The organism is Gemmatimonadales bacterium (assembly GCA_036279355.1).
Classification (GTDB): Bacteria; Gemmatimonadota; Gemmatimonadetes; order Gemmatimonadales; family GWC2-71-9; genus DASQPE01.
This window is the reverse complement of record DASUJH010000056.1, coordinates 1-55,309: the sequence shown is the minus strand read 5'-3', so window position 1 is coordinate 55,309 and position 55,309 is coordinate 1. Positions and strand designations below refer to the sequence as shown.

The 55,309-nt window shown below is 70.5% G+C and carries 53 protein-coding genes and 1 tRNA gene (1 of these 54 cut by a window edge); 18 read left to right on the top strand and 36 right to left on the bottom strand.

Annotated features, from left to right (window positions below):
- The 4 genes in view from rnpA to mnmE are tightly spaced (at most 50 nt apart) and all read left to right on the top strand, a layout consistent with a single transcriptional unit that may run on beyond the window.
- Window positions 1–360, top strand: partial view of a ribonuclease P protein component gene (gene rnpA / locus VFW66_13910; GenBank protein ID HEX5387794.1) — the 3' portion only. 42 nt of this gene lie to the left of the window's left edge; only the last 360 of its 402 coding nucleotides appear in the window; its start codon lies off the left edge, out of view; it ends in the stop codon at window positions 358–360.
- A gap of 50 nt (window positions 361–410) precedes the next feature.
- Window positions 411–632 carry a membrane protein insertion efficiency factor YidD gene (yidD, locus tag VFW66_13905; GenBank protein ID HEX5387793.1) on the top strand — a complete coding sequence of 74 codons (222 nt, stop codon included), beginning with the start codon at window positions 411–413 and terminating at the stop codon, window positions 630–632.
- Window positions 633–648: 16 nt separating this feature from the next.
- On the top strand, window positions 649–2,454 hold the full coding sequence (gene yidC / locus VFW66_13900; protein ID HEX5387792.1) for a membrane protein insertase YidC: 1,806 nt from the start codon (window positions 649–651) through the stop codon (window positions 2,452–2,454).
- Between the two features lie 32 nt (window positions 2,455–2,486).
- Window positions 2,487–3,815, top strand: a complete 1,329-nt coding sequence (mnmE, locus tag VFW66_13895) for a tRNA uridine-5-carboxymethylaminomethyl(34) synthesis GTPase MnmE (protein HEX5387791.1) — start codon at window positions 2,487–2,489, stop codon at window positions 3,813–3,815.
- 27 nt (window positions 3,816–3,842) lie between these two features.
- Here the strand turns inward: mnmE and VFW66_13890 are convergent, their stop codons facing one another.
- The 18 genes from VFW66_13890 to VFW66_13805 all read right to left on the bottom strand — a co-directional run bounded on the left by VFW66_13890 (window position 3,843) and on the right by VFW66_13805 (window position 21,654).
- Window positions 3,843–4,082, bottom strand: coding sequence for a CDGSH iron-sulfur domain-containing protein (locus VFW66_13890; protein HEX5387790.1), 240 nt, complete (start codon window positions 4,080–4,082; stop codon window positions 3,843–3,845).
- Window positions 4,079–5,023, bottom strand: coding sequence for a DUF2268 domain-containing putative Zn-dependent protease (locus VFW66_13885; protein ID HEX5387789.1), 945 nt, complete (start codon window positions 5,021–5,023; stop codon window positions 4,079–4,081). The genes VFW66_13890 and VFW66_13885 overlap by 4 nt, the downstream gene beginning before the upstream one ends.
- A gap of 72 nt (window positions 5,024–5,095) precedes the next feature.
- Complete coding sequence (locus VFW66_13880) at window positions 5,096–5,932, bottom strand: rhomboid family intramembrane serine protease (GenBank protein ID HEX5387788.1); 837 nt, start codon at window positions 5,930–5,932, stop codon at window positions 5,096–5,098.
- A gap of 37 nt (window positions 5,933–5,969) precedes the next feature.
- Entirely contained in the window at window positions 5,970–7,001 is a 1,032-nt protein-coding gene (locus VFW66_13875) for a D-alanine--D-alanine ligase (protein ID HEX5387787.1), read from the bottom strand.
- Between the two features lie 19 nt (window positions 7,002–7,020).
- On the bottom strand, window positions 7,021–8,412 hold the full coding sequence (locus VFW66_13870) for a pyridoxal-phosphate dependent enzyme (protein HEX5387786.1): 1,392 nt from the start codon (window positions 8,410–8,412) through the stop codon (window positions 7,021–7,023).
- 6 nt (window positions 8,413–8,418) lie between these two features.
- Window positions 8,419–8,841 carry an energy transducer TonB gene (locus tag VFW66_13865; GenBank protein ID HEX5387785.1) on the bottom strand — a complete coding sequence of 141 codons (423 nt, stop codon included), beginning with the start codon at window positions 8,839–8,841 and terminating at the stop codon, window positions 8,419–8,421.
- A 68-nt stretch (window positions 8,842–8,909) separates the two neighbouring features.
- Complete coding sequence (mutS, locus tag VFW66_13860; protein HEX5387784.1) at window positions 8,910–11,630, bottom strand: DNA mismatch repair protein MutS; 2,721 nt, start codon at window positions 11,628–11,630, stop codon at window positions 8,910–8,912.
- Window positions 11,627–12,553 carry an SPOR domain-containing protein gene (locus VFW66_13855; protein ID HEX5387783.1) on the bottom strand — a complete coding sequence of 309 codons (927 nt, stop codon included), beginning with the start codon at window positions 12,551–12,553 and terminating at the stop codon, window positions 11,627–11,629. The genes mutS and VFW66_13855 overlap by 4 nt, the downstream gene beginning before the upstream one ends.
- Window positions 12,550–13,605: a DNA polymerase III subunit delta gene (gene holA / locus VFW66_13850; GenBank protein HEX5387782.1), complete on the bottom strand. Its 1,056-nt coding sequence runs from the start codon at window positions 13,603–13,605 to the stop codon at window positions 12,550–12,552. The genes VFW66_13855 and holA overlap by 4 nt, the downstream gene beginning before the upstream one ends.
- 9 nt (window positions 13,606–13,614) lie before the next feature.
- The gene (locus tag VFW66_13845) at window positions 13,615–14,151 is read right to left on the bottom strand and encodes an NUDIX hydrolase (protein HEX5387781.1); all 537 of its coding nucleotides are present in this window, start codon (window positions 14,149–14,151) and stop codon (window positions 13,615–13,617) included.
- The gene (locus tag VFW66_13840) at window positions 14,148–15,668 is read right to left on the bottom strand and encodes a pitrilysin family protein (protein HEX5387780.1); all 1,521 of its coding nucleotides are present in this window, start codon (window positions 15,666–15,668) and stop codon (window positions 14,148–14,150) included. Before VFW66_13840 ends, VFW66_13845 begins: the two co-directional genes overlap by 4 nt.
- Window positions 15,665–17,062, bottom strand: coding sequence for a pitrilysin family protein (locus tag VFW66_13835; GenBank protein HEX5387779.1), 1,398 nt, complete (start codon window positions 17,060–17,062; stop codon window positions 15,665–15,667). The genes VFW66_13840 and VFW66_13835 overlap by 4 nt, the downstream gene beginning before the upstream one ends.
- Window positions 17,059–17,688, bottom strand: a complete 630-nt coding sequence (locus VFW66_13830) for a YdcF family protein (GenBank protein HEX5387778.1) — start codon at window positions 17,686–17,688, stop codon at window positions 17,059–17,061. Before VFW66_13830 ends, VFW66_13835 begins: the two co-directional genes overlap by 4 nt.
- 1 nt (window position 17,689) lies before the next feature.
- Window positions 17,690–19,081, bottom strand: coding sequence for an MBL fold metallo-hydrolase (locus VFW66_13825; protein ID HEX5387777.1), 1,392 nt, complete (start codon window positions 19,079–19,081; stop codon window positions 17,690–17,692).
- Window positions 19,081–19,731, bottom strand: a complete 651-nt coding sequence (upp, locus tag VFW66_13820) for a uracil phosphoribosyltransferase (protein ID HEX5387776.1) — start codon at window positions 19,729–19,731, stop codon at window positions 19,081–19,083. The genes VFW66_13825 and upp overlap by 1 nt, the downstream gene beginning before the upstream one ends.
- 45 nt (window positions 19,732–19,776) lie before the next feature.
- Window positions 19,777–20,169: a hypothetical protein gene (locus tag VFW66_13815; GenBank protein HEX5387775.1), complete on the bottom strand. Its 393-nt coding sequence runs from the start codon at window positions 20,167–20,169 to the stop codon at window positions 19,777–19,779.
- Window positions 20,166–20,756, bottom strand: coding sequence for a redoxin domain-containing protein (locus VFW66_13810; GenBank protein HEX5387774.1), 591 nt, complete (start codon window positions 20,754–20,756; stop codon window positions 20,166–20,168). The genes VFW66_13815 and VFW66_13810 overlap by 4 nt, the downstream gene beginning before the upstream one ends.
- Window positions 20,757–20,817: 61 nt before the next feature.
- Window positions 20,818–21,654 carry a hypothetical protein gene (locus VFW66_13805; GenBank protein ID HEX5387773.1) on the bottom strand — a complete coding sequence of 279 codons (837 nt, stop codon included), beginning with the start codon at window positions 21,652–21,654 and terminating at the stop codon, window positions 20,818–20,820.
- Window positions 21,655–21,847: 193 nt separating this feature from the next.
- Between VFW66_13805 and VFW66_13800 the strand changes: the two genes are divergently transcribed.
- Window positions 21,848–22,090 carry a hypothetical protein gene (locus VFW66_13800; GenBank protein ID HEX5387772.1) on the top strand — a complete coding sequence of 81 codons (243 nt, stop codon included), beginning with the start codon at window positions 21,848–21,850 and terminating at the stop codon, window positions 22,088–22,090.
- Between the two features lie 57 nt (window positions 22,091–22,147).
- Here VFW66_13800 and rpsU read toward each other — a convergent pair whose 3' ends face one another.
- Both rpsU and VFW66_13790 read right to left on the bottom strand, forming a co-directional pair.
- Window positions 22,148–22,339, bottom strand: a complete 192-nt coding sequence (rpsU, locus tag VFW66_13795; protein HEX5387771.1) for a 30S ribosomal protein S21 — start codon at window positions 22,337–22,339, stop codon at window positions 22,148–22,150.
- Window positions 22,340–22,361: 22 nt separating this feature from the next.
- Window positions 22,362–22,574 carry a cold-shock protein gene (locus VFW66_13790; protein ID HEX5387770.1) on the bottom strand — a complete coding sequence of 71 codons (213 nt, stop codon included), beginning with the start codon at window positions 22,572–22,574 and terminating at the stop codon, window positions 22,362–22,364.
- A gap of 259 nt (window positions 22,575–22,833) precedes the next feature.
- Here VFW66_13790 and VFW66_13785 point away from each other — a divergent pair, with 259 nt between their 5' ends.
- Window positions 22,834–23,214, top strand: a complete 381-nt coding sequence (locus VFW66_13785; GenBank protein HEX5387769.1) for a hypothetical protein — start codon at window positions 22,834–22,836, stop codon at window positions 23,212–23,214.
- A 55-nt stretch (window positions 23,215–23,269) separates the two neighbouring features.
- Here the strand turns inward: VFW66_13785 and VFW66_13780 are convergent, their stop codons facing one another.
- On the bottom strand, window positions 23,270–24,556 hold the full coding sequence (locus VFW66_13780) for a phosphoribosylglycinamide synthetase C domain-containing protein (protein ID HEX5387768.1): 1,287 nt from the start codon (window positions 24,554–24,556) through the stop codon (window positions 23,270–23,272).
- A gap of 95 nt (window positions 24,557–24,651) precedes the next feature.
- Between VFW66_13780 and VFW66_13775 the strand changes: the two genes are divergently transcribed.
- The 3 genes from VFW66_13775 to VFW66_13765 all read left to right on the top strand — a co-directional run bounded on the left by VFW66_13775 (window position 24,652) and on the right by VFW66_13765 (window position 26,605).
- Window positions 24,652–24,909 carry a hypothetical protein gene (locus VFW66_13775; GenBank protein ID HEX5387767.1) on the top strand — a complete coding sequence of 86 codons (258 nt, stop codon included), beginning with the start codon at window positions 24,652–24,654 and terminating at the stop codon, window positions 24,907–24,909.
- Between the two features lie 29 nt (window positions 24,910–24,938).
- Window positions 24,939–26,435, top strand: a complete 1,497-nt coding sequence (locus tag VFW66_13770; protein ID HEX5387766.1) for a beta-galactosidase — start codon at window positions 24,939–24,941, stop codon at window positions 26,433–26,435.
- A 97-nt stretch (window positions 26,436–26,532) separates the two neighbouring features.
- Window positions 26,533–26,605, top strand: a tRNA-Phe gene (locus tag VFW66_13765).
- A gap of 50 nt (window positions 26,606–26,655) precedes the next feature.
- Here the strand turns inward: VFW66_13765 and VFW66_13760 are convergent.
- Entirely contained in the window at window positions 26,656–27,867 is a 1,212-nt protein-coding gene (locus VFW66_13760) for a hypothetical protein (GenBank protein ID HEX5387765.1), read from the bottom strand.
- 412 nt (window positions 27,868–28,279) lie between these two features.
- Here VFW66_13760 and VFW66_13755 point away from each other — a divergent pair, with 412 nt between their 5' ends.
- Window positions 28,280–28,957 carry a helix-turn-helix domain-containing protein gene (locus tag VFW66_13755; protein HEX5387764.1) on the top strand — a complete coding sequence of 226 codons (678 nt, stop codon included), beginning with the start codon at window positions 28,280–28,282 and terminating at the stop codon, window positions 28,955–28,957.
- Here the strand turns inward: VFW66_13755 and VFW66_13750 are convergent.
- Window positions 28,926–30,176 (bottom strand): acyl-CoA dehydrogenase family protein, encoded by a 1,251-nt coding sequence (locus VFW66_13750; protein ID HEX5387763.1) that lies wholly within the window; start codon window positions 30,174–30,176, stop codon window positions 28,926–28,928. The two genes, VFW66_13755 and VFW66_13750, sit on opposite strands and share 32 nt — an antisense overlap.
- Before the next feature lie 182 nt (window positions 30,177–30,358).
- Between VFW66_13750 and VFW66_13745 the strand changes: the two genes are divergently transcribed.
- The 3 genes from VFW66_13745 to VFW66_13735 are packed head-to-tail and all read left to right on the top strand — an operon-like array spanning window position 30,359 to window position 36,047.
- Window positions 30,359–30,949, top strand: coding sequence for a sigma-70 family RNA polymerase sigma factor (locus tag VFW66_13745; GenBank protein ID HEX5387762.1), 591 nt, complete (start codon window positions 30,359–30,361; stop codon window positions 30,947–30,949).
- A complete protein-coding gene (locus tag VFW66_13740; protein HEX5387761.1) occupies window positions 30,946–35,754 on the top strand; it encodes a tetratricopeptide repeat protein in 4,809 nt (1,602 codons plus the stop codon). Before VFW66_13745 ends, VFW66_13740 begins: the two co-directional genes overlap by 4 nt.
- A gap of 26 nt (window positions 35,755–35,780) precedes the next feature.
- Entirely contained in the window at window positions 35,781–36,047 is a 267-nt protein-coding gene (locus VFW66_13735) for a DUF4242 domain-containing protein (protein HEX5387760.1), read from the top strand.
- Window positions 36,048–36,077: 30 nt separating this feature from the next.
- On the opposite strand, the gene VFW66_13730 is transcribed toward VFW66_13735, so the two are convergent.
- The gene (locus tag VFW66_13730) at window positions 36,078–38,870 is read right to left on the bottom strand and encodes an EAL domain-containing protein (GenBank protein HEX5387759.1); all 2,793 of its coding nucleotides are present in this window, start codon (window positions 38,868–38,870) and stop codon (window positions 36,078–36,080) included.
- Between the two features lie 130 nt (window positions 38,871–39,000).
- Here VFW66_13730 and VFW66_13725 point away from each other — a divergent pair, with 130 nt between their 5' ends.
- Entirely contained in the window at window positions 39,001–40,203 is a 1,203-nt protein-coding gene (locus tag VFW66_13725) for a class I SAM-dependent RNA methyltransferase (protein HEX5387758.1), read from the top strand.
- On the opposite strand, the gene VFW66_13720 is transcribed toward VFW66_13725, so the two are convergent.
- From VFW66_13720 to VFW66_13705, 4 genes are all read right to left on the bottom strand, one after another.
- A complete protein-coding gene (locus VFW66_13720; protein ID HEX5387757.1) occupies window positions 40,136–40,546 on the bottom strand; it encodes a HEAT repeat domain-containing protein in 411 nt (136 codons plus the stop codon). The genes VFW66_13725 and VFW66_13720 overlap by 68 nt on opposite strands.
- Before the next feature lie 65 nt (window positions 40,547–40,611).
- Complete coding sequence (locus VFW66_13715) at window positions 40,612–42,366, bottom strand: VWA domain-containing protein (protein ID HEX5387756.1); 1,755 nt, start codon at window positions 42,364–42,366, stop codon at window positions 40,612–40,614.
- On the bottom strand, window positions 42,363–43,355 hold the full coding sequence (locus VFW66_13710) for a VWA domain-containing protein (GenBank protein ID HEX5387755.1): 993 nt from the start codon (window positions 43,353–43,355) through the stop codon (window positions 42,363–42,365). Before VFW66_13710 ends, VFW66_13715 begins: the two co-directional genes overlap by 4 nt.
- Window positions 43,342–44,373 (bottom strand): hypothetical protein, encoded by a 1,032-nt coding sequence (locus VFW66_13705; protein HEX5387754.1) that lies wholly within the window; start codon window positions 44,371–44,373, stop codon window positions 43,342–43,344. The genes VFW66_13710 and VFW66_13705 overlap by 14 nt, the downstream gene beginning before the upstream one ends.
- A 108-nt stretch (window positions 44,374–44,481) precedes the next feature.
- Between VFW66_13705 and VFW66_13700 the strand changes: the two genes are divergently transcribed.
- Window positions 44,482–46,137 carry a hypothetical protein gene (locus VFW66_13700; protein ID HEX5387753.1) on the top strand — a complete coding sequence of 552 codons (1,656 nt, stop codon included), beginning with the start codon at window positions 44,482–44,484 and terminating at the stop codon, window positions 46,135–46,137.
- A 23-nt stretch (window positions 46,138–46,160) separates the two neighbouring features.
- Here the strand turns inward: VFW66_13700 and VFW66_13695 are convergent, their stop codons facing one another.
- The 3 genes from VFW66_13695 to VFW66_13685 are packed head-to-tail and all read right to left on the bottom strand — an operon-like array spanning window position 46,161 to window position 48,721.
- Entirely contained in the window at window positions 46,161–47,042 is an 882-nt protein-coding gene (locus VFW66_13695; protein ID HEX5387752.1) for a DUF58 domain-containing protein, read from the bottom strand.
- Window positions 47,039–48,058 carry an AAA family ATPase gene (locus VFW66_13690; GenBank protein ID HEX5387751.1) on the bottom strand — a complete coding sequence of 340 codons (1,020 nt, stop codon included), beginning with the start codon at window positions 48,056–48,058 and terminating at the stop codon, window positions 47,039–47,041. The genes VFW66_13695 and VFW66_13690 overlap by 4 nt, the downstream gene beginning before the upstream one ends.
- Window positions 48,059–48,067: 9 nt before the next feature.
- Window positions 48,068–48,721, bottom strand: a complete 654-nt coding sequence (locus VFW66_13685; GenBank protein ID HEX5387750.1) for a hypothetical protein — start codon at window positions 48,719–48,721, stop codon at window positions 48,068–48,070.
- Window positions 48,722–48,840: 119 nt separating this feature from the next.
- On the opposite strand from VFW66_13685, the gene VFW66_13680 reads away from it, so the two are divergent.
- Window positions 48,841–49,545 (top strand): DUF4230 domain-containing protein, encoded by a 705-nt coding sequence (locus VFW66_13680; GenBank protein HEX5387749.1) that lies wholly within the window; start codon window positions 48,841–48,843, stop codon window positions 49,543–49,545.
- On the opposite strand, the gene VFW66_13675 is transcribed toward VFW66_13680, so the two are convergent.
- Entirely contained in the window at window positions 49,446–50,483 is a 1,038-nt protein-coding gene (locus VFW66_13675; GenBank protein ID HEX5387748.1) for a formylglycine-generating enzyme family protein, read from the bottom strand. The genes VFW66_13680 and VFW66_13675 overlap by 100 nt on opposite strands.
- Before the next feature lie 192 nt (window positions 50,484–50,675).
- On the opposite strand from VFW66_13675, the gene VFW66_13670 reads away from it, so the two are divergent.
- Window positions 50,676–52,748 carry a M1 family metallopeptidase gene (locus VFW66_13670; GenBank protein ID HEX5387747.1) on the top strand — a complete coding sequence of 691 codons (2,073 nt, stop codon included), beginning with the start codon at window positions 50,676–50,678 and terminating at the stop codon, window positions 52,746–52,748.
- A gap of 84 nt (window positions 52,749–52,832) precedes the next feature.
- On the opposite strand, the gene VFW66_13665 is transcribed toward VFW66_13670, so the two are convergent.
- The gene (locus VFW66_13665; protein ID HEX5387746.1) at window positions 52,833–53,219 is read right to left on the bottom strand and encodes a DUF4870 domain-containing protein; all 387 of its coding nucleotides are present in this window, start codon (window positions 53,217–53,219) and stop codon (window positions 52,833–52,835) included.
- Window positions 53,220–53,306: 87 nt separating this feature from the next.
- On the opposite strand from VFW66_13665, the gene VFW66_13660 reads away from it, so the two are divergent.
- A complete protein-coding gene (locus VFW66_13660) occupies window positions 53,307–54,155 on the top strand; it encodes a serine O-acetyltransferase (protein ID HEX5387745.1) in 849 nt (282 codons plus the stop codon).
- Window positions 54,156–54,194: 39 nt separating this feature from the next.
- Here the strand turns inward: VFW66_13660 and VFW66_13655 are convergent, their stop codons facing one another.
- The 3 genes from VFW66_13655 to VFW66_13645 all read right to left on the bottom strand — a co-directional run bounded on the left by VFW66_13655 (window position 54,195) and on the right by VFW66_13645 (window position 55,307).
- Complete coding sequence (locus tag VFW66_13655) at window positions 54,195–54,320, bottom strand: hypothetical protein (protein HEX5387744.1); 126 nt, start codon at window positions 54,318–54,320, stop codon at window positions 54,195–54,197.
- A 67-nt stretch (window positions 54,321–54,387) separates the two neighbouring features.
- Window positions 54,388–55,068 carry a YtxH domain-containing protein gene (locus VFW66_13650; protein ID HEX5387743.1) on the bottom strand — a complete coding sequence of 227 codons (681 nt, stop codon included), beginning with the start codon at window positions 55,066–55,068 and terminating at the stop codon, window positions 54,388–54,390.
- Window positions 55,069–55,187: 119 nt separating this feature from the next.
- Window positions 55,188–55,307: an adenosylhomocysteinase gene (locus VFW66_13645; GenBank protein ID HEX5387742.1), complete on the bottom strand. Its 120-nt coding sequence runs from the start codon at window positions 55,305–55,307 to the stop codon at window positions 55,188–55,190.
- Window positions 55,308–55,309: the final 2 nt, after the last annotated feature.

The following is a 55,309-nucleotide window of genomic DNA, read 5'->3' as shown; positions in this document are numbered from 1 at the left end:
CGGGCGGCAGACCTTCGCCGGTGCCTTGCGGAGGGGCGGCGCCGCCGAAGCGAGCACCTCGACATGATCTGGATGGACAATGCGACGGGCCACGCGCGGATCGGACTGATCGTTGCCAAGCATCGGTCGACCGCAGTGGCCCGCAATCGTCTGCGGCGCCGGCTCCGGGAGATCTGGCGCCGCGAGCTGCAGCAGACGCTCGGGCCGTGCGATCTCGTGATCCGTGTGCGGCGCGAGGCCTATGGGGCGAGCTTCGCCGAGCTTCGCGCGGAGCTGCTGGCGTGGAGCGCCGCGGCCCGCGGCGCGCTGCGCGCCGCCGCGCGAGCCGCGGACCGGCGCGCGCCGGGCGATCGCCAATGAGCGCCAATCGTCGGGCCGCACGCGTCGACGTCGAGTGGCGGCTCGACCGGGTGGGGCAGTGGCCCCGCGCGGCGCTCCTGGGATTGATCCGTGGCTATCAGCTCACCCTTTCGCCGCTCTTGCCGCCCGCGTGCCGGTTCACGCCGAGCTGCTCGCAGTACGCGCTCGAGGCCCTCGCGCGCCATGGCGCCATCAAGGGTGCGTGGCTCGCGGCCCGGCGCGTGGCCCGGTGCCATCCGTTTCACCCGGGCGGGTATGATCCCGTTCCCTGACCCCATGCCCTGACCGATGGAACGTCGTGCAGTCTGGGCCATCGTGCTCATGATGGTCATCGCAATCGCGCCGGCCATCCTGCTCCGCCGGCCGGCTCAAAAGCCCGCGGCAAACGCAGCCGCGGGCGCCACGTCGGCCGACACGGCTCGGCGGGCGGCAGACACCGCGGCCGCGGCACCCGGAGCGTTGCCCCTCGCGCCGGAGGCCGCCGGCTCCGCGCGCGCGCAAGGCGAGAGCGCGGGACGCGCGGCCGCTGCCCCGCCGCCCGGGCGCGCACCCTCCCACACCGGCGCCGCCGCGGCTGCCGTCGCGGCGGACACCCTCGCGGCCGACACCGTGCGCGTCAGCTCGCCGCTCTACACCTACGGCATCAGCACCCGCGGCGCGCGATTCGTAACGGCCACGCTCAAGCGCTACAACTCGACCGCGCCGGGCGACCGTGGCCAGCCGGTGCAGCTCCTGCCGGGCAGGAGCGGCCTCCTCGGCATGATGCTCGTCGAGGGCAGGGACACGCTGCCGATCTACAACTGGAGCTTCAGCCCCTCCGCGCCGGAACTCACCGTGAACGGCCCCACGCCCCTCGCGCTCACCGCGAGCCGCGAAGGCATTGGCGTGGAGCTCACCTACACGTTCGTTCCCGACAGCTACCGGGTACACATCGCGGGGCACATCAGCGGGGTCGGCCCGAACGGCGCCATGCTGCTCGTCGCCATGGGCCCGGGGCTCACGAACACCGAAGCCGACAGCAACGAGAACCACCGCGCCCTGGCACTCGTCACCAAGGAGAACGAGGCGCATCGCACCAACTTCTCGAGCCTGAAGCCGGGCGAGCCCACCACATTGAGCGGCCCGTTCGAGTGGGTGGCGGTGAAATCGAAGTACTTCACCACCGCGGTGCTCGCCTTCGACAGCACCGCGGGTGCCACGGGCGTGAGTGGTGTCACCGCCCTCGCGCCGCCCGATGCCGGCAAGCACCCCACGTCGGCCGCGATCCGGTTGAGTCTGCCCGTAGGGCCGGGCGGCGCCTTCAACTTCTCGCTCTATACCGGCCCGCTGGAGTATGCCCGCCTCCGCGCGATCGGCCACGACTTCGACGACGTGAACCCCTACGGCTGGCCGGGGGTGCGCACGCTGATCCGCTTCTTCGAAATTCCGGTGCGCTGGCTGTTGGTCTGGATGCACGAGCACCTGGGGCTCGCCTACGGGCTCGTCATCATCATTTTCGGCATCCTGGTGCGCGTGCTCCTCTGGCCGCTCAACCAGAAGGCGATGCGCGCCAGCATGGCCATGCAGGCCATCCAGCCGCTGGTGAAGGAGATGCAGGAGCGGTACAAGGAAGACCCGCAGCGCTTGCAACAGGAGATGTTCCGGCTCTACAAGGAGCACGGGGTGAATCCGCTCGGCGGCTGCTGGCCGATGCTCATCCCGATGCCGATTCTCTTCGCGCTCTACTTCGTCTTCCAGAACACGATCGAGCTGCGCGGCGTCCCGTTCCTCTGGCTGCCCGACCTCGCGCGCCCCGACCCGCTGTACATCATCCCGCTATTGATGGGGCTCTCGATGTTCGCGCTGAGCAAGATGGGGCAGATGGGGATCGAGTCGAATCCCCAGATGAAGACGATGCTCTACGTGATGCCGGTGATGATGACGGTGCTGTTCGTCAACTTCGCGGCAGGGCTCAATCTGTACTACGCCGTCAGCAACATCGCCAGCATTCCCCAGCAGTATCTGATCGCCCGCGAGCGGATGCGGCGGACACCGCCGCCCGCGCCGGCGCCGGTGGTGCGCACCAAGCCGGGCGGCGCGCGCGGACGAGGCTGACGGCGCGCGGCCCCGGGACGCCGGCGACGGGCATGCTTCACGATCCGATCGTGGCACTCGCGACGCCGCCCGGCCGCTCTGCGCTCGCGGTCGTGCGGCTGAGCGGTCGGGGCGCCCTCGACGTTGCCGCGCGCGTGATCGATGGGTTTCGCGTTGCTCCGGCGCGACGGGCCACGCTCGCCGACTTTCGTGCGGCCGATGGAACCACCATTGACCGCGGGCTTTACACCGTCTTTCCCGGCCCCGCGAGCTATACCGGCGACGACCTCGTCGAGCTTTCGTGCCATGGCGGCCTTGCCGCGCCGGCGCAGCTCGTGGCGGCCCTCGTCTCCGCGGGGGCGCGCCCAGCCCACGCCGGCGAATTCACCCGGCGTGCGGTCCTGAACGGCAAGCTCGACCTCCTCCAAGCCGAAGGGGTGGCCGATCTCATCGACGCGACCGCGCCGGCACAGGCCAGCGCCGCGATCGGCCAACTCGAGGGCGGCCTCTCCCGCCGGCTTGCGGCACTCCGCGAGAGCCTCGTCGGCGTCCAGGCGCTCCTGAGCTACGACATCGACTTTCCCGGCGAGGACGACGGCACCGTGCCGGCCGAGCGAATCGCCGCGGCGCTCGACGGCGCGTCCGGGCACATCGACCGCCTGCTTGCCACCGCGCCCGCGGGCGAGCGGGTCCGCGAAGGCGCGCTGCTGGTCTTTGCGGGGCGCCCGAACGTCGGCAAATCCTCGCTCTTCAACGCGCTGCTCGGCGTCGAGCGGGCTCTTGTGACCGAAGTGCCCGGCACCACCCGTGACGCCGTCGAGGCCCACACTGACTTCCTCGGCTGGCCCGTGCGCCTGGCCGACACGGCCGGTCTCCGGGATGCGTCCGACGGGGTGGAGCGCTTGGGCGTCGAAGTGAGCCGCCGCTACCTCGCCGCCGCCGATCTGGTGCTCCTCTGCGCCGAAGCGGGCCGCCCACTCGCGCCGGACGAGGCGGCGATCGCGGCCGAGCGGCCCGTGCTCGTGGTGCGCACCAAGGCGGATCTCGCGCCTGCCGGCGCGGGCGAGCTCGCGGTGTCGGCGCCGACCGGTGTGGGCCTCGACGACGTGCGCCACCGCGCGGCGGAGCGCATCTTCGGCAATCGACTCGCCCTCGCCGACCTCGAGCCCGCGCTCACCCGCGAGCGTCACCGCGTGGCGCTCGACCGAGCCCGCACCGCGCTCGCCGAGGCGCGCCCGCACCTCGCACGGCAGGAGGGCGACCCGGTGCTCGCCGCCCATCACGTGCGCCAGGCGGTCTCGGCGCTTGACGAGTTGATCGGAACGGTGGATGTGGAGGAAGTGCTGGGGGCAGTCTTCGCGGGCTTCTGCGTGGGCAAGTGAGGCGGGGGCGCGCAACGCGCTCGTACGCTATCGCTTGTGGCTCCCATCGCAGAACGGCTTCGTCTGGGAGCGGCCGCACCCGCAGAACTTCACCTGGCCCGGTACCTTGGTCGGCGGCGGCGTCAGCACGGTGCCTTCGTTGTTGCGCACCACGATCACGCCTTCGATCACGACCGGCCCCGCCGGCTTCCAGGTGGCGGTGACGGGACGGGGTTCGGTGGGCTCGCAGGAATCGCTCGCGCGCTCGATTGCGCCATCTCCGATCATGCCGTCTGCATGCCTCGCGCGGCATCCTCGGCCGCCTGGAACTCGCCGACCGGCGCCCGGAGGGCAGCGGCAAGGCCGCGCTCCGACACCAGCGCCTCGGCCATGCGGTATCCCAGGTAATAGCCCGACCGCTCGGGCACCACGCGTCCACTCACGAGCCGGGCCGCCGGGCTCATGCCGCCGGAGAGATAACGCAGCCGGAGCCCGAGCGCGGCGCGGTCGAGGTCGGGCTCGACGGCGCGGCGGAGAAAGGCGTCCAGTTCGCGCAGGCGATGATACTGGCGCCGAGGGTAGCCGAAGTAGTCGGCGGCATCGAAGCCGGGAGCAAGGGCGCGTGAGGCGTGCACCGCGAGGCCCTCGTTGACGAGAAGCTCGCGCAGCGTTGCGCGACTGCCGGTCTGCCAGTAGTCGTACGTACCGGCCGCGTCGGACACGAGCCGCCGCATCTCGCTCCCGCTCTCCGGCGAGGTGTAGCGCACCACGTGCGCCAGCTCGTGCGCCAGCCAGAGCGGAATGAGATCGGGCGGAAGCCCCATGCCGTACGATTCGGCGTTGGCGCGGCCGGTAAAGTGCTCGAGGCAGACGAACGCAATGCCGCGGCCGTTCACGACCAGCTCACCGGCGTTGGCGCCGCCCATTCCGACCATCAGATAGCAGTCGCAGGGCCGATCGATGCGCAGCACCGCCTCCGCCTGCGCGAGGGCCTCCTCGGCGAGCGACACCAGGTTGACCGACGCGGCCAGCTCGCGCAGGTCGTCGCGCCGGGCGCGCAAGGCGTGCGCGATCACCTCGTCAGCGTGCGCGCCGTCGGGGTCGAGCACATAGTTGCGCCAGTACGCGTCGAGCACCGCTCGGTGCGCGTCGTGATAGCGTTGATAGGCGGCTTCGGGGTCCGCGGCGTCGAGTACCGCGAGGAAATCCGGCAGCAGATTGATCAGCACGCGCCACTATAAGAGATCGCGCATCGGCCACGCAAGTGAGGCCCATGCGCGACGCGATTCACTGCGGGCGGATCAGTGCTCCTGCTTCTTCCGGCGGGCGACTTCGTCGAGGAACCGGCGCTCAGCGGGGGTGAGGCTGTCGAGGCCCTGGGCGCTGATCTTGTCGAGGACGCGATCGAGTTCGGCGGCGACGGCATCGCCGGCCGAATGGCGGCGCGGGTAGCGCGGCTCGGGCGCGGCGGCCGACCGCATCGCCTCCGGCGCGCCCGACTGCACCACGACCACTCGCTCGACCGGCTGGGGCGACGGCGCCGTGCCGCGGCGCGAGAGGAACTGCAGGCGGAAGAACGCATAACCGAAGGCGAGCCCGCCCAGGTGCGCCAGGTGCGCGATGCCATCGTTGAAGTAGAGCGCGCCGGCCACGTCGAGCAATGCGAGCAGGGCCACGAAGGTCCGGGCGCGGACGGGAATGGGGATCGGGAAGAGGATGAGCTCGGCGTCGGGCCAGAACATCGCGAACGCGAGCCCCAGACCCAGGATGGCGCCCGATGCGCCGATGAACGGCGCCACCGGCATGAAGCCCGACAGGCCAAGCGCGAAGACCGCCGCTCCGACGCCGCAGTAGAGATAATAGAGGATGAACGCGCGGCTCCCCATCCGGTGCTCGACGGCCGAGCCGAAGATGAAGAGCATGAGCATGTTGCCGGCGAGGTGTAGGAGGCCGCCGTGGACGAACATGTAGGTGATGAAGGTCCACGGCCGCGCGAGCGCGTTGGCCGGCGAGAACTCGAGCTGGGCGACGATTTCCGGCGAGGTGAGCAGCGTGAGCAGCAGCAGCAGCACCACCGCATTGGCGATGATGAGCCGGCCCACCCAGGGAGTGACACGCGAATACGGCGTGGAATTCATGGCCCTGACGCTCGCTGACTGCCCGACGCTCATGTTCCTACGCCGCCGATGCCGGGCTGGTTCGGTGAGGCCCCGGCGGGTGCGCGATCCGGCAGATCCGCTCACACAGCTCGGGGAACTCGATGCCGACCGCCCGGGCCGCCTGCGGCAGCAGACTCGTCGCGGTGAGACCGGGCAGCGTGTTCACTTCTAAACAGAAGAGTTCGCCCTGTGGTGTCAAGCGAAAGTCCACCCGGGAGTAGCCTCCGAGCTTCAGGCCGTCGTGGGCCAGGAGCGCCAGCCGGCTGGTTTCGGCTGCGACCGCCGCCGAAACCTCGGCCGGGAAGATCTCTTGCGACATGCCGGGCGTGTACTTGCACTCATAGTCGAAAATTTCATGCCGTGGAATAATCTCTCCCACCGCGAGCGGGCGACCCTCCAGAATCCCCATGGTAAGCTCCCGCCCGGCCACGAAGCGCTCGAGCATGACCTCGTCGTCGTACCGGAGCGCCACGGACACGGCGGCGTCGAGGTCGGCCGGATGCTTCACCACTGTGAGCCCGACCGTGGAGCCCTGCTTCGACGGCTTCACCACCAGGGGCCACCCTAGCTGCTCGCCCGCCTCGCGCGCTGTGACGGGCGCCATGCGCCAGTCGGGCGTGGGCACGCCGGCGGCCCGGAATAGATGCTTCGAGACATCCTTGTCCATTGCGATGGCGCTGCCGAGGCGGCCGCTGCCGGTGTAGGGCACCCCCACCATCTCGAGCAGCGCCTGGATCGAGCCATCCTCACCCCGGCCTCCGTGGAGGGCGAGAAAGAGGACATCGGCGTCGCGTACCACCGGCATGTTGCCGAGTCCGGACAACAGTACCCCCCGCTCGAGTGCCCGGAGCTGCTCGACCGGCGGGGGCTCGACGCCCACGGTCCCGCGGAGCGAGGCTTCGTCCGCCTCCGGGATGTAGCCGCGGGCCGTATCCACCACGGCCACGTCGTGGCCGCGGGCGCGGAGGGCGGCCACGACCTGCACGGCCGACGCGAGGGCCACGTCCCGCTCAGCCGAGGTGCCGCCGGTGAGAACGGTTACGCGCATCCAACCGCCGCCGGCCGGCTCATCGCGTCGCGATCAGTTGCTGCAGGACGTCGTACCGGCTCACGATGCCGACGAGTTGCCCGTCTTTCCGCACCAGCGCGGCCGGGCTCTCACGGGTGAGCATCTGGCCCAGCCGATCGGTGGGGAAGTGCGACTCGATCACGGGGAGCGGCGGCTCCATCACCTCGCGCACGGGGCGATCGAGCAGGGAAGGCTGGGAGAGTGCGCGGGTCATGAGGGTGGCTTCGATCAGGGTGCCCACGGCGTCACCCTCCTCCACCACCGGAATCTGACTCACGTCCCAGGTGTTCATGAGGTTGAGTGCCTGGCGCACCATCGCATTGGGCGCCACGCTCACGAGCGCGGGCGCCCCGGGGCGCCGCTTGGCGAGAAGCTGCTCGACCACCACGCGGGGCGAATCGAGCATCTGATTCTCCTGCATCCACTCGTCGTTGAACACCTTGGAGAGATAGCGCTCGCCGCTGTCGCAGAGGATGGTGACCACCAGCGCGTCCGGGTCGCCCAGCTCGCGCGCCACATCGAGTGCCAGCGCCACGTTGAGGCCGGACGACCCGCCGGCGAGAATGCCGTCCTCGCGGGCGAGCCGGCGCGCCATGGTGAGCGCGGTGCGGTCGTTGAGCGAGCGGAACTCATCGATGTACTGAAACCAGACGTTGCCCGGCACTTCGTCGCCGCCGATCCCCTCCACCTTGTAGGGTGCGGACGGACCCGGCGCGCCCTCCCTGGCGACGGAGGCATAGACCGAGCCCACCGGGTCGCCGGAGATGACACGGATCGCGGGATTCTTTTCCTTGAGGAAGCGCGCGGCGCCGCTCACGGTGCCGCCGGTGCCGGCCGCGGCCACGAAATGCGTGATTCGTCCGCCGGTCTGCTCCCAGATCTCGGGGCCCGTAGTGCGGTAGTGCACCTCGGGGTTCACCGGATTGAAGTACTGATCGGCGAGGATGGCGCCCGGCGTCTCGCGCACGATCTGCCGGGCCTTGTTACGGTAGTGATCTGGGTGGTCAGGCGGGACCGCAGTGGGGGTCACGACTACTTCGGCGCCATACGCCTTGAGCAGCCGCACCTTTTCCTGCGACATCTTGTCGGGCATCGCGAAGATGCAGCGGTAGCCGCGGATCGCGCCGGCCATGGCGAGGCCGACGCCGGTGTTGCCGCTCGTCGCCTCGACGATCGTGCCGCCGGGCTTGAGCGCGCCGCGCGCCTCGGCCGCCTCGATGATCGCGAGCCCGATCCGGTCCTTGACCGAGCCACCCGGGTTGGCGTACTCCGCCTTGCCGTACACCGGCGTCCGAATGCCGGCGGCCACCCGTTGCAGCCGGATGAGCGGCGTCCAGCCGATGGTGTCGAGCACCGACTCGTACGGACCGCGATGCTGCGGCTCTCGCATGTGGCGCTACCTTCCCCCCTGGGCGTGACGGAAACGGACGGGCTGCAGGAACGTCGCCGCCACCGAGTCGCCGTTGCGGAGCGCGGGCGCGAACCGGAGGGCGGGTGCCGCGGCGACGGCGGCAGAGTCGAGCGCCGGATATCCGCTCGACTCGGCGACACGGGTGGACTCCGGCACGAGCGCACCCTCTGCGGTAGCGTACAGCCGGAGCACCACGGTGGCATCGACGCCCTGCTGCAGCATTGCCGGCGGATATACCACGGGCGACTCGGCGTTGAGCGCCACGGGCGGCCCATCCACGAGCTGCGCGCGTGCCGGCCGGTCGAACGGCAGGCGCATAGTGCCGTCGTCGCGGCGGGTGCAGGCGGCGGCGAAGGTGAGCGCGGCGAGCGGTAGCGCGAGCCCCGCCGCCGGAATGGCGCGGATCATCCGCGTAAACTATCCGCCCGGTGGGAGGGGCGACACTGCGACCATCTGGCGCTCGGGCGATCCGCGCCTCACGCGCCGCCCGCCCGCCGCTGCAGGTCCGCAAGACGGTTGAGCGCCTCGAGCGGGGTGAGCGCATCGAGATCCAATGCGCGGATCTCCTCGACGACCGGGTGCGGCTCGACCGCGGCGTTTGGTCCCCGCTCCGGGTCGGCGCCGAAGAGGGCGAACTGCCCCGGATCGTTCGGCACGGGCGGCGCGCCCGGCACCACGCGATGGCCGCCCTCCAGCGTCCCCAGCATTTCGTTCGCGCGCCGCACGACGGCGGCGGGCAGCCCGGCGAGTTGCGCCACGTGGATGCCGTACGAGCGGTCGGTGCCACCCGGCTCCAGCCGGTGGAGGAACACCACCGTGCCGCCGGCCTCGCGCACGGCGACGTTGACGTTTCGCGCGTGCGCCAGCCGTTCGGGAAGCTGCATCAACTCATGATAGTGGGTGGCGAACATCGTCTTGCACCCGATCCGGTCATGCAGGTGCTCGGTCACCGCCCACGCGATCGCCACGCCGTCATACGTCGAGGTGCCGCGGCCGATTTCGTCGAGCAGCACGAGACTGCGCGCGGTCGCGTTGTGGAGGATCGCGCTGGTCTCGCTCATCTCCACCATGAACGTGCTCTGCCCGCGTGCGAGGTTGTCGCTCGCGCCGACGCGAGTGAAGAGCCGGTCCACGACGCCGATGCGCGCCGAGGCGGCCGGCACGAAGCTTCCCATCTGCGCCAGCACGACGCAGAGGCCGATCTGACGCAGGATGGTCGACTTGCCCGCCATGTTGGGGCCGGTGACGAGCAGGACCCGTTCCGCCTCGCTGAAGCGGACGTCATTCGGGATGAACGTGCCGCGCGGCAGGAGCCGCTCGATCACCGCGTGCCGGCTCCCTGCGAGTGAGAGGTCGAAGCCGTCGTCCACCTCAGGGCGCACGTACTCATGCGCGGCGGCCAGCTCGCCGAGCGCGCTCCACACGTCGAGCGCGGCGACGGCGCGCGACGTGGCCTGGATGCGGCCGATCGCGTTGCCCACGCTTCCGCGAAGTGCGCCGAACAGCTCCGCCTCCCGCGCGCCGATCCGCTCCTCGGCGCCAAGCACTCGGGCCTCGTAGTCCTTGAGCTCGGGGGTGACGTAGCGCTCGGCGCCCGCGAGCGTCTGGCGGCGTTCGTAGTCGGCCGGGACGCGCGCAGCGTGCGCGTTGGTGACCTCGAGGTAGTAGCCGAACACCTTGTTGAATCCGACCTTGAGCGAGCCGATGCCGGTGCGCTCCCGCTCCCGCTGCTGCAAGGTGGCGATGTACTGCCTGCCGCCGTCGCGGAGCGCGCGCAGCTCGTCCAGCTCGGCGTCGTAGCCACGACGGATAACGTCGCCGTCGGCGAGCAGGGCAGGGGGCCGCTCCTCGAGTGCGGCGGAGAGCTCGGCGGTGAGGTCGGCAAGCGGGTCGAAGTCGCGCGCGATCGTCTCGAGCGCGGCGCTGCGTGCGCGGCGCGCGAGACCGGCAAGCGCCGAGCAGAGGCCGGGAAGCCGGCCGAACGAATCGCGGAGCGCGCCGAGCTCACGCGGGGTGGCGCGGCCCGCGGCCGCCCGGCCGGCGAGGCGTTCGAGATCGCGCACGCCGTCGAGCGCTTCGCGAAGTCGCGCGCGGCCGGTGCCCTCGCCCACGAACACTTCGACCGCATCGAGGCGCCGCGCGATGGCCTCGGTCGCGCGGAGCGGCGAGAGGAGCCAGGCGCGGAGGAGGCGGGCGCCCATGGGCGTCACGGTGCCGTCGATCGCCTCGAGCAGGGTCGAGTTCCTCGCACCGGCGCTGAGCGGCTCGGTGAGCTCGAGGTTGCGCCGGGTCATCTCGTCGAGCCAGAGGTGCGCGTCGCTGCGGCGCACCGTCGGACGCGCGAGGTGCGCGAGCCCCGCGGGCTGGAGGTCAGCGAGATAGCGAAGCAGGGCGCCGGCCGCGCCGACGGCGGGTGCATCGTCCGCGCCGAGGCCGAGCCCATCGAGCGAGGCGAGGCCGAAGCGGCGGGCTAGCTCCTCACCGGCGAGCGACAGGTCGAATTCCCACGGATCGCGGCGGGTGATGAGGAGGCGGTCAGACGGGTTGGCGGAGAAGCGGTCGGCGCCGTCGGCCACGGGCAGCACCACCTCGGCAGGATTCAAGCGTGAGAGCGCTTCGTCGAGCCCGCGCTCGTCGAGCACTTCGAGGACGAACTCACCGGTGCTCAGATCGATGGCGGCGAGGCCGATGGCCCCGCGCACGACCGCCTCGCGCGTGCTGGCGGCCTCGGGGTCGGTGCGCCTGCCCGCGTGCGGACCGTTCCGTCCATCCGTCCGCCCGCCTACTGCCACCATCCAATTGTTCCGCGCCCCGGGGATCCAGCCGTCGGCGAGCAGCGCGCCCGGCGTCACCGTCTCCACGACCTCCCGGCGCACGATACCGCGTGCGAGGCGCGGGTCCTCCACCTGCTCGCAGATGGCGACGCGGTGGCCGCTCGCCACGAGCTGGCGCAGGTAGTCGGTTGCCGCCTTTACCGGCACGCCGGCGAGCGGCACGCCGTCGCCGCGGGAAGTGAGCGCGATGTTGAGCAGGCGGGCGCCCAGGCGGGCGTCGTCGAAGAACATCTCGTAGAAGTCGCCCATGCGGAAGAAGAGGATCGCGTCGGGGTGGCGCGCCTTGATCTCCCGATATTGCTGCATGAGCGGTGTGGTCGCCTCCGAGGCGCGGGGTTCCATGCGGGCCGCGTTTCCGCTCACGGGCCGGCCACCACGAACGGCTTGCCGCCGAACTTGGCTTGCACCGCGGCAAGGTCGGCCGCCGCGGCGGCGCGACTCTGGTATGCGCCTAGGCGGACCTTGAGCAGTCCCTTCTCGCGCGCGACCACCGGGTCGTAGCCGCCTGCCTTGGCCCGGCTCGCGACCGCGTCCGCCATGGCCTGGGTGGCGACGGCGGCGATCTGGATTCGGAAGCGCGCGCTCGCGGGGACCGTCGCCGTAGAATCGGATCGTACGGGCGCGGGCCGGGTCGAGTCCGGCTTCGTCAAGTCGGGCCGGGTCGAGTCGGCGCCCGTTCCGGCGGCCCGGGACGAGTCGGCCCCTGCCAGACCGGCCGGTGCGAGGTTCGCGCAGCGCTGATGGTAGAAGTCGAGCCGGTTTCTGAGCTCGACGTCGTCGTCGCCCAGGCGCGCCAATCCATCGTCGAGCCAACTACAGGCCGAGCGCGGTTCATTCTCGTCGAAGTAGGCGCGGCCGGCCCAGAGCGCGGCCGTCGCAAAGAGCGGTGAGCCGGGATAGTCGAGCCGGATCTGCTCCAGGCTCTTGATGGCGCCCTGGCGGTTGCCGTCGGCAAAATCGAGCTGCGCCAGGCGGAGCAACGCGTCGTCGGCCCAACCGGAGTAGGCGTACTCGATCGCGATCCGCCGGAGGTCGCTGCGCATGACGTCGGGATCGCCCGCGACGGCGGCGGCGGCGTACAGGATCTGGGGGTAGAGCGTATCGCCGGGCGGCGTGGCGTCGAGCACGCCCTGGACGACGGCACGCGCGGAGTCGCCCAGGCCCTCCTGCGCGAGCCGCACGGCGCCGGCAAGGCGGGGCTCGGATTGGGCGGACAGGCATGCGGCCGGACAGGCAAGCAGGAGCCCGAACGCGCACGCGACGCGGACCGCGATGGACCGCGTCATGCCGCCACCGCTGCCCCGGGGGCGAGCTCGAAGGTGAGGTCCTGCAGGATGCCGAGCTCGCCGGAGATCGTGGTGCCCTTGAGCGCGACGTCGGCGGCGACGGTGGCGCGGAGGCCGGCGCGAAGCCGTTCCGGTGGCCACGCGGGCGCCGCCCGCGCCCAGCGCTCGGCTTCCTCCTTGTAGCCGAATATTCCCTGCGGCTTCACGCGGCGCAGCAGATCGAACACCGCGCGCTCGAGCGCCGCGTCGCGAAGGCCGCGGTCGTAGGCGTCGCGCGCGGCGCTCACGCCGACCAGCGCCGTGCCGAGGACCGTGAGCACGCGAACGCCGGAGACGCCCGCTTGGGCCAGCACGGGGCCGAGCAGCCGGCTCGCGCGCGCCGTGTCGCCGGCGAGGATGGCGTCGCGCCAATCCTGCATCGTTTCGCCGTGCCGTACGCCGACCACCTCGCCCACCCGCGCCGCAGTAATCGGCGCGCCCTTGGGGAGCCCGGCCAATTTCTCGATCTCGACCGCGAGCCCGCCCAGCTCCGTGCCCGCGACCCGCACCAGATGCTCGGCCGCCGCCGGCTCGATCGCAATGCCGCGCTGCTCGGCCCGGCGCACGACCCAGCGTGCGGCGCGTTCGGGAGTGAACGGCTCGCACGCGGCCGACACCGCGCCACGCGCGAGCTCTCGGTCCTCGGTGTCATCGCCCGCGCCCTGGACCAGAATGACCACGACGTCAGCCGCCGGCCGCTCGGCGTAGCGCAGGTATGCCTCGCGGACCTTGGGCTTCCGCTTCCAGGCTTCGACGTCGCGAATGACGAGGGCCCGGCGTTCGGACATCATCGGAGGCGTGTGGCAGAGACCGTGGAGCGTTTCGGGATCCAGCTCCGCGGCGGAGCGCTGGTCGAGGTTGAACTCCCTCAACCCGGGGTCCAGCGCCGCGTCGAGGATCGCGCGGATCGCCTCCTCCTTGAGGAGCTGCTCCGGGCCGTGGAGATAGTAGAGCGGCGCGAGCGTCCCCGCCCGAACGGCACGGGAGAGCGCCTCGATCTTCTGCGATGCCATGCGGGAAACTTATCGCCCAAAACAGTGAACGAACATGAGGGCGACCAGCGTCTTGCCGTCCGTGATTTCCCCTCGCCGGATGAGGTCAAGCACGGCCGACCACCTGACCCGGTGCACCTCCATGAACTCGTCCGCTTCGCGATGGTGCTCGGCCCCACTCAGGCCGGTGGCCCGAAAGAGATGGATGCGCTCGTCGGTGAAGCCGGGCGTCGTGTAGATCGTGGTGAGCGGCGTGAGCTCGCCGGCCACGAAGCCCGCCTCCTCCTCCAGTTCGCGGCGCGCGCACGCCTCGGGTGCTTCGCCCGGATCGAGCCGGCCGGCCGGAATTTCCCAGATGAATCCGCCGGCCGCGTGGCGGAACTGACGGATGAGCACCACCTCGGGATCGGGCTCGTGCAGGCTGCCGAACAGCGGCACGACCCCCGCGGCACCGGGATGGCGGATCATCTCGAGCTCGCCGGTCGAGCCGTCGGGAAAGCGCACGGTGTCGACGTCGAGGTTGAGCACGTGGCCCGTGTAGAGCCGGGCCGCGGAAAGAAGCGTCATGGCGCCGGCACTACGACGGGTCCAAGCCCGAGCGCCTCGACGCGCGGCCGGATACGGGTCACGTCGCCCACGATGACGACGGCCAGGTGATCGGGCTGGATGTAGCGGCGCGCGACGCGCTGTACGTCGGCCGCGGTGACCGCGTCGATCCGTGGGGCAAAGTGATCGTAGTAGTCGAGCGGCAGCCCGAAGAGCAGCAGACCGGCGATGCGGCTGGCGAGCTCACTCGTGGTCTCGAAGTCGCCCGGGAGGCCGAGCGTGATGTAGGACTTGGCGCGCCCGAGCTCGGCCGGGTTTACCGGCGACTCGCGGATGCCGCGCAGCTCCTTGAGCAGATAGACGAGCGAACTGTCGGTCACGTCCGTGCGCACCGCGGTGCCCGCGACGAACGGCCCGGGGAGCGGACGGAACTCGAAGCTCGAGCCGGCGCCGTAGCTGTAGCCCTTCACCTCGCGCAGGGTCTGGTTGAGGCGGGAGGAGAAGGAGCCGCCGAGCACGGTGTTCATCACGCGCAAGGCGTAATAGTCGGGATTTCGGCGATCAACGCCTGCGCCGCCGACGGCGATGACGGACTGTGGGGCGGAGGGCTTGTCGACCAGATAGATCGTCAGGCGGGCGGGTGGCCTGACGGGATCGCTGCGGTGTCGCGGCGCAGAAGGGACCGGGGGCTCCCCCGACAAGCACACAGTCGGCTCCGCCCCCGACCCCTTCTGCGCCGCTCCTCGGCGGCCGTTCGGCGCGCACTCGCCGCCCGCCTCCCAACTGCCGAACGCCTGCCCCACCATCCGCGTTGCCTCGGCGAGCGTGATGTCGCCGGCCACGACCATCGTGGCGCGGTTCGGACGATAGTGCTCCCGCCAGAAGCCGCGCACGGCGGCGGAGTCGAAGCCGGATACCGCCGCCGAGTCGCCGTGCAGCGGGCGATGGTAGGGGTGACCGCGCGGGTAGAGAATCGAGGCGAGCGTCTCACCGGCCACGACTTCCGGATCGTCGCGCTCCTGGGTGATGCCGGCAAGGCGGAGCGCGCGTTGGCGGGCCACGTCAGCCGAGTGGAATGTGGGCCGCAGTGTGACGGCCGCCATGAGGTCGAGCGCGCCCGCGAGATTCCGGCGCGGCACCTTGAGGCTCACGTAACTTCGATCCCAGTCCGCGCCGGTCGCGAGGTCGGCGCCGAGGTAATCCGCGGCGGCGGCGATGCCGAATGCGTCGAGCGTGTCGGCGCCTTCGTCGAGCATGCCGGCCGTGAACGAGGCGAGACCCCCCCGTGCGCCGTCGCTCCGGCCGCCGCCCTTCACCAGCAGTGTGAGCTCCACCAGGGGCACCTCGTGCTGCTCGACCACGTACAGTCCGATGCCGTTGGGCAGCCGTCCCCTGTGTACCGCCGGAACGTGCAGGGGCGCGGGCGGGCTCAACACCGGCGGATGGGTGATCGCCGGCGCCTGTCCCGCCAAGGGCGAGGCGACGAGCGCGCCAGCGGCGCAGGCGACCGCCAGCGCGTGATGGACGCGCCGCATCATCGGGCACCTCCATCCTTCGCGGCAAGCTCGCGCTTGCCCTCGGGCACCACGCTCAGCACCGCTTTCGGCGCGCCGAGGTACTGCCGGGCGACACGCTTCACATCGTCCGCGGTGACGGCGCGCAACTGATCGATCCGGCGCTGCACCACGTCGGGTTCCCCCGTGAAGAAGAGCGAGTTGTTGAGTAGATCGGCCTTGGAGCTCACCCGCTCCAGCACATCGAGAAACTGCGACTCGAGCGCGTTCTTTGCCTGTTGCAGATCGTGGGGCGCCGGCCCCTCGGCCGCGAGCTGCGCGAGCAATGGGTCGATCACCGCTTGCAGCTCCGGCAGCGCGTGCCCGGGACGCGCGGTCACACTCACGGTGAAGTCGCCGTCCAGGTGCTTGAGGTCGGGGGCCGCGCTCACGTCGCTCGCGAGCTGCCGCATGTAGACCAGCGGCTCGGTGAGCGCGCTGTTCTTGGCCCCGGCGAGCACGTACGCCAGCACCTCGAGCGGGGCCTGGTCGGGGTCGTTCCGCGGCACCGCGTGCCAGAAGTAGTAGAGCCGCGGAAGCTGTACCCGGTCCTCCAGTACGGCGCTCGTGTCGTGTGCAAGCGAGAACGGCGCCACCGTGGGCCTCGCCACACTGTCGCCGCGCGGGATCGGGCCGAAGTAGTGCGCCACCAGCCGGTCGACCTCCGCGGTCGCGACGTCGCCGGCTACGGCGATCGTCGTGTTGTTCGGCGCGTAGTAACGGCGGAAGAAGTCCTTCACGTCGCCAAGCGTCGCGGCGTCGAGATCGACCATGGAGCCGATGACGGGCCACGAGTACGGGTGGCCCGGCGGATACAGCATGCGCAGCAGGGTCTCGTTCGCGAGCCCGTAGGGCTGGTTCTCGTAGCTCTGCCGCCGCTCGTTCTTCACCACGTCCCGCTGCACGTCGAGCTTGGTGAAGTCGAGCGTCGGCAGAAACCAGCCGGTACGATCGGCCTCGAGCCAGAGCATGAGCGGCAGCGCGTTGGAAGGGCCCGACTCATAGAAGACGGTGCGGTCCTCGGTGGTGTACGCGTTGTTGTCGGCGCCGGCGGCCTCGAGCAGCCGGTCGAACGCCGGGTAGGGCGCGTGCTCCGAGCCGGTGAACATGAGATGCTCGTACAAATGAGCGAAGCCGGTGCGGCCCGGCCGCTCGTCGGCCGAGCCGACGCGCCGGAGCGTGCTCACGGCCACGATCGGCACCGAGTGATCCTCGTGCACCAGCAGCACGAGGCCGTTCGCCAGCGTGTCGGCGGTGTAGGGAACGTGGAGCGGCGGCGCCTGGCTCTGTGCAGAAATGGGGGCGAGCAACGCGAGCGGAGCGCCAAGGAGCACGGCGCCAAGCCGGCGCAGACCGGCAGCGGGTCGAGCGGACATCATGATCTCCGGGCGGAGGCCCCATCGAACACGCTGTGCAGCCACGCGACGGGAACCTTGCAGGCCTCGACGGCCAGATACTCGAGCTCCAGCACGGGGTTGTCCGAGATCGGGCTCGTATCGGTGGGCGACGTATAGGCCACGAGCCCGGTACGACGGGCCTCGAGGCGCAAGCGCAGCATATGAAACGGGTCGCTCACGAGGATCACCCGCTGGTCGTCGCCCAGGCGGTCGGCCACTGCGGTCATCGACGCCGCGGTCGTCCGGCCTTCCGGTTCCGAGACGACGGCGGTGGCGGGCACGCGGCGCGCCAGCAGGTAGCGGCGGCCCACGTCGGCTTCGCTTTCGGTGTCGCCGCGGCCCACGCCACCTGTCACGATGATCGCCGGGGCCAGACCGTCGCTCCAGAGCTCGCGCGCGTGATCCAGTCGGGCGCGGAGCACCGGTGAGGGGCGCCCGTTGTACTGCGCCGCGCCGAGGACCACAATCGCATCGGCCGGCTGCGGATTGTCGAGCTGCGCCACCACGAGCACCAGGACGAAACTGACGGTGTAGGCAAGCGCCGCGACGCCGAGCCCGAGGCCCAGCGCGCGCACCGCCCGGCGCAGCCGGCCGGCGGCGCTACGCATGCTAGAGATCGAACGTCTCGCCATGGCGCGGAATGATGACCTCGCGCACGCCCTCCTCGCGCAGAATCTCCGCCATGGCTTCGAGCGCAGGCGGCTCCCCGTGCACCGCAAACGCGCGCCGGACCGGCCCGCCCAGGCGGCGCACCCACGCGCGCAGCTCGGTCCGGTCGGCGTGGGCCGAGTATCCGCCGATGGTCTCCACCTCCGCACGGCGCTCGTACTCCTCGCCGAAAATCTTCACGGTGCGCGCCCCCTCCTGCAGGCGCCGGCCGAGCGTATGCTCCGCCTGGAAGCCGACCAGGAGCACGCAGTTCCGACGGTCGCCGATGTGGTTGGCCAGGTGGTGAAGAATCCGCCCCGATTCGGCCATGCCGCTCGCGGAGATGATCACCGCGGGGCCCGCGAGCGTGTTGAGACGCTTGGACTCGGCGACGTCGCGCACATAGTGCACCAATGGAAAATCGAACAGCGGCGCGCCGGTGCCCACCAGCCGCTCGCGGCGGTCGAACACCTCGGGGTGCAGCCGGAAAATCGATGTCACGTCGACCGCGAGCGGGCTGTCGATGTAAATCGGCAGCTCGGGCGTTTCCTGTGCGCGCCAGAGCTCGTGCAAGGCGTAAACGATTTCCTGCGCGCGCCCGAGCGCGAAAGCCGGAACGATGATCTTGCCGCCGCGCCCCGCCACCCGCCGCACGATCTCGCCCAAACGTCGGCTGGCGTCGCCCACCGACTCGTGATCCCGGTCGGCGTAGGTCGACTCCACGATGAGCGTGTCGATCGGCCCCGCGGGCGGCTCGGGGTCGCGCACGATCGGAAGGCCCGAGCGCCCGATGTCGCCCGAGAACACGAGGCGGTGCGCGGCCGGCTCGCTCAGCCGCAGGTCCACCGAGGCCGAGCCCAGGATGTGGCCGGCGTCGGTGAACTCGATCGCGAGATTCTTGCGCAGGTGGACGATCCGGCAGTAGGGCACGCCGATCATGAGGTCCTGCACGGCGACGGCGTCGGCGATGTTGTACAGCGGCGCGCACGGCGGGCCCGCCTTGCCGCGCTTCGCGAGGTACTCGGCGTCCTTTTCCTGGATGTGCGCGGCGTCGGGGAGCATGACGGCGCTGAGGTCCCGCGTGGCGGGCGTGGCGTAGATCGGCCCGTGAAAGCCGCGATGCACGAGCAGCGGCAGCCGGCCGGTGTGATCGATGTGGGCGTGGCTCACCACCACCGCGTCCACCCGCCGGGGATCGAAGTCGAGCGCCCCATTCAGCGCATGGGCCTCGGCGCGGTGGCCCTGGAATAGGCCCGCATCGAGCAGCACGCGCGCGCCGGCCGCCTCGAGGTAGTGCATCGAGCCGGTCACCTGGCCCGCGGCGCCCCAGCAGGTGAGGCGGATGCCGCCCATCAGCGGGTCCCGAAGAGTCGGTCGCCGGCGTCGCCCAGACCGGGGAGGATGTAGCCCCTGGCATCGAGCTGCCGGTCGAGCGCCGCCGCGAAGACCGGCACGTCGGGGTGGGCCTTGGCCATTTCGCGCACGCCTTCGGGTGCCGCGACCAGGCAGAGGAACCGGATGCGTCGCACGCCCGCCTGCTTGAGCGCGGTCACGGCGGCCACGCCCGAGCCGCCTGTCGCCAGCATCGGGTCGAGGACGAAGAAGTCCCGCTCCTCCTCCGCGGCGGGCACCTTGAAGTAGTAGTCCATCGGTTTGAGTGTCTCGTGATCCCGCGCGAGCCCGATGTGGCCAACCCGCGCCGACGGAATGAGCTGCGCGATCCCGTCCACCATGCCGAGCCCCGCGCGGAGAATCGGGACCAGGGTGAGCTTCTTGCCCGCCACCTGCCGCCCCGTCATCCGCTCGAGCGGCGTGTCGATTTCCACGGGCTCCGTCGGGAGATCCTTGGTGACCTCGTACGCCATCAGCATCGCGATCTCGCTCACCAGCTGCTTGAAGTCACGGGTGCTGGTGTGACGGTCGCGGAGCAGTGTGAGCTTGTGCTGGATCAGCGGATGGGCGAGGACGGTCAGATTGGGATGGTCGGACCCGGTCGCCGGCATGCAGCAAGATAATCGCGGACGCCTCGCGCGCTCAGGCTGCAGCGCTCAGGGCACCTCGGCCACCACGGCAAGCGCGACGGAGCGGCAGACCTGCTCGCCCGGCGCGCAGACGCTCGCGCGGAGCGTGCCGCGCACCACCCGCCGATGCCCCGGCAGCGTGGCGGCCGGCGGCTCGGCGAAGTAGGCGGAATCGGGGGTCAGGCGGGCGGTGTCGAACCGCAGCAACTTGCCCTCCGGCAGCTCGAGCGCGGGCTTGAGGCGGGCGTTGATCTCGTAGCCCGGAGCGGCGACGAGCGTGAGGCGCATCTCCTCTGAGCGCGGCTCGATCTGCATCGCGAGCGGCTCGGGGGCGCCGGGCTTCCGCGCGGGCGCCGCGCGACAGGCCGCGGCGAGGGTCAAGCCGAGCGCCGCCCAGCGCACCGCCGCCGTTCCCGTCACGATTCGGCCAGCAGCTCCTCGATCCGGTGCTGCCAGAGCTGGTAGTTGCCGTCGCCGACGTGGAACTCGCCGGCGCCCTCGTAGCGGATGCGGCCCTTCTTGTCGATGAGGACGAAGCTCGGCCAAAAGCGAATGCCGTAGAGATTCCAGGTCCTGTCGTCGTTGTCCTGGGCCACCGGATATTCGATGTGGTACTGGCGCAGGGCGCGCTCGACGTTCCCCTTGTCGTGCTCGCCCGAGTAGGGCGGAAACTCCGGCGTGTGAATACCGATCAGCGTGAGCCCCCTGTCGCGATACTCCCGGTCGAAATCCACCAGCGACGGCACGGTGTTGGTGCAGTTGTAGCAGGTGTACACCCAGAAGTTGAGCAGCACCACGCGGCCCTTGAGCGATTCGAGCGTGAGCGGCTGCTCGGTGTTGAGCCAACTCGAGTTGTGCCAGGACGGCGCGGGGCGCGGTGCGGCGGAGGCGACGCCGGGCGAAGGCGCCATGCCCTGAGCGCTGGCCCACGGTGACGACTGGAATGCCAGCGCGCCCATGCCGGCAAAAGCGGTCGAGAAGGCGAGGAGAACGACGGGCTTCATCATGGTGGGCTCCGGCTCGAGGCTCAAAGCTAACGCCGGAACCGGGGAATCGGATTCTCCGCGCCTACGACGCGCCGACGGTCACCGCCGAGGTGAGCGTCACGGTGATCCGCCCGCCCTCCGGAATGCACGCGCCCACCGCGGGCTTGGGAATGCCGCCTTCGCTAAATCCCGCGGTGAGCTCGCGCTGGATGCGAACGCTGGCGCCGCTGACCGGGGATGCTTTGCCCGCCAGCACGAGCGAGTCCGCGCGCGCGCCGATGAAACTCGGCGCCGGGAGGCGGGTCACCTCGAGAATTGCCGTGGCGCCGGCCGGCAGCACCACGGCGGCGCCCTGCGCCACCGGCACAACCACGTTCGCGGTAAAGTGGTCGCCCGGCTGACTGGTGGTGCTGCAGACGCGTGAGCTCGCGGCGAGCTCGACGGCGGTACCGCTCGGCAGCACGCCACCGGTCGGGGTGGGCGCCGGCGCGCTCGGCGGCGGCGCCGGTGAGGTCGAGCCGGAAGCGGTTGACTCAGGCGTGGTCGCGCCGGCCGATGTCGACTCACTCGGCTGCGCACCAGCCGGTGCCGGAGCCTTGGCCGAGGCGGTGTCGGGCGGCCGCGCCGGCGGCGCCCCCGCCGGGTGCGTGCCACCGCGCCGCGCCGGCTTGGTCGGTTCGCGCCGAGTGACCTCCGGCCGGGCGGCCGCGGACGGGGGGACGGCGCTCGGACCCACAGTATCGCGCGCTGCGGCCGTCACCCGCTCCGATGCGGGCGCCGGCTGCTTGAACCGCTCGAGCACGCCGAGCTGGTTCAACCCGCCGAGCAGACCGGACAGCGCCGCCGCAAGCGCGGCCACCGCCGTGATCATTCCCGGCAGCGTGTTCCACCACCTCGGGCCCTTCGGTTCATCCGCCATGGATCAGGCTCGCTCGCTCTCTCTCGGCGGGGTTGATTGCAGCCAAGGCACCGCTCCCGTGCATCGTCGAGCCTGCCGGCCTGGATGGCGGTGTCTCATGTCACGGAACCGCCAAATCGCCCGCGGCGGTTGACAACCCTCCCGCGCGGCAGTCCCTTGAGCCATCCTCTTCGACGTCCCTCCGGGAGCCCCCATGCCAGTGCAACTCTTCGACTCCGAAACCGGCCGCAGCCTCGGCACCCTCTCCGATCAGCAGTTTCAGGAATTGGCGGATGAGCTGGAGGAGGAGTCGCCGGAGGACCGGGACTACTATCTGAGCGGCGATACGGTGGACATGATGGAAGAGGATGGCGCCGACGCATCGCTGGTGGCTCTGCTGCGCTCGGCGCTCGCGGGGCGCGAGGGCGCCGACATCCGCTGGAAGCGGGTATCGTGAATCGAAAGGGCCCGCTCGCGCATGGCACGAGCGGGCCCTTTCGATTCCGGATTGCGCTTAGCGGCGCCGCCCCCGCCCGCGCCGGCGTCGGGCCGCGGCCGCGGCCTTGAGCTGGCGTGCCTCACTCGGTTTCACGTAGTGACGCTTCCGCCGGAGATCCTGGAGGATTCCCGACTTCTGCACCTTCCGCTTGAACGCCTTGAGGGCGAACTCGAGGCGATCGGTCTCACTCAGCGTGACTTCGATCATGGTGACGTTGCCGCTGCCGGGCCTAACGGCCCAGCTTGACGACGTTTTCGGCGGCAGGGCCCTTGGTGCCCTGAACGATATCGAACTCCACGCGCTCGCCTTCGGCCAGCGACTTGAAGCCCTCGCCCCGAATCGCAGAGTGATGCACGAAGCAGTCCTTCTGGCCGTTCTCCGGGGTGATGAAACCGAACCCCTTGGCGTCGTTGAACCACTTCACGGTACCGGTCGTACGCATTGCCATGCTCTCCTGTTCGTGCCTGCCGCCCGCACGTGGGCTCGGTTCCCGTGGAGAACGAAAAGAGGGGCGGCGCGAATGCCAGCCCCTCGTACGTTCCGGAACCCGTCCGCGCCGGACGGCGCGTGAATCGCAGACCGAAGCTAAGTACGGCCCCCCCGCTTGGCAATGGGCGCCCTGGCGGACTCCCCGGGCGCGCGGTACCGTCGAGGACGGCATCCGTACCCCGTCGTACCACATTCCATGCCCGGGAGAGCATATGGCCGAGTCCGCCGGTCTCAACGGTTTCTCGAATCCGTTCGTTCGCGCCACCGCGGTCGGCACCATCCTGCAGGTCATCATGGTCGTCGCCGGCCACACGAATCCGTCGATCGCGCGGCTCTTTCCCGTGCTCGGCACCGGCATCGCGGGAGTCGCGGGACTCCTGAGCGCACTCTGGAGCCGCGGGGCGCCGATGGGCGCCGCAGCGGGCGGCGGGGCTGCGGTCGGCGGGATCTCGGCGGTGCTGGGCGTACTCGTGTCGATCGGCTTGGGTGACGTGCCGGCGAGCACGCTGGGCATCGCGGCGGTGAGCTCCGGGCTGGCGGGCGGGCTTGGCGGACTGGTGGGCCAGTTGTTCGGGCGGAGTGCGCGGGTGTAGTTGGCGCGAACGCCGCCACGGCGACCACCGTTACGGCGAACGGGGCCGCGCGCGGTCAGCGCAGGTATCCCCAGTTGTGCAGGCGATCGCTGTCTTCCAGCCAGCGGTCGCCGATGTCTTTCCGGTAGTACATGTTCGGGATCATCACGTTGTCGATGCGCGCGTACGCCTGCCGCTGCGCCTGCTTCATCGTGGGTCCCTGGCCCACCACGATGAGCACGACGCCCGACGTGCCCGTCACCAGCCACTCGTTGTCCACGCACTTCACATCCTCGATGTGGACCCCCTCGCGGTTCGGCTTCTTGAAGATGATCAAGGCATCCTTCGAGCTCCGCTCGAAGGTCTCGTTGTCCTTGAATGGAAAAGGCGGCACGACCACCCGCACGCCCACATAAAATCCGCTCCGGGTCTTGAAGCGGTTGATCGAGCCCTCGGCGAGCTGGTAGAGAAAGTCCCCGATCGGCGTGCTCATCCCTTCCTGCTGGATGCTGATCGTGGGATAGCCGAAGCGCGAGGTGAACTCGAGCGGATAGATGCCGTTGCTGTTCACGATGCAGTTCACGTCGATGTAGCCGACGTAGCGCTCCTTCCGGAGCTTCGCCTCCATTTTGAACAGCGTGGCCTGGAAGATCTTGTTGGATTCGGACCAGAACATCGAGGTGCCCATCTCGCCGGTGGAGGGGCCGATGTCACCGGGGAAGAGCTTCTTGTGCTCGAAGTTGACGCAGATGGGATAGACGAACTCGTCACCGTTGAAGAACGCGCCCGTCGCCACTTCCACGCCCACGATCCGCCGCTGGAGCTGGAACTCCTTGATCCGCTCGGCCCAGGCGCGCTTGTAGTCCTCCAGCACCTGGATCACGTCCTTGCCGTCCTCGTCCTCGCCCACGAAGAGCAACTGCTTCATGTTCTGCGCCTCGCCGCTGGGCTTGATCACATAGCGGGTCGGGTTGGTGCGCACATAGTCGATGGCGGTGTCGAACGAAGTGAAGTTCTCCTGCGGGATGATCGAGACGCCGGAGCTCTTGAGCTCCTGCTGGCCGAACGCTCGGTCGTCCTCCAGCCGGTCGGTGTAGGGCGTGCCGCCCACCACGAGCTTGCCCTGCTGTCGGAGTCGCTGGGCGTGGGTGCCCTGGCCCAGCACGTCGTCGAAGACGATCAGATCGGCCCAGTCGACCTCCGCCTCCCAATCGTCGACCTTGGGCACGAAGCCGTCGGTGATCTCCTGCTCGTCGGGGCTCGCGATGCAGTACCGGACGTTGTGCCCCTCCTTCACCGTCTGCCACGCGATGTCGCCGATAAGGCCGTCGAGTGAGACGAAGAGAATGTTTCTTGGAGGCATCGAGGCTCGAGGCGGAGGATGGGCGGAAATAAAGCAACTCTCAGGCCAGCCCTAGCGGAATCGCCATTGCGGGGTAATGTAGGGCGGAGACTCCCATGCCCTACGTCCTGCATTGGTGGTACGCGGTGCCTCCCTCGGTCGCCGACGCGCTGGCCCTCGCCGCGTCGAGCGATCGCGTGCGCGCGCCGGCTTCGCCAACGACGCCAGCCGCGCCGTCCGGCTCGGCCGCGCCGGAGCAATCGGACGCGGAGAAATCCGCGCGCGAGCGATCTGCGTCGGAGCGGTCCGCGCCGGATGCGCAGCCGCTCGCGCTCGCGGGGGACGAAGGCACGCTCGGAGCGCTCGCGCCGTAGCCCGCGGGCCGGCGCGCTATCTTGCGCCGATGGCCAATGCTTCTGCTGCTTCTGCCCGTGCGCGAGCTCTGAGCGGGCGGCTCGTCGTGTGGGCCAGCGGCGCGGGTGCCATTGCCGTTTGCGCTACGGCCTGCGGTCCCCCTCGCGCGGCTCCCCCGCTGCCGAGCGTCACCACCACGCAACCCGTTACGTTCAAGCCGGTCTCCTTCGCCATCCTGCAGGACTACGACAAGGGCACGAGCCTCGACTCGGTCGCGCGCGACTTCGCGCTCATCCGCACGCTCGGTGCCGACACCTGGCGCGGCAGCTTTGGCTGGGACGACTACGAGCCCGCGCGCGACAGTTTCGATTTTGCGTGGCTGCACCGGTTCGCCGACACGGGCGGGCGCGCGGGCATCACGCTTCGCCCCTACATCGATTACACGCCGGCGTGGGCGGCCAACGGCGGCAGCGGCGACAGACGGGACTGGAATGACCCGCCGCGGAGCCTCGACGACTGGTATCGGTTCATGTTCCGCCTGGCGGGCGAGCTCGGGCGCCACCGCAACGTCGTCTCCTACGAGATCTACAACGAGGAGAACGCCTCGCTCTGGTGGGACGGGACGCTCGAACGGTATGCAGCGGTGCTCGAGCGGGCGGCGCGGGCGGTGCGCGCCGCGAACCCGCGGGCGCGGGTCTTCGCGGGCGGGCTCGTCACACCGGATGCTGATTGGGCCGAGGCGAGCTGCGATGCGCTGCGCGGCGCGCTGAGCGATTCGCTGCACGACGGGCGCAGCAATCCGCCTGGCGGCTACGCGAACAATGGCGCGCCCGTCGTGGCGGTGCCGCTCCATGCCTACCCCGAGACGTGGACACCCGAGTCGGTGACGGTGGAACGTTACCTCGATGCAGGCTACCGGAATCGCTTTCTGCCCGTCGTGCGGTCGAGCTGCGACGGCGCGCCGGTGTGGCTCAACGAGGTAGGCTATGCCACTTCACGGGACCACAGCGAGCGCGACCAGGCCGCGTGGTGGGCGCGGGCCATTGCCACTTTCCTGGCCGATTCGGCGGTAGAAGAGATCGGCATCTACCAACTTCACGACCAGCGGCCGAGCGCCGAGGTGATCGGGGAGTCGGAGAACCGGCACCTGGGCCTCGTGCGGCTCGACGGCACGCCCAAGCTCGCGTTTCACACCGTGCGATTGCTCCTGCAGCTGCTCAACGTGGGCAGGATCGGCGTGGTGGACGACGCGGTGACCGCGACGGTGATAGCGGGTGCGGCGGGCCGCCTGCATGCGCACCTCTTCGTGCGGCCGGACGGCCGGCGGGTGCTCCTCGTGTGGGATGAGAGCGGGCGCCCGACCGTGCAATTGCGCGTCGCGAGCAGTGCGCGGCGGGGCACTGACTCGGCGGGCGGCGGGGCCGGGCGCGCCGTTGCCACCGAGTACGCGCTTGACGGCACCGGCACGGCGTATCCGAGGTTCGACGGGACGACATTGGACGGCGTGCAGCTCGTGGCGGGCGTGCCGCGGATCTTCATTTTCTAACGCTGACGCGGTCGGTGCCGCTTCGTCTCCGCGTCGGGTTCGCCGCGCTTGCCAAAGCCCCGGCGGCGCTATTTATTCGCTCTCCCTTGGCACCCCGGGCCAGGTAGCTCAGTTGGTAGAGCAGCGGACTGAAAATCCGCGTGTCGGCGGTTCGATTCCGCCCCTGGCCACTGCATCTCCGATGATCCGTGCCGCGAACCGCGCGTGCGCTCGGCCCCCGTCAGAGCGACTTGAGATACTCCACCAGATCCGCCTGCTGCTGGCTCGTCAGGTTGAGTCCCTTCCGCTCATTGTACCGCTCCACCACCGCCTCGAGCGTCGGCGCGACGCCGTTATGGAAGTACGGCGCGTGCTGCCAGAGCCCGTGGAGCGGCGCCGTGCGGTACATCTTCGTCGCGCTGCGCGACGCGTAGCTCGGCGCGCCGTTCGGCTCGGGCTCGCTCACGACGTCGGATGGCGGATGCAGCCGGACGTTGGCGTCGGTGAGCAGTGATCCGGTATGGCAGCCCCCGCAGCCGCCGGGGCCGTTGAAGACCACCGCGCCTCGCGCGGCCGCCGCGGCGTCGAAGCTTCCGGCGGGCGGCGGTGGCGCGGCAAGGCTCAATTGGTACGCCTGCAAGGCGGCGAGCTTGGCCGAGACGAGATCGGGCGGCGTGTTGTTGACGTTGACGCCGATCCGCGAATCGCTGAACGTGCCGTGCCCGTGCATCTGGGTCACCGCCACGTAGCGGTTCCAGTACGCGACGTCGGTACCGTCGCCGGTGACGGTGATCCGATTGATCCCGGCGAGACCGTAGGCCGGAGGGATGACCTGCGGCCCGTTCTTGCCGTCGAAGTTGAAACGCGGGTCGTACTTTCCCGGTCCCCACGAGTTGTACACCGCCCTCTGCGCGGCCGTGAGCGCCGGCGAGAGCGCCACGATCGCACCGACGTTGAGATCGTGATTCGGCCACCCGTCGAGCCGCTGGCCGATGCCCGGCGCGAACGAGTTGTCGACGTTCGAGTGGCAGAGCGCGCAGGTGATCCCGACGTGTGTCAGCGTGTCCTTCCCGTTCACCGTCTCCACGGTGCCCTTGACGCCCACCACCGCGTTGAGCTTGAGCAACGCCACCGTCGTCGCGGGACTCGTGAGGCTGATCGATCCGGCCTCAATGCCCTGCACCACCGCCGCGGGCAATGCAGCGGCATCGACCTTCAAGCCGACCGCGAGCGCGGTGGTCGGGTCCACGCCTTGCTCGATCACCTCGTGCATGCGGAGCGTGTCGGTCCAGAAGCTCTCGTCGCCGAAGGTGTCGAACCGGAAGATGTCCTTGCCCTGCGCCAGGGCGTCGGGCGACGGCGCCGTCGGGCCCTCGTTGCCGTTGCATGCCGCAAGGGCCGCGACCGCTCCGGAAAACGCGAGCCCCGTGAGCGTGCGTCGAATCGCATTCATGAGCTAGTCTCCTGGAAGAACCGCCTGGGGCGGCGGTCAGCGGCCGAACTCAACCGTCGCGATGTGCCAATCTCAGGAACTCATCCCTGAGCCACCTGCTCGGTGAGGCGCGCCTGCACCTGGGGGCACCGGGCGAACACCTCGACGGGTGTGTCTCGCGAATCGGGGCTTCGATCACGCGGCTCGTGAGACTGACTGGACTGGGTGAGGGCAGCCGCCGCGCGGTTGCCGGCGTGGGGGTCTCCGTTAGCGAGGTGGCGCCGCTGCTCTCGTGGGGGTTTGACATGGGCTCGCTCCATGGGGTCGAGCCGCACGGTAAGGAGCGGTTCCGTATTTGTCAAGTATTTCATTGACAATCGTTGCAAGGCTGAACCGGTCATGCTATGATGCAGGGCATGCCGAGGAGGACACCGTGTCTGTAACACCTTGGGATAGCAGATTTTTCGAGAGTACCAGAGGACGCGTCCTCGCGCTCCTCCGGCGGGGTAGCCGCACGGTCGATGAACTGGCGGCCGAGCTCGGCCTCACCGACAACGCCGTCCGCACTCACATTGCCTTGCTCGAGCGGGATGGCTTGGTGGAGCAGCGCGGCCTGCGGCCCACCGGCGGCAAGCCCGCCTACGCCTACGAGGTCACCGTCGAGGCAGAGCGCCTGCTAACCAAGGCGTACATCCCGGTACTTACCCAGTTGGTGGGCGTGCTGGAGGAGCGGCTGACGGCAGAGGGGTTGAAGAACGTGCTGCGTGAAGTGGGCAGGCGGCTGGCCGCCCTACACCGCTCGGCCCCGGGCGACGTGCGCGCGAAGGCCGAGGCCGCGGCGGCGGTGCTCAATCAGCTCGGCGGCGTCGTCGAGGTCGAAGAGACGGCGGACGGTCTGGCGCTCCGGAGCCGGAGCTGCCCGCTGGCCGACGCCGTGCGGTCACACCCCGCGACCTGCCAGGCCACCGAGAGCATGGTGGCCGAGCTGGTCGGGGTGCCCGTGCGTGAGCGATGCGAAAAGGGCGAGCGGCCGAAGTGCAGGTTCGAGCTGGGGGCGCCACCCGATCAGGGTCCGGCCGTCAACCCCAGCGCGGCTGCTCGTCGGGGCTGATGCCCAGCGAGAGCTTCCCCACTATCTCGTGGGTGAGCAGCGAGTTGGCTGGGTGAATCCGACCCAATCGCGCGTCGCGGAACAGCTGCTCGAACGGTCCCTTCCGGAAAATCCCGAATCCACCCGCGAGGTCGAATGCCTGGTCGACCACCCGCCACGCGCCCTCGACCGCGTGGTGCTTGGCGGCGAAGATCTTGACGATCCACCCCGCGCCGTAATTGACGCCCGCCGACCACTCCTCTGCGACCCGGTCCAGGTGCGGCCCGATCGCCTCGAGCTCGAGTGCCATGTCGGCCACGCGGTGTTGCACTTCCGGGTGGTACGCCATCGGGCGTGACACGGCGATCGAGCGCTTCCGCTTGACCGAGTCCAGCGTGAGGTCGAAGGCCCGCTGCGCCATCCCGTAGTACACGTTGCCGAAGCCGAGCAGCGCCCACGCGAAGATCCCGAGGATAAAGGCGTCGACCCCGGCCGCGCCCGGGGGCAGGATCCGCGCGATGAAGCGCTCCGGCACGAAAGCGCCGTCGAGCACGGTGTCGTCGCTCTGGGTGGCCCGCATGCCCATTACGTCCCACGTCTCCATGATGGAGCACCCCGCGGTATCGCGCGGCATGAAGGCATGGACGATCTTGGGCGCGGCCGGGTCGCTCATATCCATCCCATGGACGCCGAGATAGGTCCAGACCGGCGTCAGGCTGCCGAAGGACTTTCGGCCGTGATACCGATACCCGCCATCCACCCGCTCGGCCCGCGTGGTGGAGAGCAGGACGGGGATATCGTTGCCCGATTCCGCGTGCCCCGCGGCGAGCACCGCGCCATTCGCGGTCTCGCGCAGGAGCCACTCGAGCGAGCGGTCGCCGGCGCGCCAGAGGTCGGCGACAAGCCCCGTCCAGTAGATATGCATGTTGACGGCGAGGGCAGTGGCGGGTGCGTAGTAGGCGAGCCGGCGCTGCTCCCGGGCCACGTGCGCCAGCGACATGCCCTGTCCGCCGAGCTCCTCCGGCACGGCGATCGTGAGATAGCCCGCGTCCCGCAGCTCCTCGAAATCCTCCGTGAAGAAGCGGTTCTCGCGGTCGTAGACCGGCGCGCGCTCGAGACAGCGGGCGAGGAGTGCGTCGGATAGAACGGACTTGCCGGTCTCCTGCGGCGCCGGCGCGGACGCATCGGCCCGTCCCTTCGGCGGCATCGCGCCCGGGCGTGCTTCGGCGGTCGCGGTCATCGGATCCTCCTGGTTGAGGCTCTATCGCTGGGCTCAGGCTCTACCATATGGAGAAAGGCGGGAAACCGCAGCCGGACGGCTCATGGCTTTCCGGCGTTTGCTCGCCCGCTGACCGCACGGTACCTTGCGGGCGAACTTCCCATCCACCGGCGGCTGCCTCGAACCGACGTCGAGGCGTGGTTATGAACGATACCGGAGAAGTGACCCGTCTACTGGCCGCGCTGAGCGATGGTGACGGGTCGGCGCTCAACCGGCTCGCTCCCATTGTGTACGCACAGTTGCGCCGGATGGCACACCGCGAGCTTCGGGGAGAGCGGACCGGACACACGCTCGGCACGACGGCCCTGGTCCACGAAGCTTACCTCAAGCTGGTGCGCCTCGACCGCCTCCAGTGGCGCGATCGGGCCCACTTCTTTGGGGTCGCGGCGGGCGCCATGCGGCGGATCCTGGTGGATCAGGCGGCCGGCCGGAATGCGCAGAAGCGCGGCGGCGGGCGGCGCACTCTTCCGCTCGACGACGTGATGCCGCGCGACGCGGTGCCGCGCGACGCGGTGCCGCTCGCCGCCGCGCGGCCCGAAGAACTCCTCGCGCTCGACGAGGCACTGGAGCGGCTCGCCGCCCTGAGCCCGCGGCAGAGCCGCGTAATAGAGTGCCGCTTCTTCGCGGGCATGAGCGTCGAGGAAACGGCGGAGGCACTCGGCGTGGCACCCGCGACGATAAAGCGCGACTGGACGGTGGCTCGCGCGTGGCTGCACCGGGAGCTCAGCGCGTGAGCGGCCGTCGCCTGGGCGATCTGTTCAACGTGTTCCGGCGCCGCGTCGCGCAAACGACCAGTGCGGCATCCGCCACTGCGGGATCGCCGAATGCGGCATCTGCGAGCCCGGCAGCCCCGCCGAGCGGGGCGTCCGCCTCGGCGCGCTGGGAGCGGGTGCAGGACCTGCTCATCGCCGCCATCGAGCTGCCATCGGGCGCGCGCGGAGCCTATCTGGACCGCGAGTGCGCGGGCGACGCGGCACTCCGGCAGGAAGTCACCGCGATGCTCGCCGCACACGAGACGCCCGGCATCCTCGACCACGCGCCCGGCAATGTGACGGCCACGGTGCCGGCGCCTTTTCCCTCAACGGGCGTCGTCTCCCACTACCGGGTGCTCGAGAAGCTCGGCGTCGGCGGCATGGGCGTAGTCTATCGAGCCCGCGACGAGCGCCTCGGCCGCACCGTCGCCCTCAAGTTCCTGCATCCGTTTCTTGTCGATGACGAGCAGGCCAAGGAGCGCTTCCGCGTCGAGGCGCAGGCGGCTGCCGCGCTCGACCACCCGAACATCTGCACCATCCACGAAATCGGCGAAACCGCCGATGGCCAGCTCTTCATCGCGATGCCGTTCTACGAGGGCACGACCCTCAAGGCGCGGTGCGCGGAAGGCGCGCTCCCGCCACCCGAGGCCATCAGCGTGGCCGTGCAGGCGGCGCATGGGCTCGCCCAGGCGCACGACCGCGGGATCGTCCACCGCGATATCAAGCCGGCGAACCTGATGCTCACGGCGGACGGCGTGCTCAAGATTCTCGATTTCGGCGTGGCCAAGCGCACCGACGTGGCGCTCACCAGGCCGGGCATGGCGCCCGGCACGATCGCCTACATGAGTCCCGAGCAGGCGCTGGGTGAGCCGGTGGATGGCCGCTCCGACATCTGGTCGCTCGGCGTCGTCCTGTTCGAGATGCTAGCCGGCGAACGCCCGTTCCGGGGCGATCACGAGCAGGCATTGATGCACGCCATCGTTCGGCTCGACCCCGCGCCGCTCCACACTCGGCACCCCGGCGTCTCACGCGAGCTCGAGCGCATCGTGCGACGAGCGCTCGCCAGGCGCCGCGAGGATCGCTATGGCAGCGCGCGCGAATTCGCCCAAGACCTGGAGAGTGCGCGCGCCGATGGCCTCTCCACGCGCACCGCGCGGGCGGCCCCTGCCGGCGCGGTGCCGGTCGAAGGCGAGCGGCGCCGGATCGCGGTGGCCGTGGCCACGGTCGCGGGGCACGCCGACCTGATCGAGCGGCTCGCACCCCGCGAGGCCGACGATGTGTTGCGCCACATCGAAACCGAGGCACGGGCCGTGGCGGACCGGCACGAAGGCGTCCTCAACCGGTGCTCGGCCGACGCGCTGGTGCTGCTGTTCGGCGTGCCGGTGGCACACGAGGACGATCCGCTTCGCGCCGTGCGCGCGGCGGTCGAGTTGCACCAGCGGATCGAGCAGTTGAGCGAAAGGTTCGCAAGCCGCGACCGGCAGGTGCTTCGGCTTCAGATCGGCCTTGACGCCGGCGCGAGCATCGTGCGCCCGGCCGGAGGCCCACTCGAGGAATTCCGGTTGGCGGGAGCACCCGCCCAGGCGGCGGCGATCCTGGCTGCCCACGCGGCGCCGGGCACCACCTGGATCAGCGCTGAGTGCGAGCGGCTGATCCGGCCCTACTTCGAGAGCGCGCCGCGCGCACCGGTGGCGATACCGGGGCGGACCGATGCCGCACCCGCGTTTGAGGTGGCTCGGCCGACCGGCTTCCAGAGTCGCCTCGAGGCGGCCGAGCGCGGGGGCCTCACGGCCTATGCCGGGCGCGATGGAGAGCTGGCGGCGCTGCGCGGCTTCTTCGATGCGGCGAGCCATGGCGCCGGCCGCTGCGTGATCGTGGCGGGTGAAGCGGGGCTCGGCAAGAGTCGCCTGCTGCACGAGTTTCGCCAGGAGGTCGACCGCGACGGCGTCACCCTGCTCCAGGGCCGGTGCCAGGCGTACGGCGGTGGCACCGCGTACCTGCCATTCGTCGAGGTGCTGCGCGGCATGCTTCGTCTGGAGCAGGTGCACGCACCCGAGGCGGAGCCGGACGCCGTGGTTCAGGCCATCCGCGGAATCGGGGCCGAGCTGGAGGAATTCATCCCATTTTACCTTCACCTTCTTTCGCTCACGAGCGAGCGCCACCCGATGCCGCGGCACCTGCAGGGCGAGCAGTTCCGCCTCGCGATGCAGGAGGCGCTCGCCGCGCTCATTACCATCGCAGCCGTTCGTCGGCCTGCGGTGATACTCCTCGAGGATTGGCACTGGGCCGACGACGCCTCCGATTCGGTGCTGCGCCAGATGGCCGAGCTCCTGTCCGCCCATTCCGTGCTGGTGGTGGTGACCTGCCGGCCCGATCATCTACCGGAGTGGGGGGACCTGGGCCGCCTCACGGCACTCGAGCTCCGGCCACTCGATCAGTCTGCGTCGCTCGCCGTAGCGCGGGCCGTCCTGCGGGTTGACCGGGTGCCCGACGAGCTTGGCGCGCGGCTGCACGAGCGGACCGGCGGCAATCCCTTCTTCCTGGAGGAGATCTGCCATGCGCTGCTCGAGGAGGGCGTGATCCGCGTCTCCGGCCGCGAGGTGATGCTGACGGGCGCGGCCGAGTCCCTCCAGCTCCCCGACACCGTGCAGGCGGTGATCCGCACGCGGCTGGATCGCCTCGATCAGGATGCGCGCGGGGTGCTTCGCCTCGCGTCGGTGGTCGGCCGCGAGTTCACCCGGAGCCTGCTGGAGCACTCACTTGCGGGCGGCGGCCGGCTCTCCAACGCGCTCCAGACGCTCAAGACCACCGGGCTGATCCAGCAGATCCAGATCGTGCCCGAGCCGGCCTACCGGTTCAAGCACGTGCTGACGCAGGAGGTCGCCTACGCGAGTCTGCTGGAGCACCAGCGGAAGGAGCTGCACGGCCGGGTCGGGGTCGCCATCGAGCAGCTTCCCCGCGAGCGCATGCGCGAGCACCTCGACCGGCTTGCGCATCACTTCGGGCGGGCGGAGGAGTGGGACAAGGCGGTACGCTACGGGATCCAGTCGGCCGAGCGCGCTGCGGCGCTGAGCCAGTTCGCCGAGGCGCTCGAGATGCTCGAACGCGCTGAGGCATGGCTCGCGCGACTGCCCGACGACCCGGAGCGCCGCCGGACCCTGTGCGAGATTCTGCTCCGGCAGGAGCGGATGTGCGAGACACTCGGGCTACGCGGACGCCAGCAGCGGATCGTCGATCAGCTCGTGGCGCTGCTCTCACCAGGCGGGGACCCCGCGGCATTGGCCGAGGTGTATCTTCGGCGCGGCGACGTGTGCACCTTGCTCCGGCGATTCGACGAGGCCGAGGAGGCGTTGCAGGCATCGCTCCGGATGCGGCGGGAGCTCGGCGACACCATTGGCCAGCGCAACACGCTGCGCAGCCTCGGCCTGCTCCGCTGGCACGCGGGCCGAAGCGAGGAGGCGTTGCCCTACATGAATGAGGCCCTCGCCATCGATCGCGCCGACGGCAACCTTGAGGCGACGGTCGGCGACCTGTCGAACCTTGGGCCGGTGCTCAAGGGCCTGGGCCGGTATTCCGAGGCGCGGCGCGCGCTGGAGGAGGCGTTGGCTCTGGTCGAGTCCGCCGGACGTTCCGACTCAGGTGCCTCCGCCGACACCGGCGACCTCCCGCTCAAGCAGTCGTACATCCTGCAGAACCTCGCGAACATCCACCGCGAGCTCGGCGATCCTGCCCTTGCGCTCAAGTATCTGGAGCGCGCCGCCGCGCTCGCGGTCGCGAAGCGCCTGCCGATCCAGCTTTCGTACCATTACACCGCCGTCGCGCACCTCACGCTGCAGAACGGTGCGATCGACGACGCCGTACGGTACTACCAGGACGCGGTCGAGCTCACCCGGAAGGCGCGATATGCCCCCGGCCTGTCGCAATCACTTCGCTTCCTGGGTGAGGTCGAGCTGAGCCTCGGGCGCCGTGCCGCCGCCCTGCCGCACCTGGAGGAGGCGGCGATCCTGTTCGCGCAGCTTCAGGACCGCGATGGCGAGGGGGCGATGTGGACCCGGATAGCGGAGATCCACGAGCGCGCGGACCGGATCCCCGACGCCGTAGGGGCGTGGAGCCGCGCGCTCGCGCTCAGGCGCGATGCCGGCGATCGCGCCGGAGCGCTCATCGCGCTCGAGGGACTCGCGCGTTCCACCCGCCGCCACGCCACCGAATCCTCCCTCGCGCTGGTGCACTACCGCGAGGCGGCGCAGCTCGCTCATGAGCTGGGTGACGGGCCGGTGGAGGGCCGGGTGCGAAACACGATCGGGATTCTGGAGTGGGAGCGCGGAGCGCACGAGGGCGCACTGGCCGAGTACGAGCGTGCGCTCGCGTTGTTCGAGGCGCTGGGCGATGTGCCGAGCCACGGGCTCATGCTCAACAGCATCGGGGTGACGCTCAAGGCACTGGGACGCCGCGCGGAAGCGCGGCGGCGGCTGGAAGCGGCGGTTCTGCGCCACCGCGCGACCGGCCAACGCCTGCTCGAGGGGCACGCGCTCGCGGCCCTGGGCGACATCCACCTCGAGTCGGCCGAGGCCGCGGAGGCGGAGGACTGCTACGCTCGCTCGCTCGAGATCCGCCGCGAGCTGGGCGACCGAGGAGGCCAGGGCTGGATGCTGGCGCAGCTCGCGCGGGTCGAGCTCGCGCGCGGCTTCACCGACCGGGCGCGCACCCTCGCCGCGGAGGCGGCGGCCATCGCCGTCGAGTGCGGCGACCTGGCGTTGCGAGAGCGTTGCGCAAGGTTCAGGCTGTAGTCGAAACTTGGTACCAGGAGGAAGAGATGCCGAGATACCTCATCGAACGCACGGTCGGACACCTCGAGAAGGACGAGCTCGAGGCGGCCGCGCACCGCTCGCTGGACGTGCTGGACACCATGCCCGAGGTGGTCTGGATCCGGAGCTACGTCTCCGATACGGACGGAAAGATCTATTGCGAATACGACGCACCGAGCCCCGACTCGGTCCGGGAGCACGCGCGGCGCGCAGGGATCCCGGTCGACCGGATCTCGGAAGTCACGCTCGAAATCAGTCCGGCGATGTTCCGGTAGGGGCGCAGGAGACTGCGGCCGCGGAGCGGCTCATAGCACGACCGCGCTCACCAGCCACGGGTCGCCCGGCTGAACGTCCGCTTCGGGCACCCGGGGCGATTCGGCGAAGTACGACTCGAGCCGCTCGGGCTCCATCGCCGGCGCGAAGTAGTGCCCCTGGCCCAGCTCGCAACCGAGCACGGTCAGCGCCGCCCGCTGCTCGGCGCGCTCGATGCCTTCGGCCACGGTCCTGAGCTTGAGCGTCTGACCCAGCCCGATGATCGCGCGGGCCAGGGCTACCTTTTCGATCCCCTCGCCCACGTCGTCCACGAACGGTTTCGCGATCTTGAGGATGTCGATCGGGAACTGCCGCAGGTAGCTGAGCGACGAGTAGCCGACGCCAAAGTCATCGATCGCGAGCCGAACCCCAAGTTTCTTGAGCTCGCGGAGGCGCTGGAGGACCGCCGGCGTGTTCTGCATCAGAACGCTCTCGGTGATCTCGAGCGTCAGCATGGCCGGGTTCACGCCCGATGTGGTGAGCGCGCCGCGGATGCTCTCCACAATTTCGCGTTCATGGAGCTGGCGACCGGAAATGTTGATCGCCATCGTGAGCTCGAGATCGGAATGGGCGAACTGCCAGCGGCGGAGCTGCGCGCACCCCTCGCGCAGCACCCAGTCCCCGAGCTTGAGGATGAGCCCGGTCTCCTCGGCCAGCGGCACGAAGTGCTCGGCGAGGAGAAGGCCGTAGCGCGGGTGGTTCCAGCGCACCAGCGCCTCGACGCCCCGCACGGTGCCGCTCCGGAGGCAGACGATCGGCTGGTAATGCAGCACCAGCTCCTCGCGCTCGACCGCCGCGCGCAGCGCCGACTCCCGCTCGAGCCGTTCGCGCACGTCGTCGTACATCTCCGTCTGGTACGTGGCCGAGCGGCCGCGGCCGCCCCGCTTGGCCGCGTACATCGCGACGTCGGCATTGCGCAGCAGATCGTCGGCCGATTCGTCGCCCGCCGCGGTTGCGATACCGATGCTCGCGTTGACCGGGACGGGGTTGCCGCCCAGCAGGAAGGGCGCCTGCATGGCCGCGGCAAGGCGCTCGGTGAGTCCATCGGCGCCGTCGCAGCCGGTGCCGTCCTCGAGCAGGATGGCGAACTCGTCGCCGCCAAGCCGTGCCACGGTGTCGGTCACCCGGGCGCAGGTGCGGAACCGCTCCGCCGCCGCGATGAGCAGGCGGTCGCCCTCGGCGTGACCCAGGCTGTCGTTCACCTTCTTGAAGTCGTCGAGGTCGAGGAAGAGCACCGTGATCGCGCGGCCCTGGCGGCGGGCGAGATCGAGCGCGTGGCTCACCCGGTCGCGGAAGAGCGCGCGGTTGGCGAGGCCGGTGAGTGGATCGTGAAAGGCCTGATGCACGAGCTCCTGCTCGAGTTGCTTGCGGTCGCTCACGTCCCGAGTGTTGAGCACGATGCCACGGACGGTGGGCTCGTCGAGCAGATTGGTGCCAATCGTCTCGGCGTGGAGCATGGAGCCGTCCGGCTGGCGGAAGCGCCACTCCTCCGGCGCCGTGACGCCGGGTGTGAGCGCCGCGTCGTGGACGAAGGCGCGGGCGCGCTCCTGGTCGTCGCTATGGAGGAGATCGGTGAGTGGGCGGCCGATCAGCGCGTGCGGATCATAGCGCAGCACGCGCGTGGCCGACGGGCTCACGAACCGGATGGTGCCGTCGGGTCGCACCACGATGATCACATCGGACGAGTGCTGCACCAGCGAGCGGAAGCGGGCTTCGTTCTGGCGCTCCGACGTCTCGGCGAGGAGGCGGACGTTTTCCCGCACGGCGAGCACTTGGCGCGTCACCACCAGCACGGTAATCAGCACAGCGCCAGCCGCGATGCCGCTCACCGGCTGGATCCACGGGTCGAGTGCGCTCCAGAGCAGCAGGGCGTAGGTGGTGGCGACCGCGAGATAGGGGAGCGGGCTCATCTCCTGCGTGCGCGGCTCCCGCTCCCGCGCCACCACGGGCCGCGCCACGGGGTGCCGTGCGTAGATCTCGCCGCCCGCGATGAGGAGCAGGTACACCAGCAGGTAAATGGCGTCGATGAGGCTCGCCCGCCGGCCGCCCGTTTCCACCACCGCGAGATCGAACGTGAGGTCGGCGACGATGCTCAGGACGATGCTGGCGACGACCAGCCGAAAGGCGCGGCGATTGGGATCGAGCGGTCCGCCGAGCAGCACCGTCGTGGCGCCCAGCAGGACGAGCAGGCTCGCGAGCGGGAAGGCAAACGCGAGCAGGGTGACGGCGACGCTGCCCGCATCCGATGCAGCGGTGGGCCGGATCGCGAAGTACCAGATGGCGACCCCGCCGCCCACCAGCACCATGGCGGCGTCGAGCACGAACTTCCAGTGCTCGAGCCGGGTCCGCCGGGCGCGCGGGTAGGCGAGCAGCGCCGAGAGCAGCAGGAGGCTGTTGGTGAGATAGAACGCGTCGGCCCAGGAGACCGGCGGATTGGAGGCGAGCCCGACGATATAGTAGGTCGAGATCGAGTTGCCGGCCAAGACGCAGAGGAACGCGATGCCAAGGAGCCTGAGCGCCTGGCGCACGCCGTCGTCCACGGTCTCGTGCCGGGCGCCGAGCATGAAGAGCACGGCGGCCGCGAGATTGAGTGGCATGAAGGCGATGTTGCTGATCACGTCGCGGGCGGCGCCACCCCAGCCGGTGCGCTCCCAGGCGAGGTAGAGCAGGGCGTAGCCCGCGGCGGCGAGCGTGGCGGGACCGGGCCGGTCAGCTCCCAGCGAGGAGGTCTCCTCCCGGGCCACGCGTCCGGCGCTCCCACTGGCGTGCCGCAGAGACGGGCTCACGGGACTCCTACGGTCGAGGATGAGCCCCCAGCGACCGCGCGGGCGGATCGCATTCTGCAACGAGCGAGGGCGGCTCAGAGCGTTGCGATGGTTCAGGGCAATGATGATGCCGGGCGGTGTACCTTGGGCAATGGACTGCTACGCGGTCGTCCCGCCCGGCCTCGAACCTCTGGCCGCTGAGGAACTTGCCCGCCTCGGCATCGACCCGGGACCGGTCGAGCCGGGCGGTGTGTCCTTCCGGGCAGACCGCGGGGGCCTTTGCGCCGCCAACCTCCATCTCCATACCGCGAGCCGCGTGCTCGTACGCATTGCAACGTTCCATGCCTCGAGCTTTCACGAGCTCGAGCGCCGGGCGAAGCGGGTGCCGTGGGAAAAATTCGTGGCGCCGGGCGCGGCCGTGGAGTTCCGGGTCACATCACGCAAGTCGAAGCTGTACCACCAGCGCGCCGTCGCGGCGCGACTCGTGGATGCGGTCGCGCGAATGGTACCGGGCGCCGTGCATGCCGCGCTGGCGGACGATGCGGGCAACGCCGCGGGCGAGTCAGCGGATCACGCGGCCCAGCTCTTCGTCGTGCGCCTGGCACACGACGAATGCATGGTGAGCGCCGACAGCTCGGGCGCACACCTGCACCGGCGCGGCTATCGGCTCGCGAGCGGCAAGGCGCCGCTCCGGGAAACCCTCGCCGCCGCAATGCTGCTCTCGACGGGCTGGAACGGCCGCGCGCCGCTCATTGACCCGATGTGCGGCTCGGGCACGATCCCGATCGAAGCCGCGCTGATCGCGAGGCGCATGGCCCCGGGGCTCGGGCGCAGCTTCGCATTCGAGCGCTGGCCCGACTTCGACGCGGACAAGTGGGCTCGGCTGGTGGACGCCGCCCGCGAAAGCATCCTGCCCCGCGCGCCCGCGCCGATCGTGGGCTCGGACCGCGATGCCGGCGCCGTCGCGGCCGCGACTGCCAACGCCGAGCGCGCAGGCGTGGCCGAAGACGTCGCGTTTCGGCGCGCCGCCATCTCGGCGCTCGACGCCCCGGCTGAGGCCGGCGGCGGTTGGGTCGTCACCAATCCGCCCTATGGCGTGCGCATCGGCGACCGCGCCGAGCTGCGCAATCTCTACGCGCAGTTCGGCAACGTGCTCCGGCGCCGCGCGGGCGGCTGGCGCGTGGCGATGCTGTCCTCAAGCCGCGAGCTGGAGGGCGCGGTCGGGCTCAGGTTCGAGCGGAGGTGGGAAACCTCGAACGGCGGCGTGCGCGTGCGACTCGTTACGGCTACCGTGCCGACGCCTGATACGCCGGCCTCAGGCCATGTATCGACTCGAGCGCTTTCCTCGCCATGAAGGCCACGTCCTCGCTCGGATCGTCGGTCGCCTTCTTGAGCGCCGGCTCGGCGGCAATGGCTGCGGGGCCGATCTCGCGCAGCGCGACGCAGACCGGGTAGCGGACCGAGGCGGCCGGATCGCTCAAGGCCTGGATCAACGCCGGCACCGCCGGCGCGGCCGCCGGCCCGATGCCGCTGATGGAGTACGCGGCCGCATTCCGCGTCTCGGGTGAGGGGGACTTGAGGTCCGCGATCAGCGCTTTGAGCGATCGGCCCTGAAAGGAGGGCTCCTTCTGCTGAGCGGCGGCCGGCCCGGCCAACATGGCCACGGCGAGTACGCCGAAGAACACTTGTTTCATCATATCCTGAACTCCCTGTGTCATTGCAACCTGCGCGCGTTGGCACCGAGAAGCAAGCGCACCCCCGGCTACCAGTCCTTCGCCTCGTGGGTGGGCCGGCTCGCGGGGCGGCCGCCGTGGCTCGAGAACTGTTGGCGCTGCACCGCGTCGAGGAGCTGGCGAGCCTCGGAGGGGCTCAGCTCCTGGGCCGATTCGCCTTCGCCGGAACCGAAGCCGCCCCCCGCCATGGCGCCCGTCGCCGCCTGCGGATTGCCCTCGTAACCCGGCGTGTTCTGCAGTCCGCGGCCGTAGTCCCCGCGCCGGCCCCGGCCAGACGAGCTGCCGGTGGGCCGATCGCCCCGGCGCCGGAGCGCCAGCTCCAGGTTCCACTTGGCGTCGCGATCATGCGGATCGAGCCGGAGCGCCTCCTCGTAGGCGGTGACCGCCTGGTCGAGCAGCTCGCCCTTATCGCCCGGATCGGCATCTTCGGAGGCGAGCACCGCGGCATTGCCCCGATTGTAGAGCGCGCGCGCCTTGAGCCGCGGCGAGCCGCCGGGCAACTCGTGAAACTCCTTCAGCGCGGCGGGAAAGCGCCGCATGCGGTAGAGCGCGGTGGCCGCATCGTACGCGGCGGCGCTCTCGAGGCGCGGGTTCGATGCCGCGTCGCTCGCGCGGCGGAACGCCTGGTAGGCTTCGGGCCAGCGGCCGGCATCGTAGAGCCTCTCGCCCCTCCGGGCGGCGCGGGCCGCGGTGTCGCAGGCAATGGCACCGAGGCAGAGCGCGGCCGCAAGCACGGGCATCACGAGCGCCGCGCCGCGCGACCGCTTTCGCCGCCTGCGCACGAATGGCTCCAGCACGATCCCGACAAGCGCGACGCCGAGCGGCCACTGGTACCGGTCGGTGTGGCGGCGATTGCGGGTCACGGCGAGGGCGCGCACCGCGAGTCGCGAAAGCCCGGTGGCGAGCGCCTGGAGCTCCTGCGGGTCCGATGCGCGGGCGTAGAGCCCGCCGGTCTCCGCGGCGGCGCGGCGCAGGTCGGCCTCCTCCAGGTGCGAAACGACGACTCGCCCGATATTGTCGCGATGGAAGCGCTCGGGTGCCTCGCTCGAGTCGGCCGGCACCGGCCCGCCCGCGAGCGTGCCGACGCCGATGGTGAAGACCGGGATTTCGTGCCGCTTGAGCTCGGCCAGCGGCGTGTCGATGTCGCCTTCGCCGCTCTCGCCGTCGGAGGCGACCAGCACCGCCTGGTATCCGCGCTCGCCCTCGTGCGCAAAGGTGCGCTCGGCGGCCGCGAGCGCGCTCGCAAGGTCGGTAGAGGGATCGCCCAGGTCGTCGGTGGAGGCATGGTCGAGGAAGAGCTTGAGCGTCGCGTGATCGGATGTGAGCGGAAGCTGGAGAAACGCACTGCCGCCGAATACGATGAGCCCCACCCGGTCGTGGGGCGACGCGGACATCACTTGCAGCGCCGCCGTGCGCGCGGCGGCAAGCCGGCTCGGAGCCACGTCGGCCACGTTCATCGAGCGCGAGAGATCGAGCAGCAGGAGCACGTCGCGCCCGTCGCGCACGATCGAGGCGGGGTGCTCGCCCAGTTGTGGGCGCGCGAGCGCAAAGATGCCGACGCCAAGCGCGCACGCGAGCAGCAGGTGCGCACCGAGGCGCCGGGCCCGGTCGGGCAGCGCCGACGAGCGGGCGAGCACCGGCTCATCGCCGAATGCCGCGAGCTCCGCCGCGCGGCGCCGCTCGCCGCGGGCGAGCCACCAGACGACGATCGGCAGCACCACGACGAGCGCGAGCAACCAGAGCGGGGCCCCGAAGGCAAGGTCGCGGAGTCCAGCGGCGGTCACGGCACCGTCCTGAGCCAGCCCACGCCGAGCGTGAGCTCGAGGCCCAGCAGCAGGAGTCCGGGCGCCAATGCGAGCGGAAAGAGTTCCCGGTATTCGCGCGTCTCGCCAATCGTCACGTCGGTGCGCTCGAGCGGGTCGATCTCGCGCATGATCTGCTCCAGCGTTTCGGGATCGGTCGCGCGGAAGTAGCGGCCGCCCGTCCGGTCGGCGATGCGCTTGAGCACCCGCTCGTCGGAGCTCGAGAGGCGGGCCGCCGTGTTGCCGACGCGCCAGACTCCATTCAGTGCGTAGCTCGTGGTATCCGCGGCGCTCAGGCCGATGCTGTAGATCCTGATGCCGAGCGCGCGCGCCATCTCCGCCGCCTGGGCGGGCGAGGGCGACCCGGTGTTGTTGGCGCCGTCGGTCACGAGGATGATCGCGCTCGCCCTGGGCGGGAGGTTCTTGAGCTGGTTCAGGCACATGGCGAGCGCGGTGCCGATCGCGGTGCCATCGGGGAGCTGGCCGATGTCCACCCGGGCCAGCAGTTGCTGCATGAGGTCGGTGTCGGGCGTAAGCGGCGCCTGGAGGAACGCGCGGCCGGCAAAGATGACGAGCCCCATGAGGTCCCCGTCGCGGCGCTTCACGAAGTCGCTCAGCACCCGCCGCCCCACCACGATTCGGTTTCCGGGGTGGAAGTCCTCGGCCTTCATGCTGCTCGAGATGTCCAGCGCGAGCATGAGGTTGCGCGAGCGGGAGTGGATCTTTGCGACCTGGCTCGTCACCTGCGGCCGCGCGAGCGCCACGACGAGGCAGGCGAGCGCGAGCGGGCGGAGTGCGTCGGGCAGCCAGCGCCAGCGCGCGCGCCGGGTTCGCGGCGCGTCGCGCAGGAACGCGAACGCAGGGAAGGCGATGTGCGCCGCCGGCGGGCGGCGGCGCCCGCGTACCTGCCACCAGATCCAGCCGAGCGGCAGCAGGAGGAGGACGAGGAAGGCGGGATCAGCGAATCGCATCGCTCGACTCCAGCTCGGGCAATCGCCGCGCTGCCCGGTGCCAGGCCGCGAGCAGGGCGCGCGCCTCGCGCAGGCACGCGGCGGCCGCCGCTTCGTCGGGCCGCACGAGGGCGAACTTCACCAGGTCGGCCTCGCCCAGGAATTCCGCGCAGCGCTCGCGCAGGCCGCCGGCGGTGAGATGCGGAGGCAACGCCCAGACCAGCTCCGCCGTGGTGCGCTCGAGCGCGGGCACGAGATCGGAATCGTGGAGATAGCGTCGCAGCGCATCGGCCGCCGCCTCGAAGTGGCGCGCCACCTCGCCGCGCGCGGGCCAGTGCTCGCGCTCGATCTGCACGAGCCGCGCGAGCGCCGCTTCGTAGGGACCGAGCACGGTCGGCGGCGTGTCGTCAGCCGGCAATGCGGCGTCGAGCGCGGCGGCGGATATCTCTGTGCTGCGCCGGCGGCGCCACCACACGGCGAGCAGCGCGGCCACGGCGCCAGCAAGCGCCCAAGGCCACCATACGTTGCCGCCCACTCGCTCGATCGGCTTCACGTCCTTGAGCGCCGGCTCCCCGGGCGGCAGCACCGGCACGATCTCCATCGTGGCCGTGTCGCTCACGATGAAGCCGTGGATGTTCGCGACGGTGCGAGAGAAGGGCACGGCGAACACCGGCGCCTGGCGGATACCGGGGCGGTAGAAGGCGACGCGGGCCCGCCCGTCGTAGACGAATGGCCCCGTCCGCCTGAGCGGCTCGACCGAAAGCAGGCGCACGCCGTCGGGGAGGGCATCGGCGCGCGGGGTGCTGTCGGACAGGAGGTCGCGCTCGTAGAGGTGCACGCGGAAGCGGAGGGTCACCGTATCGCCCACCGTGGCGCGCGCCGGCTCGGGCGCCACCTCGAAGCTCTGTGCGGTCCACTGCTGCGCGGCGGCGGGGCGCGCAAAGCTCGCGAGCAGGCCGGCCGCGAGAGCGCCGCCCGCGAGCGCGGCGGCGGCGCCGGTTCGGCCGCCGCCGCGCCACCAGCGAGATTCGTTCGCCATCACTGGAGAGTAGACCCACGCGCCGCCGCCGTCCAATGCCGGTGCACGCCGGATTGCGTGCGGCGGGCCCGTATGCCATCGTATCGCGAACCGGTCGAGGAGGCTCCCATGAATCCCGCACGCCGGCTGCTGGTCGCGGCCGCGCTCGTGGCCGCGCCCGCCCTGCTCGCTCCCGGCGCCGCCGCCGCGCAGGGCGAGCACGGGCACGCGGGCGCGCCGCCCGAACGGCTGGGGCGCGTGGTGTTCCCCGTCTCCTGCACGCCGAAGGCGCGGCCCCTCTTTGTCCGCGGGGTCGCGCTGCTCCACTCGTTCTGGTACGAGGAGGCCGGCGCCGCGTTCCGGCAGGTCGTGGCCGCCGACTCGACCTGCGCGATGGGCTACTGGGGCCAGGCAATGAGCGCGCTGCATCTGCTCTGGGAGCCGCCCACGCTCGAGACAGCCGCGTCGGCGCTCGAGGCCGCGGAGCAGGCCGTACGGCTCACCCGGCCGGACACCCGCGAGCGCGACTACGCCGAGGCGATCGCCACGTTCTATCGGGGGTACACGCCCGCGGCCTTCGCAGCCCGGATCGCGGCGTACGAGCACGCCATGGCAGCGTTCGCCCGGCATCACGCATGGGACGAGGAGGGGCGCATCTTCTACGCGCTCGCCCTGATTGCCGAAGGTCAGCTCGCCGCCCGCGACACGACCTACGCCTTCCAGCGCCGGGCCGTTGCCATTCTCGAACCGCTTTTCCGCATCCATCCCGACCATCCGGGCCTCGCGCACTACCTGATTCATGCCTGCGATTCGCCCGCGCTGGCCGCCCGCGCCATCAATGCGGCCGAGCGCTACGCGCGGATTGCGCCCTCGGTGCCGCACGCGCAGCACATGCCCTCGCACATCTTTACGCGCGTGGGAAGGTGGGACGCGTCCATTGCGTCCAACCTCCGCGCCGCGGCGGCGGCGGGCGAGTACGAGCGGAGCCACCATCTTGCCGGCGTCTGGCCGGAACACGCGCACGCCTTCGATTACCTGGTCTACGCCTACCTGCAGGAGGGCCGGGATCGGGAGGCCGGGGCGCTCGTCGACTCGACTGACGCCGCGCCCGATGCCTCGGCACCGGAGGCCCTCGGTTACGACTACGCCCGCGCGGCCATCCCGGCGCGCTATGCGCTCGAGCGGGGCCGCTGGGCCGATGCCGAGGAGCTCAGCGTGCACCCGGCGCCGGCATGGCCCGGCACCGAGGCGCTCACCCGATTTGCCCGCGCGCTCGGCGCGGCGCGAGCCGGCGACCTCGTGGTCGCACGCGCCGAGGTCGACACTCTCGGGCAGCTCGAGGCGGCGCTCGCCCGGACGGGTGGACCTCAGACGTACTGGAGCATGCAGGTGCGAATCCAGCGGGAGGCCGCGGCCGCCTGGCTCGCGCGCGCCACCGGCGACACCGCCGGCGCGCTCCAGGAGAGCCGCGCGGCGGCGGACCTCGACGATGCCACCGAGAAGCATCCCGTCACTCCCGGCGCATTGCTGCCGGCGCGCGAGCTCTACGGCGAGATGCTGCTCGAGTTGAGCCGGCCCCAGGACGCGCGGCGCGCGTTCGAAGCGGCGCTCGCGCGGCAGCCCAATCGAGCGCGGAGCCTCTTCGGCGCGGCGCGGGCCGCGGCGGCGGCGGGGGATAGCGCGGGCGCCCGCGCATTCTATCGTCGATACGAGCGGCTCATGGCACACGCCGATGGTGACCGGCCCGAGCTCGCCGCCGCGCGCGAGGCGCTCGCCGCGCGATAGCTCCACGCGTTGCCTACTTCCCCTCAGCGCCCGAGGCGCCGCTCCCGCCGCCGGAAGAACGCGATCATCGCTTCGGCGTAGGATCGCGACGTCTCCAGCCTGAGCAGGTCCGCGCCACGCTCGCGCAGCCCCTGCTCGAGCGCGCGGTCCCAATCCAGCATCCGGCGCCGAAAACCTTCGCGAAGCGCGCGGTCGGACGTGTCGACCGTACGCCACGCGCCGCTCTCGGGGTCGCGGAGGGTCACGAGCCCCGCGTCGGGCAGCTCGCGCTCGCGCGGGTCCACGATCTGCACGGCAATCACGTCGTGCCGGCGCGAGAGCCGCGCGAGCGGATCGAGGTAGCCCTCGGCGAGAAAGTCGGAGAGCACGAAGAGCACGGCGCGGCGGCGGAGGAGCGGCTCGAGAAAGCGAAGGCTGGCGGCGAGGTCGGTGCCGCGACCGGCGGGTTCGTATCCCAGCAGCTCGCTCACTACGCGCAGGGTGTGGCGCCGCCCTTTCCGCGGCGGCACATAGCGCTCGATACGGTCGGTGAAGACCGCGAGCCCTACCCGGTCGTTGTTCCGCGCTGCCGCGAGGCCAAGCACGGCGGCCGCTTCCACCGTCAGCTCGCGCTTGGTGCGCACCCGCGAGCCGAACGCGCCCGACGCGCTCGCATCCACCACGAGCAGCACGCCCAGCTCGCGCTCCTCCAGGTGCCGCTTGACGTACGCGGTGCCGAGGCGGGCGGTGACCTTCCAGTCGATGGCGCGCACGTCATCGCCCGGCTGGTATTCGCGCACGTCCGAGAACTCGATCCCGCGCCCGCGGAACGCGCTGGCGTACTCACCGGCGACAAGATCGCGGACCAGTTGGCGGGTGGTGATCTCGATGCGCCGCACCTCGGCGGCGACCTGCTCCGGCGTCACGGAACCGGTACGGCCTCGACGATGCGGCCGAGCATCTGATCGGCATCGACGCCCTCGGCGTCGGCGCGGTAGGTGCGAATCAGGCGGTGGCGCAGCGCGTCGAGCGCCAGCGCCTTCACGTCCTCCGGCAGCACGTACGCGCGGCCCTGCAGAAACGCATGCGCCTTGGCGGCACGCAGCAGCAGCAGCCCCGCGCGCGGCGATGCGCCGTACTCGATGAGCGGACCCAGCTCGGGCAGCCGAGCGGCGGCGGGGTCGCGCGTGGCGCCCACCAGGTCGAGCACGTATTCCTTGACCCGCTCGTCGACGTACACCAACTGCACCAGCCGGCGGAGCGCAAGCGCGTGCCCCGGCTCGAGCACGGGCCGCGCGACGGGCTCGGTCTCCGTGCTCATCCGGTCCAGCACCTCCCGCTCCTCCCGCCGCGCGGGATAGGTGACCACGAGCTTGAACATGAAGCGGTCGACCTGCGCGTCCGGCAGCGGATAGGTGCCCTCGTGCTCGATCGGGTTCTGCGTCGCGAGCACGAGGAAAAGCTCGGGCAGGAGCACCGTCTCGCCGCCCAGCGTTACCTGCTTCTCCTGCATCGCCTCGAGCAGCGCGCTCTGCACCTTGGCCGGCGCGCGATTGATCTCGTCGGCGAGGAGGATGTTGGTGAAGATCGGCCCCTGCTGGAGGGTGAACTCGCCGCTCCGCTGGTTGTAGATCTGGGTGCCGAGGAGGTCGGCGGGGAGCAGGTCCGGAGTGAACTGCACCCGCCGGAACCCGCCCGCCACGGTGGCGGCGAGCGTCCGCACGGCGAGGGTCTTCGCGAGCCCCGGCACGCCCTCGAGCAGGACGTGCCCATCGGCGAGAAGGCCGATCAGCAGACGCTCCAGCAGCGCCTGCTGCCCGACGATCACCTTGCTCATTTCCGCCTGTACCTGCGCGGCGAGCCGGCTCTCCTCGGCGAGGCCGGGAATGGTGACGGGCGCCGCGTCGGTGCGCGGGCGCGTGGACGATTGGGCGTAGCTCATGGGTGAAAGTTATCGACGTCCGTTGGGCGAGCGAAGGGCCGCGCCCGTGCGGCCGAACACGAACACGGCGGAGACCGCCGCCTCCGGCTGGATGAACACGTCGCCGGTGAACTTGAGCGCGCAGCCTACCGGCGCGATGCACCCGAACGGCGAACCGCCGTTGGTGAAGACGAAGAAGCCGCGCACATCTACGCGCAGCCCGAGGTGCGACCAGGGGAAGTACGCCAGCCCGGCGTCGGCGGCGGCACTGAGCCAGTCAACCGATAACCCGCCGGGTTCGTCCGTGGCGAAGTGGGAGAATCCGATCAACGCTGCGCCCGACGGGCGGAGCCGCGAGCGGCGCCTGAGTGTCTTGGCGGGGCCGATCATCCAGTGGGTGATCTCGACGCCGACGGTGGGTCCGCTGAAGCCCTTCGGCCGCGCCTCCGTCGGCTGCCGGCTCACCAGCGCCTGGATCTCGACTGGGTGGTGCAGGTCGATGCCGATCCCGAGCCCGAAGCTCGCGTGGCTCCTGAGATCGTACGGCCGCCCCGTCGCGTCGGACACGTCCTTGCCGCCCTGATAGCCTACGAACGGCTGCAGCTCGATGGTTTGCGCCCGCAGCTGCCGCGCGCCGCCGGAGCCGAGCACCAACACGAGCAGTAACGCCTGCATCCGCGGCATCGGCTTCGCCTCGGTGGGTGGATGGACCGCGGCGCGGGACGCGCGGTGTCGGGCGGCGTGTACCAACGCTAATGCCATGATAGCTTTCGCGCGCCCTCCACAACGCTCGAGGGGTCCGCATGGCCGATCCGGAACCGGGAGCCGCCGGAACGCGACGCCCGCATACGCTGCTCGTGGCGCTCGTGCTGCTCGTCGCCGCGCTTTTCGCCGCCGAGCTCGCGCTGCGTGCGGCGGGGGGCGCGTTCGCGGTGCCGGTCATGCACCGGCTCCTTCCGCGCGCTGGGCGGACCACCATCTCGCAGTCGGTGGTCGTTGAGCGAATGCGTTCGGTGGCCAAGCTCCTCACCAGCGAGACCACGGCGCGCGACGTCGTGGTCTACCGGAACCGGTGGCTCGGCTCCACCAAGCGGTCGCTCGTCGTGGTGACCGGCACGGTGCTCGCCGGCGTCGATCTCGACGCTGGAAGCGAGGTGCGCGTGGATCCGGCGGCCCATCGCGTCCACATCGTGCTGCCCCACGCCACCGTGCTCGCGGTGGACGTGACCGATCTCAGGACGTATGACGAGCAGCGGGGCCTCTGGAACCCCTTTCATCCTGCCGACCGGGACTCGATTTACCAGCTCGCGCGCAGCCAGCTCGCCACTTCGGCCCGCGAGCTCGGTACGTTGCAGCACGCCGAGGCGAGCGCGCGGCAACTGCTCACCGCGCTGATCGGAACCGAGGGTTACGGCGTGGACGTGACCTTCACGGACGCCGCGAGCCTGAAGCCCAGGTTGGAGGCGCCGGTCGAAGGCTCGCCCCTGCCTCGGCTCCCGACGAGGTAGCGCGTGCAGTACTGATCGCTGCAGAGAAAGCTGCCGCCGCGGATCACGCGCTCGGGCACGGCTGGCTCGTCCGGGTCGAGGCTCGCGGCCGGGCCCCGCGGGTCCACGGCCGGGGCCGGCGCCGCGGCGAGCGTGGCGTAGTAGTCGGCGCGATACCAGTCGCTGGTCCACTGCCACACATTCCCGCCCATGTCGTAGAGGCCGAACCCGTTCGGCGGAAACGCACCGACGGGCGAGGTGCCGGCGTAGCCGTCCTCGGCGGTGTTCCGCACGGGAAAGCGCCCCTGGAAGATGTTCGCCGCCCATCGGCCGCCCGGCTCGAGCGTGTCACCCCATGCGTATCGCTTCCGGTCGAGGCCGCCGCGCGCGGCAAACTCGTACTCCGCTTCGGTCGGGAGCCGCTTGCCGGCCCAACGCGCATACGCCAGCGCGTCCTCGTAGGCGATGTGAACCACCGGATGGTCGGCGCGGCGGTCGATGTTGCTCGCCGGGCCGTCTGGATGCCGCCAGTTGGCGCCCGGCACGTAGCGCCACCAGTCGAGATAGCGGAGCATCGGGAGAGCGCGCTCGGGCGGTGAGAAAACGGCAGAGCCGGGGACGAGCCGGTCGCGCGGGACACCCGGGAACGCCGTCGGATCGGGCGCGCGCTCCGCCACGGTGACGTACCCCGTGGCGGCCACGAAGCGGGAGAACTCGGCGTTGGTCACCGGGTGCCGCCCCATCCAGAATCCGCGGACCGTGACGAGATGCACGGGGACCGCATCGGGCAGGTTGCAGCCGCCGCACCCCATCCAGAACGTGCCACCCGGAATCCATTGCATGCCGTCGGGGGCGGGGCCGGGCGGCCGGTCGGCATTCACGTGGGGGCGAGTCGCGGGGTCGGAGGCGGGCCGCGGCGCGCCGCCGCATGCTGCGGTAAGCGCCGCCACAACGTTCATTGCGACCGCAAACAGGTGTTGTATCCGGCGACCCATGTGGAAGGAGACGCCGCGAGCCCGCGTCGGCTCACCGCCGCGCGGAGCGGCGGCGGGCATCTCCCGCCCGAGCCGAAACGTCGCTTGCCACCACTCCGTAGTCAGGCCATCATCCGGCCCGGGCCGCGGCTGGCCCGTACCCATGCGTTGGAGATCATGATGGTTGGCACCTTTCGCCGGCTCCGCCTGCTCGCCCTCACGTTAGTCGCCGCGAGCGTTGCGTGCAGCTCCGCCCGGCCGCCGGCGCCGGCGCCAGCTCCGGCGTCGAACGCCGGGGCGAATCGCACCGGCACCGCGCACGCCGGCACGACCGAGCCGCCGCCCGCGTTCCGCCTGGAGCCCAGCGAGGCGTTCACTCGCGCGGTGTCGCGCGGCACCCGCACCACTACCGGCGTGCCCGGACCCCGGTACTGGCAGCAATACGCCAGGTACCAGCTCGAGGCCGAGCTGCACCCGCTCACCAAGAAGCTCACGGGGCACGGGCGGGTCACCTACTTCAATCACTCGCCCGACACGCTCGCGGTCCTCTACGTCCAAGCGTACAACAACATCTTCGAGCCCGACGCCCGTCGCGTGATCCAGACGCCGAGGCTCGGCGGGATCGAGTTCCAGCGGGTGGCGGTCGGGGGGCGGCGGCTCGCGGCGGATCCGGGCGAGCACGAGCCCGGCTATCGCGTGGACGGCACGATCATGGAACTGCGGCTTCCCACGCCTCTGCCGCCCGGCGGCACCGCGGAGCTCGACTTCCAGTGGCAGTTCCGCGTTCCCTCCGAAACCGCGCCGCGCGGCGGCCAGGACGGCGAGGTCTGGTACCTCTCGTACTGGTATCCGCAAATGGCGGTGTACGACGACGTCAACGGCTGGCAGATCGACCAGTACCTGGGCCGCGGCGAGTTCTACATGGGCTACGCCGACTATGACGTGTCGCTCACCGTACCGGCGGGATGGCTGGTCGAGGCCACCGGCGTCCTGCAGAACCCGGGCGAGGTGCTGTCGCCGCAGACCCGCGCACGGCTCGATTCGGCGCGAACGAGCGCCGGGGTCGTCCACGTCGTCACCGACCAGGACCGCGCCGACAGCTTGGCCACCGTGCGCAGCCGCGGTGGCCGGCTCACCTGGCACTTCAAGGCCGACAGCGTCCGCGACGTCGCATGGGCTACATCATCGCGCTACAACTGGGACGCGACCTATGCCATTACCGACAGCGGCGCCGCGGGCCGTCCGGACACCGCGATGATCGGTGCGTTATATCGTACCGAGGGCCGCCGCTCGTACTGGGATGAGGCTACCCGCTACGCGCGCTACTCGATCGAGTTCTACTCGCATCTGCTCTGGCCCTATCCTTACCCCCACATGACGGCGGTGGACGGGCCCGACGGCTGCGGCGGGATGGAGTTCCCCATGATGACCTGCATCGGCGGCACCTGGCCCGACAGCACGGCGATGTACGAGGTCGTCACCCACGAGATCGGGCACATGTGGTTCCCAATGATGGTGGGCTCGGACGAGAAGCGGTACGGCTGGATGGACGAAGGCTTCACCCAGTACGATCAGTCGCAGTCAATGGATGCCTTCTTCAAGAACTTCGACGACGAGAAGCGGAATCGCGACTTCTATCTCCAGGTGGCCGAGGCAGACCGGGAAGAGCCGTCGATGAAGCCGGGAGATCGATACGACACCGAATTCGGCTTCGGCGTCGGCACCTACTACAAGCCGGCGTCCGTGCTGGTGGCGCTGCGCACGATTCTCGGCCGCGATACGTTCGAGCGCGCCTTCCGCGAGTACGGGCGGCGCTGGCTCGGCAAGCACCCGATGCCCGCCGACTTCTTCAATACGGTGAACGACGTCGCCGGCCGCGACCTCGACTGGTTCTGGCGCGAGTGGTTCTACGAGACCTGGAAGCTGGATCAGGCGGTTGCGAGCGTTGAGCCTGCCGGCGCGGCGGGCGGCGCGGGTGCGGATTCCACGGCGATCGTACTGGAGAATCGCGAGAAGGCGGTGATGCCGGTGCCGCTCGCGATCACCCGCGAGGGCGGAAGGATCGACAGCGTGACGGTACCGGTGAGCGCCTGGTGGGGCCCGAACGGGGGCGAGCAGAAGCGCTATACGCTGGTGGTCCCGGCGACGCCGAAGATCACCCGGGTCGAAATCGATCCGGCGCACGCGCTTCCCGACGTGGATCTGGGCAATGACGTGTGGCCCCGGGCGGGACGCGCCATCGGGAAGTGAGGGATAACGGCGCTTCGGCCAGCGTCTGGCGGGAAGGCCGCCGCGGTGCAGATGGCCCGCCCGCGGCGATCGCCCCGCCGATGCTCAGACCGATACGCCACCGAGCTGCTTGCGGGCGAACTGGCCGATCACCGGCAACTCCCACTCCTTGCCCTGAAACGCCTGCCACATGAGCAGCAGCCAGACGATGAATCCGCCGATGCCGATCACGATCGAGGCGAGAAAGCCCGCGATCCAGCCCACCACCGGGACGACGCCGCTGATGACGCTCAGCGCAACCCAGAGCACGATCCACGCGACGCCAAACACGATGGACTGCATGGCGTGGAAGCGCACGAACGGATTCTGCTTCTCGATCACGTAGAAGAGGATCCCGGTGAACGGCGCGACGAGGTACGACAGGGCCCCCGCGACGTTCGGCGCAAGGCCAGTTCCCTGAGCCGGCTGGGGCTGGGGCTGTGGAGCGGACATCGAGGCCTCCTCGGAGTTGTGCAGGTGGGTGGGACCGATGGGCCAAGGTGCAACCCGGGACGGCCGCTGTCAATTAGCTTCCGCCTCATGAGCGCTACGCCCGACGCGCGCCTCAACCCTTTTCTCCAGCGCCTTTGCGAAGCTCGGCAGGCCCACCGTCTGCCGCTCGGGCTGCGCGAGCTGGCCGAGGAATTCGGGCGGGGCGTGCTGGAATTCCTCTTTCCCCACTTTGCCCGTACGCGCCGGTGCGAGCCGGCCGACGTGGCCGCGGAGGAAGCCCGCCTCCGGGCGCTCCTCGCACGCGCGTTGGGCTGGACGCCGGAGGCTGGCGGTGCCTCGCCCGAGGCGGTGGACGCATTCTTCCGGCGCCTGCCCGCCATCTACGACGCGCTCCGCTCCGACGTGGGCGCCATCTTCCTCGGCGATCCGGCCGCGCGGAGCCCGGACGAGGTGATCCTGGCATATCCGGGGTTCTTCGCCATCGCGCTCTATCGCATCGCGCATGTGCTGCACGAGCTCGGGGCGCCGCTCTTCCCCAGGCTGCTCACCGAGTTCGCTCATCGGGAAACGGGGATCGACATCCACCCCGCCGCCATGGTGGGCGCGCGGTTCGCCATCGACCATGGGACCGGCATCGTGATCGGCGAGACCGCCACGCTGGGCGACGGGGTCAAGCTGTACCAGGGAGTGACGATCGGCGCGGCGTCGGTGCGGAAGAACCTCTCACAGACCCGCCGCCACCCGACCATCGGTGACGGCGTGGTGATCTATGCCAACGCTACGATTCTGGGCGGCGACACCGTCGTGGGGAGGGACAGCATCATCGGAGGTAATGTCTGGCTCACCCACAGCGTGCCGCCCAACTCGGTCGTGACCCACAGCGACAACCTGCGCCGGGAGCGGCCCGCGGACGACCTCATCGAGTTTCATCTGTAGGCGTGCGGAAAGGCCCGCGAGCCGCCGCCGCGGGGCACGTCAGATTCCCAGCTTTGCCGGCGCGCGGAAGATGATGGCGGCGATCGCGACGATCGCGACGATCAGCAGCACCATCCCGGCCCAGTAGGCGACGGTCCCACGGGTGATGGGTTCGTGCTCGGTCATCTTCATCTCCGCTCGGGTGAAGCGGAGAAGTTAGATCGGCCGCCGGTCGGCCGGCAACCGCTCGGCGCTACTCCGCGGCCGGCGGATTTTCCGTGGCGCCGCTCGTCCGCCGCTCCCCACCATTGTGCTCGCCACTGAACCGCCGGAACCCGCCCTCTCGCTGGAATTGGTCCCATCTGTCCGAAGCACCGGCGCGCGCCCGCTCGGCCGCATCCTGGACCCGCGCCCGCGCGGGAGCCGCCCGCTCGCTCACCAGGAAATAGGTGACGCCTGCGCCGAGCGCGAAGCCCAGCGCCTTGGGCCAACCGCCGGGGCCGGAGGAGACGGTGTCCTCGATCTCGTCGCCCGCCTCTTCGGCGGCGTCTTCGAACTGTTCCTCCAGCGAGTCGATTCGCGCCTTGAGCTCCTCGATCGCGCTTTCACTCCGGGCCTGGAGCCGCCGCGCGCGCCGGGAGAGCCCCTCGCCCAGCTCGTCGAGCCGGCCGCGAAGCTGTCGTCCGGCGTGCCGTCCGGCCCGCCGCCCGGCGCCGCTCAGCGTCGAGAGCCGCTCCGCGCCATCGTCCGCCAGCTCACTCAGCCGCTTGCCGAGCCGCCGGCGGGTCTTGGTGCCCTCCTCCGGCGCGGTGAGCATGCCGATCGCCACGCCCATCGCGATGGCGCCGAGCAATGCCCCCGCGCCGCCAGCGGCCCTCGCGCCGCGACGGCGCCGGGGGGTAGTGTCCTCGTAATCCGCTGCGTATCCGCTCATCTATCCTCCCTCGCCCGAGTGGGCGGTGAGATTCGCCCGCCGATGCCCACGTACCGATGTACCACAGTAATGCGCCGTGGCGAGGCTGGAAACTCCGCGCGGCGTGGCGCTGCCCGCGCTCAGTACCGATAGTGATCGGGCTTGTACGGCCCTTCCATCGGTACCCCGATGTACGCCGCCTGGTCCGGCGTGAGCTGGGTGAGCTTGGCGCGCAGTTTGTCGAGGTGCAGCCGCGCCACCT

What these genes read in the sequence shown, in the direction of transcription:
- VFW66_13825 (HEX5387777.1), bottom strand. Translation starts at nt 19,081, where the DNA reads ATGGGCGGCATCCGCCTCACCTGCTGGGGCGCCGCGGGCCAGGTGACC.
- VFW66_13670 (HEX5387747.1), top strand. Translation starts at nt 50,676, where the DNA reads ATGATGGTTGGCACCTTTCGCCGGCTCCGCCTGCTCGCCCTCACGTTA.
- VFW66_13830 (HEX5387778.1), bottom strand. Translation starts at nt 17,688, where the DNA reads ATGCGTAGCGCCGCCGGCCGGCTGCGCCGGGCGGTGCGCGCGCTGGGC.
- VFW66_13790 (HEX5387770.1), bottom strand. Translation starts at nt 22,574, where the DNA reads ATGCGTACGACCGGTACCGTGAAGTGGTTCAACGACGCCAAGGGGTTC.
- VFW66_13775 (HEX5387767.1), top strand. Translation starts at nt 24,652, where the DNA reads ATGCCCTACGTCCTGCATTGGTGGTACGCGGTGCCTCCCTCGGTCGCC.
- VFW66_13805 (HEX5387773.1), bottom strand. Translation starts at nt 21,654, where the DNA reads ATGGCGGATGAACCGAAGGGCCCGAGGTGGTGGAACACGCTGCCGGGA.
- VFW66_13705 (HEX5387754.1), bottom strand. Translation starts at nt 44,373, where the DNA reads ATGGCGAACGAATCTCGCTGGTGGCGCGGCGGCGGCCGAACCGGCGCC.
- VFW66_13880 (HEX5387788.1), bottom strand. Translation starts at nt 5,932, where the DNA reads ATGAATTCCACGCCGTATTCGCGTGTCACTCCCTGGGTGGGCCGGCTC.
- VFW66_13690 (HEX5387751.1), bottom strand. Translation starts at nt 48,058, where the DNA reads ATGAGCTACGCCCAATCGTCCACGCGCCCGCGCACCGACGCGGCGCCC.
- VFW66_13800 (HEX5387772.1), top strand. Translation starts at nt 21,848, where the DNA reads ATGCCAGTGCAACTCTTCGACTCCGAAACCGGCCGCAGCCTCGGCACC.
- holA (HEX5387782.1), bottom strand. Translation starts at nt 13,605, where the DNA reads ATGGCATCGCAGAAGATCGAGGCGCTCTCCCGTGCCGTTCGGGCGGGG.
- VFW66_13785 (HEX5387769.1), top strand. Translation starts at nt 22,834, where the DNA reads ATGGCCGAGTCCGCCGGTCTCAACGGTTTCTCGAATCCGTTCGTTCGC.
- VFW66_13865 (HEX5387785.1), bottom strand. Translation starts at nt 8,841, where the DNA reads ATGATCCGCGCCATTCCGGCGGCGGGGCTCGCGCTACCGCTCGCCGCG.
- VFW66_13665 (HEX5387746.1), bottom strand. Translation starts at nt 53,219, where the DNA reads ATGTCCGCTCCACAGCCCCAGCCCCAGCCGGCTCAGGGAACTGGCCTT.
- VFW66_13780 (HEX5387768.1), bottom strand. Translation starts at nt 24,556, where the DNA reads ATGCCTCCAAGAAACATTCTCTTCGTCTCACTCGACGGCCTTATCGGC.
- rpsU (HEX5387771.1), bottom strand. Translation starts at nt 22,339, where the DNA reads ATGATCGAAGTCACGCTGAGTGAGACCGATCGCCTCGAGTTCGCCCTC.
- VFW66_13810 (HEX5387774.1), bottom strand. Translation starts at nt 20,756, where the DNA reads ATGATGAAGCCCGTCGTTCTCCTCGCCTTCTCGACCGCTTTTGCCGGC.
- mnmE (HEX5387791.1), top strand. Translation starts at nt 2,487, where the DNA reads ATGCTTCACGATCCGATCGTGGCACTCGCGACGCCGCCCGGCCGCTCT.
- VFW66_13770 (HEX5387766.1), top strand. Translation starts at nt 24,939, where the DNA reads ATGGCCAATGCTTCTGCTGCTTCTGCCCGTGCGCGAGCTCTGAGCGGG.
- VFW66_13835 (HEX5387779.1), bottom strand. Translation starts at nt 17,062, where the DNA reads ATGATGTCCGCTCGACCCGCTGCCGGTCTGCGCCGGCTTGGCGCCGTG.
- VFW66_13760 (HEX5387765.1), bottom strand. Translation starts at nt 27,867, where the DNA reads ATGAATGCGATTCGACGCACGCTCACGGGGCTCGCGTTTTCCGGAGCG.
- yidC (HEX5387792.1), top strand. Translation starts at nt 649, where the DNA reads ATGGAACGTCGTGCAGTCTGGGCCATCGTGCTCATGATGGTCATCGCA.
- upp (HEX5387776.1), bottom strand. Translation starts at nt 19,731, where the DNA reads ATGCCGGCGACCGGGTCCGACCATCCCAATCTGACCGTCCTCGCCCAT.
- VFW66_13710 (HEX5387755.1), bottom strand. Translation starts at nt 43,355, where the DNA reads ATGCGATTCGCTGATCCCGCCTTCCTCGTCCTCCTCCTGCTGCCGCTC.
- VFW66_13855 (HEX5387783.1), bottom strand. Translation starts at nt 12,553, where the DNA reads ATGACGCGGTCCATCGCGGTCCGCGTCGCGTGCGCGTTCGGGCTCCTG.
- VFW66_13700 (HEX5387753.1), top strand. Translation starts at nt 44,482, where the DNA reads ATGAATCCCGCACGCCGGCTGCTGGTCGCGGCCGCGCTCGTGGCCGCG.
- VFW66_13655 (HEX5387744.1), bottom strand. Translation starts at nt 54,320, where the DNA reads ATGACCGAGCACGAACCCATCACCCGTGGGACCGTCGCCTACTGGGCC.
- VFW66_13660 (HEX5387745.1), top strand. Translation starts at nt 53,307, where the DNA reads ATGAGCGCTACGCCCGACGCGCGCCTCAACCCTTTTCTCCAGCGCCTT.
- VFW66_13735 (HEX5387760.1), top strand. Translation starts at nt 35,781, where the DNA reads ATGCCGAGATACCTCATCGAACGCACGGTCGGACACCTCGAGAAGGAC.
- VFW66_13650 (HEX5387743.1), bottom strand. Translation starts at nt 55,068, where the DNA reads ATGAGCGGATACGCAGCGGATTACGAGGACACTACCCCCCGGCGCCGT.
- VFW66_13745 (HEX5387762.1), top strand. Translation starts at nt 30,359, where the DNA reads ATGAACGATACCGGAGAAGTGACCCGTCTACTGGCCGCGCTGAGCGAT.
- VFW66_13680 (HEX5387749.1), top strand. Translation starts at nt 48,841, where the DNA reads ATGGCCGATCCGGAACCGGGAGCCGCCGGAACGCGACGCCCGCATACG.
- VFW66_13720 (HEX5387757.1), bottom strand. Translation starts at nt 40,546, where the DNA reads ATGATGAAACAAGTGTTCTTCGGCGTACTCGCCGTGGCCATGTTGGCC.
- VFW66_13845 (HEX5387781.1), bottom strand. Translation starts at nt 14,151, where the DNA reads ATGACGCTTCTTTCCGCGGCCCGGCTCTACACGGGCCACGTGCTCAAC.
- VFW66_13875 (HEX5387787.1), bottom strand. Translation starts at nt 7,001, where the DNA reads ATGCGCGTAACCGTTCTCACCGGCGGCACCTCGGCTGAGCGGGACGTG.
- VFW66_13840 (HEX5387780.1), bottom strand. Translation starts at nt 15,668, where the DNA reads ATGATGCGGCGCGTCCATCACGCGCTGGCGGTCGCCTGCGCCGCTGGC.
- VFW66_13685 (HEX5387750.1), bottom strand. Translation starts at nt 48,721, where the DNA reads ATGCCGCGGATGCAGGCGTTACTGCTCGTGTTGGTGCTCGGCTCCGGC.
- VFW66_13725 (HEX5387758.1), top strand. Translation starts at nt 39,001, where the DNA reads ATGGACTGCTACGCGGTCGTCCCGCCCGGCCTCGAACCTCTGGCCGCT.
- VFW66_13675 (HEX5387748.1), bottom strand. Translation starts at nt 50,483, where the DNA reads ATGAACGTTGTGGCGGCGCTTACCGCAGCATGCGGCGGCGCGCCGCGG.
- VFW66_13750 (HEX5387763.1), bottom strand. Translation starts at nt 30,176, where the DNA reads ATGACCGCGACCGCCGAAGCACGCCCGGGCGCGATGCCGCCGAAGGGA.
- VFW66_13890 (HEX5387790.1), bottom strand. Translation starts at nt 4,082, where the DNA reads ATGATCGGAGATGGCGCAATCGAGCGCGCGAGCGATTCCTGCGAGCCC.
- VFW66_13870 (HEX5387786.1), bottom strand. Translation starts at nt 8,412, where the DNA reads ATGCGAGAGCCGCAGCATCGCGGTCCGTACGAGTCGGTGCTCGACACC.